Genomic DNA, 57541 nt, shown 5'->3' on the forward strand with positions numbered 1-57541 from the left:
GCCCAGCGTCGCTACTTCGAATCCGTCGCCCCGTACGCCCGTCGGTTGCTGCTGCCAGCCGGCGCGCCCAAGGTGGATGACATCACGGGCCTACCGCCCGCCGTGGCATTGCAGCAGCGCCGCGGTTCGGCAACGTCGCGGTCGACGGTCGGCACCGTCACCACCCTGTCGAACCTGCTGAGGATGTTGTTCTCGCGCGCCGGAACCTACCCTCCGGGGGCCACTGAACGACTGGACTCCGATGCGTTCTCCCCGAACACCGCGGTGGGGGCGTGTCCCGAATGCCACGGATTGGGGCGAATTCATCGGGTGACGGAGGAGTCACTTGTACCTGACCCGTCGCTGACCATCCGTGAAGGCGCCGTCGCCGCATGGCCGGGCGCGTGGCAGGGCCAGAACTTACGTGACATCCTCATCACGTTGGGGTACGACATCGACAAGCCATGGCGGAAACTGCCCAAGCGTCAACGCAATTGGATTCTGTTCACCGATGAGCAGCCAACGGTCGAAATTGACCCGCGCCAGCACCCGGTGCAGGCCGACTATTACTACAACGGGACGTTCTCCAGTGCCGAGCGCCACGTCCGCCACACGTTGGCCAATTCCCATAGCCCGATGATGCGCCGTCGCGTACTGCAATTCGTCGACACCGTCGAATGCCCGGTATGCGACGGTTCCGGGCTGCGACCGGAAGCGCTGAAGGTAACATTCGCCGGGCACACCATCGCCGACTACGCGGCAATGCCGCTGGCCGATCTTGCTGACACGTTGCGCCCGACGGCTTCTCGGACCGATGCCGCCCCCGCGTACGAGTCAACGGAATCGGGCGAGTTGACAGAAGTGGCGACGATGATCGCCGCCGATCTGGTCGCACGCCTTCAGGTACTCGTCGACCTCGGCCTCGGCTACCTCACGCTTAGTCGCCGCACCCCGACAGTGTCACCGGGCGAATTGCAACGGTTGCGGCTGGCCACCCAACTGCGCGCCGGGTTGTTCGGCGTGCTTTACGTGCTCGACGAGCCGTCGGCCGGGCTGCACCCAGCGGACGCCGAACCGCTGCTCGAGGTGCTCGATCGCCTACGGCGCGCCGGCAATTCGCTATTCGTGGTCGAGCCCGACATGAATGTGGTACGCCGTGCCGATTGGGTCGTCGATGTCGGACCCGGGGCCGGGGAGTTTGGCGGCAGTGTGCTCTACAGCGGGCCGGTGCCGGGTCTCGCCGACATCGAGGGATCGGTCACTCGCAGGTACCTCTTCGATGGGGCCAGGCCGCCGCCCCGTGAACCGCGGACGCGGTCCGGGCAGTTGCGACTGCGCGGGATCTGCTTCCACAATTTGCGCGACCTCGACGTGGACCTGCCGCTTGGTGTGTACACCGCGGTCACCGGAGTGTCCGGTTCCGGCAAGTCAACGCTCGTCGTCAAGGTCCTCGGCGACGTTGTGCACAGCCATCTCGGTACGGGACGCGCAGCCGAGCCGGGCGAATCTGGTAACGACGAAACCGACACCGAGATCGTCGATCTCGATCACGACGCGAGCATCGGCGTGACGGCAGAAGGTGTCGAGGAGATCAATCGGCTGGTATCTGTCGACCAGCGCCCGATCGGACGCACGCCGCGCTCGACGCTGGCGACCTACACCGGCTTGTTCGACGCCGTGCGCCACGAATTCGCCGCGACTGCCAAGGCTCGTCGGCGCGGTTGGACAGCGGCCCGGTTTTCGTTCAATGTGCCCGAAGGGCGGTGTCCCACCTGTCAGGGGGAGGGGTTCGTCTCCGTCGAATTGTTGTTTCTGCCGGGCACATACGCCACCTGCCCGGCGTGTCAAGGAGCGCGTTACTCGGACGAGACACTCGAGGTGCGGTACCGCGATCGCACGATCGCCGACGTGCTCGCGATGACCGTCGACGAGGCCTCGGGCTTTCTTGCCGACGTGACGAAGGCGGCGCGGAGCTTGACTACGTTGCGAGACGTCGGACTGGGGTATCTCCGTCTCGGACAGCCCGCGACCGAGCTATCAGGTGGCGAGGCGCAGCGGATTAAGCTCGCCTCCGAACTCCAGCGACCGCGCCGAGGGCATACCCTCTACGTCCTCGACGAGCCGACGACCGGGCTTCATCCCGCAGATGTGGATCTGCTCGATCGTCAACTGCACCGCCTGGTCGATACGGGCAATACCGTGGTGGTGGCCGAACATGACATGCGGATGGTCGCGGGTGCGGACTGGGTGATCGACCTAGGGCCTGGAGCCGGCAGCGACGGTGGACAGGTTGTCGCGGCGGGCACGCCGAATGAGGTTGCACGTACGAAACACAGCCGAACGGCGCCGTATTTGGCGAAGCAGCTGATGCCGTCTCCTACTCGGTGAAAACCTTGTCGGTTTTGACGAAAACCACTCGTAGCCACGGCCAGGCGGGCTGTCGCCGGTACCGCTACGAGCCCACCTTCCTACTGCGCGGGCTTACCGAGTTGCACATCGAATTCACGCCGGTGGGCTGAGCACCGGAATCAACAACCGCGACGACGAGCGCACGGTGTTCAGGCTGGAGGTGCCGACGCTGGCATGCCGGAAATTCATGATCGCCGGCGTCGACGGGTCTTGGTCGTCGCTGGTGAGCGTCAGCCGAATGCGGTGGTCCGCCTTGAAGCGGCGTGCGTTGGGAACCAACGGGATTCGATACTCGATATCCTCTCCCGGCGGCACCGCTTGCGGCGTGCGGCAGGGCAGCACCGGCGCACCGGGCCGGCTGGACGCGTCGTCGACCTCCCGCAGGCTGGCGCGCAACCAGCCCGCGGTCACGTCGGTCGTCTTCCCGTCGGGCGCCACGTCCTGCAGCGTCGCGATCCACGCGGTGTCCATCGCCGTCGCCGAGGCCACCAGCCGCAGCTCGATATCACCGACCACATCGACGTCCTGGCTCAGCGGCTCGCTGGTCCACACCAACAGCGACGGCGGATCGATCTCGCTGGCTTTGACGCGGCCCAGACCTGACCCCAGGACCATGAATTCGCGACCTCCCGGCTCGCCCTCGTCCGCATCCAGACCGCCGTCGGCACGCAGGGCCAGCTCACGATGCAATGCGTTCGGCGGCCAGGAGTCGGCCGTTCGCCACTCGTCGGCGCCTGGCAAGAAGTAGCGGATCGGCGGCCCGTCGGTGATCCCGGTGTCGCGGCCCTTCAACCAGTGGTCATACCAGGCCAATGCCTCAGTGTGCATGCTTTCCCATGGCCAGGTCAGCCCGAACTCACCGAGCATCCCCATTCGCACACACCCGTTGTCCGACAACGCGTTCCAGGCGGCGAAGGTCGACGGCAGGTGCAGCGGCACGTTCTGCCAGTCGCACCCCAAGTAGACCGGGATGTCGATTTCCTTGAGCAGTGGCAGCAGGTTTCGTTCTTCCCACCACTCGTCGCGCGTCGGGTGCTTGACCGCCGCCTCCTGCCATAGTTCGTCCCACGGGTGGGGGTTGTGGGGCAGCCTGAGCAGTTGGCGCAGCATGGTGACCGCCGCCTCGCCGTTCATGGTCTCGAACTTCTTGTGTACGCCCGGACTGTTGAGGACGCGCCGCGCCAACCCGACTGGCTTGCTGCGCCACAGCTTGTCGCTGCGGTCGGAGGTCAGGCCCATCATGGCGAGAAACGGGGTGATGAACGACGAACTCAACAGCCCGTGGTGGTTGGCGCCCTCGTACAGGTCGCTCGTCACGGCAAGGGGAAAGATCGCTTTGAGGTGCGGCGGCCGCTCGACGGCCGCCTCGAGTTGGGTCATCGCGAAATAACTGATGCCGATCATGCCGACGTTTCCGTCGCACCACGGCTGCGCCGCAACCCACTCCACCAGGTCGTGCACATCCCGGCGTTCCTGCGCGTCGAAGAAGTTGAACGTGCCCTCGGAGCCGCAGGTGCCGCGGAGGTTGGCGATGACGTGCACATAGCCGCGCGGTACCCAGAAGTCCGTCTTGCCGGCCTCGATGAAACCCGCCGGGGCGCCGAGGTCCTGCATCTGCCGCGGATATGGCGAGGCGGCCAACAGCGCCGGGAACCGGCCGTCGGCATCGGGCCGGTGCACGTCGGCCAAAAGCGTTGCGCCGTCCCGCATTCTGATCGCGGTATTGATGTCGGTGCGCGACGCGTATCGCGGCTCGCTGAGGTTCCGGTATTCCCGACCGGTGGTCTGCGGGCCGTTGAGAATGGTCATAGTTTCACGCTACGTTGAAACTAGTCTCAACGCAAGATGAAACTTCGGGTATGGTGGGGCGGTGCCGCAGCGATCGATCACCCCCGGCCCGCGCGACGAGCGCGGCGTGCTTGCGGCGCGCATTCTGGCCGCTGCCCGCGACGAATTCGCCGAACATGGCTGGGCCGGCACGGCGATTCGTGCCGTCGCGCGGACCGCGGACGTCGACCCGGCGCTGATCTATCACTATTTCGGATCCAAGGAGGGCCTGCTCGATGCCGCCACCACGCCGCCGCAGAAGTGGCTCGATGCGGTGGCCGCGACGTGGGCCACGCCCACGGCCGATCTGGGTCGGCAATTGATCCGCACCGTGCTGGACACCTGGACCGATGACGAAGTCGGGCCGATCCTGCGGGCGGTGGTGCTGACCGCCGCCCATGAAGACAAGACCCGAGACAAGCTGCGGCTGATCGTCGAACGCGGACTGATCGGCGGTTCCACCCTGGGCGCCGACGAGGACGAACGACTGCGGCGCAGTGGCTTGATCGCGACTCAACTGATCGGCTTCGCATTGTTGCGTTACGTCTGGAAGATGGAGCCGATCGCGTCGATGCCCGAGGACGAGGTGGTGGCGGCGATGGCGCCGAACCTGCAACGCTACGTCGAGGGCGACATCTTCTAGCAGATAACGCGATTCGGCACGGCCAACCGCGACAATGACCGGATGCGTCACTTGCGCCCCGCCCTTGCGCTAGCGGTCGCGGTCTGCGGGATGGGGACCGCCCAGGCGAGTCCCGATGTCCCGCCGGTAAGCGATGCGGCGCGCGCGGCTGGATTCGTCGACGTCCGCAGCGTGGTCCCCGACGCCGTCATCGACCTGCGCTACGCGACGACCAACAACTTCACCCACACACAGCTGTACCCCTCCGACGCCCGATGCCTGGTGCACCAATCGATGGCCCCCGGGCTGGCGGCGGCCGCCACGGCGCTGCGCCCGCAGGGGCACCTGCTCGTGTTTTGGGACTGCTACCGGCCCCACGACGTTCAGGTCAAGATGTTCAACGTCGTGCCCAACCCGGCGTGGGTCGCCCGGCCCGGGCAGTATGCGCACAGCCATGAGTCGGGGCGCTCAGTGGACGTGACGTTGACGACGACGCAGCAGCCGTGCGCTTCCGGCCTGCACGCGGACGGGCTCTGCTTGGCCGACATGGGCACCGACTTCGATGATTTCTCTTCGCGCGCAAACGCTTTCGCAACCCAGGGGGTCAGCACCGACGCCCAGGCGAACCGGGCGGCCCTGCGGGACGCCATGAAGTACGGCGGGCTCGCCCCGTACTCCGGGGAGTGGTGGCATTTCGATGGCCCCGGTGCCGCGGTCGACCGCCCGATCCTCAACGTGCCAGTGGATTGAATCTCATATAGTGAGATACAAATTCCATAATATGGATCATCGGCTTACGCTTCGGGCATGACGCACGAACGCGGGCCCACCTACACGCACGGGCACCACGAGTCGGTGCTCCGCAGTCACCAGCGGCGCACCGCGGAGGACTCGGCGGCCTACCTGCTGCCCCACCTGAAGTCCGGCTTGTCGGTGCTGGATATCGGATGCGGGCCCGGGACGATCACCGCTGACCTGGCCGCCCGCGTCGCGCCGGGACAGGTGACGGCCGTCGACCAGTCGGCCGACGTGCTTGGCGTCGCCCGCACCGAGGTCCAGCAGCGTGGCTTGTCGAACGTGTCGTTCGCGACCGCCGACGTGCACCGGCTCGACTTTCCGGACGGCGCATTCGACATCGTGCACGCACACCAGGTGCTGCAACACGTCGCCGACCCGGTAGGGGCGCTGCGGGAGATGAAACGGGTGTGCGCCCCCGGCGGCGTCGTGGCGGCCCGGGACGCCGACTACGCGGGATTCATCTGGTTCCCGCAGTTGCCGGCGCTGGAGCTGTGGCGCGAGTTGTACCAGCGGGCCGCTCGCGCGAACCGCGGCGAACCCGATGCGGGGCGGCGGTTGCTGTCCTGGGCCCAGCAGGCGGGCTTCGCCGACGTGACGCCGACGGGCAGCGTGTGGTGCTACGCGACGCCGGCGACGCGTGAATGGTGGGGCGGCATGTGGGCCGATCGGATACTGCACTCGCGGGTCGCGCGAGACCTGCTGGATCTGGGTCTGGCCACGGCGACGCAACTCGAGGAGATCTCCGCGGCGTGGCGCGCATGGGCCGCGGCGCCGGATGGCTGGCTGTCGATCCCCCACGGTGAGATTCTCTGCCGGCGATAGGCCGAATCAAAGCCCGATCGGGTCCGGAGCACCGCCAAGCTGCGCTTGTTTCCCCAGCTCAAGTATGTGGTATTGGCATTCTCTTTTTTTGCAAGTACGTTATTCATCGATGGATAACGCTGCTCAGACACCATCCGGCATTCCGCTTGCGCCGGTGTACGGCCCGGGGGACGTCAAGGCGTCACCCGCGGCGCCCGGGGAGTTCCCGTTCACCCGGGGTAACTTCGCGTCCGGCTACCGCGGCAAGCTCTGGACCTTCAGGCAGTACTCGGGATTCGGCACCGCCGAGGAATCCAACCGCCGGTACCGCTACCTGCTGGAGCAAGGCGGGACCGGCTTGTCGGTCGCGCTGGACCTGCCGACCCAATGCGGATATGACTCCGACGATCCCGAGTTCGGCGAGGAGGTCGGCCGGGTCGGCGTCGCGGTGGATACCCTGGCCGACTTCGAGATCCTGTTCGACGGCATTCCGTTGGACAAGCTCAGCACGAGTATGACGATCAACGGGACGGCGGCGATCCTGCTGGCGTTTTACGTCGCCGCGGCCGAGAAAAAAGGCATACCGCGGGCGAAACTCACCGGGACCATCCAGAACGACATCCTCAAGGAGTACGCGTCCCGCGGCACGTGGATTTGGCCGCCGGAGCCGTCGCTGCGGCTGATTGCCGACACCATCGAGTTCTGCGCAGCCGAGGTGCCGCGATTCAACGCGATTTCGGTGGCGGGCGCGCACTTTCGCGACGCTGGAGCCAACGCGGTGCAAGAGATGGCGTTCACCCTGGCCGACGGGGTGACCTACTGCGACACCGTGGTGGAACGCGGCCGGATGACCATCGACCAGTTCGCACCGCAGATCTCGTTCTTCTTCTACACCCATGGGGACTTCTTCGAAGAGATCGCCAAATACCGTGCGGGGCGGCGGCGTTGGGCAACCATCGTGCAGGAACGTTACGGGGCGACGACGGCCAAGGCGGCGATGTTCCGCTTCGGCTGCGTCTGTGGTGGCGCATCGCTGTACGCGCCGCAGGCCCACAACAACATCGTTCGGGTGGCCTACGAGGCGATGGCCGCGGTGCTGGGCGGGGTCCAGTCGATGTTCACCGCGGCCTGGGACGAGCCGTTCGCCCTGCCCACCGAGGAAACCACGACACTGGCGCTGCGCACCCAGCAGATCCTGGCGCACGAGACCGGCGTGGCCAGCGTCGCCGACCCGCTCGGCGGCTCCTACTTTGTCGAGGCGCTGACCGACGCCACCGAGGCCCGCATCATCGAGATCATGGATGACCTGGAGCGGCACGGCGGAATGGTCCATGCCATCGAGGACGGCTACCTGCAGGGCCTGATCGCCGACGAGGCCTATCGGGTGCATCAGGACATCGAGTCCGGTGCCCGGCCCGTCGTCGGGGTCAACCGGTTCGTGACAGAGGAGCCCGAACCGGATGTCGTGACGTACGAACTGGACGCCGAGGGCCGCGATCTTCAGCTCAAGCGACTCTCCAAGGTGAAGGCCGAAAGGGATTCGGCCGCTGTCAAATCCAGTCTCGCGGCACTATCGCGTTCCGCCGAAGGAGACGACAATCTGATGCACAGGCTGATCGACTGCGCCAACGCATACTGCACGGTCGGTGAAATGGTCTCCGCGCTCAAGGCAGTGTGGGGCGAATTCCAGCAACCGGTGGTGTTCTAGTGGCCGCCCGGATTCTGGTCGCCAAGCCGGGCCTGGACGGACACGACCGCGGCGCCAAGATCGTCGCCCGCACGCTGCGTGATGCCGGCTTCGAGGTGATCTACACCGGCATCCGGCAGCGCATCGAGGACATCGCTTCGATCGCCGTCCAGGAGGACGTGGCGGTCGTCGGCCTGAGCATCCTGTCCGGTGCGCACCTGGCGCTCACCGCCCGCACCATCGAGGCACTGCGTGCCGCCGACGCCGCGGACATCGCTGTCGTGGTCGGGGGAACGATCCCGCACGCCGACGTGCCCAAGCTGCTCGACACCGGTGCCGCCGCGGTATTCCCCACCGGGACATCGCTCGACGTCCTCGTGCGTGAGATCCGGGCATTGACCGGCACCCCCGAACCCGTTGTGGAGGACCAGTGCGCGTCGGAGTAATGATCGGCGCCGAGCGTGGCGACATGGCCCGCAAGGTGGACAAGCTGGCCTCGGACATCGAATGGGCGGAATCCGCGGGCCTGGACACCGCCTGGATGCCGCAGGTGCCCAACGACTTCGACTGCCTGACCATGGTGTCGCTGATGGCCGCGCACAGCTCGCGCATCGAGCTGGGCACCGCGGTGGTGCCCCTGCAGGCCCAGCATCCGATCGCACTTGCCCGCCAAGCGCTCTCGACGCACGCCGTGGCCGGCGGACGGTTGGCGCTGGGAGTCGGACCGTCGCACCACTGGATCATCCGGGACATGCTCGGACTGCAGTATGAGAAGCCGGCCGCCTACACCCGCGACTACCTGCAGGTGCTCAACGCCGCGGTCTCCGGACCGGGACCGGTTGACGTCGAGAACGATTCGTTCACGGTGCACAATCCACTGGCGATCGGGGCCGATACCCCGATGCCGGTTCTGGTCGCTGCGTTGGGGCCGGTGATGCTGCAGATCGCCGGTGAACTCGCCGACGGCACCGTGTTGTGGATGGCCGACGAGCGGGCCATCGGTGACCACATCGCACCCAAGATCACCAAGGCCGCCGCGGGTGCCGGGCGACCCGCGCCGCGAATCGTCGCGGGCATCCCGGTATGTCTTTGTGCGCCTGGACAAGTCGACGAAGCCAAGGAGCGTGCCAACCGCATCTTGGGCGAGGCCGAGGTGTCGCCCAACTACCAGCGCCTGCTGATGCGCGGCGACGCCCGCGATGTCGGCGATCTGTGTGCGGCCGGCGATCCGGAGGCAATCCTTGCCCGGATGCGCCGTTTCGCCGATGCCGGCGTCACCGACCTTTCAGTGCGGCTGCTGCCAATCGGCGACGATCGTGACGAGCTGGTCGCCTCCAAGCGGCGGACACGCGAGATGATCGCGTCGCTCGCAACGGAATTGCGTTGACGCCGACGTCCGCCGGACCGCTTGAGGGGATACGCATCCTCGAGGTCGGCACCATGCTGGCAGGCCCGTACGCGACCATGTTGCTCGCCGACCTGGGCGCCGATGTCACCAAGATCGAGCCGCGCGGCGGGGAGATCTCGCGCGGCGTAGGGCCCAGCTACTTCGCCAGCCTCAACCGCAACAAAGCCAGCATCTGCCTGGACCTCAACTCCGACACGGGACAGCAACGGCTGGGTGAGCTGGTAGCGGAATCCCATGCGCTGCTGGTGAACCTGAAGCCGTCGGCGATCCGCCGGCTGGGCTTGACCTATGAGCAGCTGCGCCGGCACAACGAGCGGATCGTCTGCGTAGCGATCACCGGGTTCGGCCTGCACGGCGGCGACGATCCCGCCTTCGACTACGTGGTGCAGGCGGGCTTCGGGATCGCCGCACTGACCGGTGACCCGGATGGCCCGCCGACGCTGCCCGGCTACTCCTCGGCCGACAACTCCACCGGAATGTGTGCAGCCCTGGGACTGTTGGCCAAAATCGTCTCCGGCACCGGCGGGCAAGTGGACGTCTCGCTGCGCGACGTCATGCTGTCGCAGCTCAACTATCACGCCTCCGCCTACCTCAACGAGGCTGTCGAACCGCAGCGAAGGCCCTACGGTGCCCATTCGTATTATGTTCCGGCGCAACTCTTCCCGACAGCCGACGGCTATCTCGCACTGTTCATCACGCACGACGGCTTCTGGAAATCATTCGCGACCGAGGCGGGTATCGGCGGCTTCGAGACGATGGCCGAACGGGTGTCCCGCCGCGACGAGGTGCTCGCGGTGGTCACGGCGATGCTGGCGACCGACACCGCCGCTGATTGGGAACGTAGGCTGCGTCCGTTGGGGGTGCCGGCGGCTGCGGTCAGGACGCTGCCTGAGGCGCTGGAAGCGACCCCCGAAATCGTTGTGACTGCGGGTAATTTCCGCCTCGTCGGGAGTCCGATCAACGTTTCTGGTTACCAGCCCGAGTACCGGCCACCGCCTGAGCTGAGCGGGTAGGCCGCTGCGGAGCATGCCGGCAGCGACTACGCCTTGACCGGGCCGGTGAGATGCGCCTCAGCGAGCTTGCGGAAGGCCGTAACCAACCGGCTGCGGTCGCCGGCACGAGTCGCCAAAACCACATGGCAGGGTTCGATGCCTCGCAGCGGCACCGTTGTGATGTCGGGCCGCAGGGCGGTGCCGTGGAAGCCGGCCGTGATGGCCACCGCCTGCCCGGAGGCGATGACTTCGAACTTGTCCTCGAGCGCGTCGATGAATGGTCCATCGGGCGCGCGGCGGCCGCCGGGCCGAGGATCGATCCGCCAATAAGCACTCCAGGCCGGGTCGGAGTTGCGCACGCGCGGCATGGGCTCGTCGGCGATGTCGTCGAGTGTCACGAAATCCCGGCCCGCAAGGCGGTGGTCGACGGATAGCGCCAGCACTCGTGGCTCGTCGTAGAGGATCGTCACGTGCAGCCCATCGGTCGGGAACGGTAGCCGGGTTACCACCGCATCCACCCGATGGCCGAGCAAGGCGTCCAGGGCCTCGCCCCAATTCAGGTGCAAGACTTGCACTTCGGCGTCCGGGTGCTCGCGGCGCATCTCGCGCACCGCGGGGGTGACGATCATGCCCGTCGTGTACCCGATCGTGATGCGGCTCGGTTCGGCGGCGGCCCGGGCCTGCGCGACCGCTTGCGCGGCCGAGCGCAGCAGCGCCTTGGCCCTGGGCAGGAACACCTCGCCGGCCCCCGTGAGCCCAGTGCCCTGCGGCGTGCGATCGAGCAGTCGGACTCCGAGCTGCTGCTCGAGGCGGCGGATCTGCCGGCTCAGCGACGGCTGCGCGATTCGCAGCGCGGTTGCGGCACGGCCGAAGTGCCGCTGTTCGGCCACCACCACGAAGTAACCGACCAGTCGCAGGTCCAGGTCGATCACCTGAGATGCGGACTCGGTCATGCCGACAGTGTATCCGTAAAGAAGCCCGCTCCGCCCAATGGTGTACCGGTTGAGGTGCGGTGATACCTATTTGGTATCGCGTCATCCGGAATAGGTCTTGGACGCCCGGCCCGGTGTGGCCGTTGACTGGATACCGCGAAAGTCAACGCAAGCGAAGGGACCATCCATGCATGTCTTTGTGACGGGCGCGACCGGACACATCGGTTCGGCAGTCGTCGACGAACTCTTGGAGGCCGGGCATCACGTCACCGGGCTGGCCCGCTCCGACGAGTCCGCCGCGGCACTTGTGGCCAAGGGCGCCGGCGTGCACCGGGGCGACCTCGACGACCGCGACGGCCTGCGGGCCGCCGCTGCTAAGTCCGACGGTGTGATCCACCTCGCCTTTAGGCATGATTTCGACGACTTCGTGGCCGCGGCCGAGACGGATCTGCGCGCCGTGGAAGCGATAGGCGACGAACTCGTGGGGTCTGACCGGCCGTTTGTCAGCACGTCGGGGACGCTCCTGCTCTCGCTCTTGGGGCAGGGCGGACTCGGAACCGAACAGGACACCGTGCCCGGCGGACCGCGGGCCGACTCGGAGAACGCCGTGATCGCGCTCGCGGAACGCGGTGTGCGATCGTCGGTCGTTCGCCTATCCCCGCTGGTGCACAGCGACCTGGATCATCACGGCTTCACCAACCACCTGATCGACACCGCCCGCAACACCGGGGTGTCGGGCTACATCGGTGACGGCGCCAACCGCTGGCCCGCGGTGCACACGCTCGATGCCGCGCACCTCTACCGGCTGGCTCTCGAAAACGCGCCAGCGGGAACTCGTTTGCACGGGGTGGCCGATGAGGGGGTGCCGCTCCGGGACATCGCCGCCGTGATCGGCCGTCGTTTGGGGGTGCCCGCGGTGAGCATTCCGGCCGAAGAAGCCGGCCACTTCGGGTTCCTCGCGCTTTTCGCCGCCTTGGACAACCCGACGTCGAATGCGCTGACACAGAAGGTACTCGACTGGCACCCCGAGCACGCCGGGTTGATCGAGGACCTCGACGCCGGCCATTACTTCGGTAAGTGAGCGACGCGGTGGGCCGCCACCGCGCGAGTGTGAAGCTAGCCGCACACTCGGCGCCGAATGTGAAGCGAGCCGCACACTCGGCGTCACCTGCGCGTGGGTAGCCGCCCTGCTACGGCAGCTCGGCGAGCTGCTTCTCCTGGTAGCGCCGGGCCCATTCGGCGCGCGACCGGATCGACACGTCCACGTCAACAGCATTGGCGCGCAAGGATTTCACGGTCGCCCTGTCGCGGGGGGTTCGCGCGAACGGATCCCAGCTGAAGAACCGGCAGGCGTTGCCCCAGGTGATCTTGTTGATGTCGTTGTCGTCGGCACCGGCGGCATTGAGCTCGGCCAGCACCTGCTCGGGCGCGTCCGGCCAGAAGCAGTCCGAGTGCGGGTAGTCGCATTCCCAGGCGATGATGTCGATGCCGATCTCGTGACGCAGCTTCAACGACGTCTTGTCGGTGACATAGCAGGCCAGCGAGTGTTCGCGGAAGACCTCGCTGGGCAGCTTGTCCCCGAAGTCGCGGCGCAGCCATTTCTGATTGGTGTAGTGGCGGTCGCTGCGGTCCAGATAGAAGGGGATCCAGCCAATGCCGCCCTCGGAGAACGCGAACCTCAGGTCGGGATACTTGCGCATGGCGGGTCCCCAGAGCAGGTCCTGCGCGCACATCGCCGAGACCTGGGTGGCCAGGATGATCAGGTTGTCGATCGGCGCGTTGGGCGCCATGCTGATCGCCCCGAATCCGGTGCCGATGTGCAGGCACATAACCACGTTTTCCTCGGACAGCGTCCGGAACACCGGGCCCCAATAGTCCTCGTCGTGGTAGCTCGGAAGTCCTTCCAGGTGCGGCAGTTCCGGCATCGTCACCGCCCGGCAGCCCTTGGCCGCCACCCTGCGGATCTCGGCGCACATGGCCTCGGGATTCCACGTCGGCAGGATTGCGATCGGAATGAACCGATCCGGGTATGAGCCGGCCCACTCGTCGATGTGCCAGTCGTTGTAGGCGGACACCATTACCAGGGTGACGTCCTCGCGCGTCATGTTGAGGTGCCGGGCCGAAAAGCCGGTGAAGGTAGGGAAGCACATCGACGCCAGGATGCCGTTGCGGTTCATGTCCCGCACGCGTTCGTGGACGTCGTAGACGCCCGGGCGCATTTCGGCGAAACCCGCCGGGTCGCGGCCCCATTCCTCGGCCGGCCATGAGACGACGGCGTTGAGCCCGCTCACGCCCTGCGGCCTGCCCTGGTACATCCACTGGTCGACGCCCTGGTCGTCGACCACGACGATCGGGGCCTCCGCCTTGTACTTGGCGGGCACATGGCGCAGGAACATGTCCGGCGGCTCGACGACGTGGTCGTCAATGCTCACCAGGATCAGGTCATCGACATTCATCAGGCTCAACGGCTCTGCTCGCTGGTCGTCTCGAGCAATCGGGGGACAGGCGCAGGATCTAACAGCAACGCATCGGACATGTGCAGCTGGCCGGCGTTGGCGATCATGTTGTCCAAGATGGCCTGCAGATCGTCGCCTTCGAGTTCGTAGATGGCGACGTAGGGGCCCTGCCCGTCAAGCGGGCGCAGCCGGCGTGCCGCGACGATTCCGTCGAGCGCCAGCAGTTCGGGTATGTGCACTTCGTCGTACCAGGTGTTGTATTCCTGCTCGCGCTCGGGCGAACTGGGCCGGCTTTCGACGTACATGATTCCCTTGGCCATCGTCGCCACCTCTCTTCGGGCCGCTACTCGTAGCGCACCGTGACCGAATCCGTGTCCGGCACGCCCTGGCACGTCAAAATGTAGCCCTCGGCGACCTCGTCATCGTCGAGAGCGTCGTTGACCCGCATGGTCGCATGGCCCTCTTCCAACTTGGCCATGCACGTGCCGCAGTTACCCGCCTCGCAACTGAACGGCGGTTCCAGGCCGGCCCGCCGCGCGCTCTGCAATAGCGTCTCGCCGGGGACCAGCGGCACCGAAACCTTCTTCCGGTCCATGTGGATGGTCACGGTGCCCGCCCCAGAGCCGATTGACGGATTTGTCACCCGTGCGGTCTCCTCGATGCTTCGGGCGATTGTCACTGCGACCGCCCCCTCCCGTATTTGCATTCTTCACTATAGAGAATACTATTCTCACAGAGCGATAGGATCTTCTCAAGCCTGTGGGGATGTCAGGTCAGCCCGGCCTGTCAGGGAAGGACGGGACGTGACCGAGCCGGCTGCGGTCGTGTTCGAGGACCGGCGTTTCAGCCTGCCGGAGCTCGATGCATTGGCCGCAGGCTGGGCTGCGGCCCTCGCCAAGAACGGCGTCGCCGCAGGTCAGCGGGTCGCGGTCATGGCGTCCAACCGGCCGGAATTCGTCGCCGTCGTGCTCGCGATCTGGCGGCTGGCGGCGACGGCGGTGCTGATCAGCCCGGCATGGAAGCGTGACGAGGTCGACCACGCGCTCGCGTTGACCCAACCCGCCCATGCCGTCGGGGACCATCCCGTACTGGCCGGCGCGATGCCGATGCTGCACCTCGACGAGCCGGTCACGCCCGGGGAGCCGACGGCCGCGATACCACCGTCGAGATCCGACGCGGTGCTGGTGTTCAGCTCCGGCACCACGGGGCTGCCCAAGGCGGTCCGGCACACCCACGCTGCGCTGGAAGAGGCCGCGCGGCACTGGCGCGAAGCGCTGCGACTGACGCCGCGCGATCGGATTCAAATCGCCACGCCGCCTTCGCACATCCTCGGGCTGCTCAACATTCTGACGGCGCTGCGCACGGGTGCGTGCGTGCGGCTGCATAGCCGGTTCGACATCGACCGGATGCTGCATCACATCGAAAGCGACCGCATCACAGTCGAAATGGCGGTCGCGCCCATCGCGCTGGCCATCGCCTCGCATCCCAGGCTCGAGTCTTACGACCTGTCCTCACTGCGCTACATCATGTGGGGGGCGACACCGGTCAGTGCCGACGTCGCGGAGGCCGTGACCCGGCGCACCGGCGTCGGCTGGGTGCCCGCGTACGGGACCACGGAACTGCCTGTCATCGCATGCAATCCGATCGAGGGCGCCCGGTTGGACGCTGTCGGGCGTCCGGTGCCAGGCGTCGATCTGCGGGTGGTCTCGCTGGAGACGGGTGAGCCGGTCTGTCCCGGAGAGATCGGTGAGATTCAGGCCCGGTCTTCGTCGCTGATGGCCGGGTACCTCCCGGCCGAAGCGACCGCCGAGGTAATTCGCGATGGCTGGTACCGGACCGGCGACGTCGGGTGGATCGACACCGGAGGTTGGCTGCGAATCACCGACCGCCTAAAAGAAATGATCAAGGTGCGCGGCTTTCAGGTTGCGCCCGCCGAAATCGAGACGGTGCTGCACGGTCATCCGGCCGTCAAAGACTGCGCGGTGTTCGGCGTACCCGACGGGATCAACGGGGAAGCGGTCGTCGCCGCGGTCGCGACGTGCGCACCCGTCGACGCCGGTGAGCTCACCGCCCGGGTCGATCAGCGGCTGGCTTCCTACAAACACCTGAGCCGGATCGTGTTCGTTCCCGACATTCCGCGCCTGCCGTCGGGCAAGGTATTGCGCCGAGTCCTAAAGGAGCGCTATGGATGTACGTCTGACAGCTGAACAACAGCAATTGCGCGACGCGGCCGCCAAGCTGGCCGACGACCTTGGTCCCTCGGCGGTCCAGGACCTCGACGACCAGGGCCGGATTGCGCGCCTGGACAGGCAGATCGCGGGAACCGGCTGGAGGTCGCTGCGGTCCGATGGGGCTTCGGGTGTCGAAGTCGCCATTGTCGCTGAGGAATTCGGACGCCGGCTGGTCGACACTCCGTTTCTCGGCCCGGTCCTGGCCGACGACCTCGCCCGCCGTGTCGACGCCGACAGCGCCGGCGCGACGATCGCGGTCGACGATCGCGCCATCGACGCGCGCGGCGCCCGGCGGGCCCTGAGCCTCTCGGACGGGCGCGTCCTCGCCGCCGATGTGCGGGACTTGACCGATGGCGCTGACCTGACTCGGGCCGATGCCACAATCGCGGAAACGGCGGCGACGCTGGGCCAAGTCTCTTCCGACGTGGCGGGGCAATGGCGGGCGCTCGCGCTGGTCACCACGACTGCGGACCTGGTGGGCGTCGCGCGGGGCGCCCACGCGGTCGCGTGCGACTACGCCAAAATCCGGGAGCAATACGGCAAGCAGATCGGGTCTTATCAGGCCGTCGCGCACCTGCTGGCCGAAAGCCTTGCGCTGATTGAAGGTTCGATCAGCGTAGCGCGGCACGCCGCGTGGGCGGTCGACGAGCTGCCGCCCCCCGAAGCCATCCGCGCCGCGCAGGTGGCGAAGGTCTACTGCGCCCGCGCCGCGAGAACCGTCTGCGAGACGGCCATTCAGGTGCACGGTGGCATCGGCAACACCTGGGACTGCCTGGTGCACGTCTACCTGCGCCGCGCCCTGACATCGACCGAGCTGTGGCCCGTCGCGTTGAAGGAGATCGATCTTGGACTTTCGTGACTCGCCAGACGAAGCCGCCTTCCGGGAGCGGCTCAGGTCCTGGCTTTCCGTGAACGCCAAGGGGTTCTCCGGATCCGGCGACGAGTACTGGGCCCGGCAGGCCGAATGGCACCAGGCCTTGTACCGAGAGGGCTTCTTCGGGTTGTCGTTTCCCCGCGAATACGGCGGGCAGGAGTTGCCGCCCGTGTACGACGTCATCGTCGACGAGGAACTCGCTCGAGCCGGGGCCCCGCCTCGGCCAAGCGTCGGCTACTTGATCTATGGGATCGGCCGCCACGCGAACGACGAAGTGCAGCAGCGGTTCCTGCCCGGCATCATCAACGGCACCGAGCGCTGGTGCCAAGGCTTCAGTGAGCCCGGCGCCGGTTCCGATCTGGCCTCGCTCACCACCACCGCCCGTCCCGAGGGCGACACCTATGTGGTGAACGGACACAAGATCTGGACCAGCTACTCCGATGTCGCGGACTGGTGCCTTCTGCTGGCCCGCACCGACCCAGAGGCCAAACGCCACCGTGGCCTGTCGGCCTTCGTACTGGAGATGAAACAACCTGGCGTGCAACAGCGCCCGCTGCGCATGATCAACGGGGTGACCAACGAATTCGGTCAGGTGTTCTTCGACGGTGCCAAGGTACCGGCCGACCGGATGGTCGGCGCGCCCGGCGATGGCTGGGCGGTCGCCATGACCGTCGTCGGGCATGAGCGCGAGCCGTCCACTCTCGGTTACGCGGCCCGATACGGCAAATTGGTGCGAAGCCTTTACGCCCGCAACGGGAGTTCTGGTGGTCCGGTTCCCGAGGAGCTCTCGTGGGCCGCGGTCCAGTCGGAGATGCTGACCCATCATGTCCGGCGGCGGTTGTCCGAGCAGCTCGACGGGGTTTCGCACGGACCCGAAGGGTCGCTCGACAAGCTGCTGATGACCTGGGTCGAGCAATCTGTCGGACACGCCGCGCTGGCGGTCACCGGCACCCGCGATGCGGACCTGCTCAGCGCCTATCTGTACAGCCGCGCGCAGAGCGTAATGGGCGGGACATCGCAGATACAAAAGAACATCATCGCTTCACGCATCTTGGGATTGGGAGTCTGACATGTACGACATGCCTGCCGAAATCGACGTCCAAGCCGACGGCCCGCTGCGGATCATCACCTTGAACCGGCCGGATTCCCTCAACTCGGTCAACGACAATTTGCATGTCGGCCTTGCGCGACTGTGGCAGCGATTGACCGACGACCCCGCGGCTCGCGCGGCGGTGATCACCGGGGCCGGCAGGGCTTTTTCGGCCGGCGGTGATTTCTCGTATCTCAAGGAGCTGTCGACCGACGCCGACCTGCGCGCCAAGACCATCCGGGACGGACGCGAGATCGTTTTGGGCATGGCACGCTGCCGAATTCCCGTGGTGGCCGCGGTCAACGGCCCGGCCGTCGGGCTGGGCTGCAGCCTGGTGGCGCTGAGCGACATCGTCTACATCGCCGAAGAGGCCTACCTCGCCGATCCACACGTTCAAGTGGGGCTGGTGGCCGCCGACGGCGGCCCGCTGACCTGGCCGCTGCACATCAGCCTGCTGCTCGCCAAGGAGTTCGCGTTGACGGGCACCCGCATCAGCGCGCAGCGTGCCGTCGAGCTCGGGCTGGCCAACCACGTGGCGGCCGACCCCGTCGCGGACGCGATCGCCTGCGCCAAAAAGATTCTCGAGCTGCCCCAGCAAGCGGTCGAAAGCACCAAGCGGGTCCTCAATATCCATCTGGAGCGGGCGGTCCTGGCCAGCCTCGACTATGCGCTGTCCGCTGAGAGCCAGTCGTTCCTCACCGAAGACTTCCGGTCGATCGTCACCAAGCTGGCTGCTGGCAAGAACTAATCACGGTTACGCGCGCGACGAGTCGTGTTGCCGCAGGAAGTCGCGCAGCACGGAGTCGAACTTGGCCGGCTCCTCAATGAAGGGCATGTGAGCGCTCTCTTCAAAAAACACGAACCGTGAGCCGGCGATGCGCTGGTGCATGTCCCACATGTGTTCGGGCACGCATTCGTCGAACCTGCCCGCGAGGATGAGGGTGGGCAACGTGATCTCGGCCAATCGGTCGAACACATCCCATTCCTTGATTGTCCCGACGATGTGAAAATCGCTGGGGCCGAACATCGTCTCGAAGATGTCGGTGCCCATCTTGGCGAAGGCTTCCAACAGCTCTGGCGGCCAGGGGCGCACGCGGCACAGGTAGGTTTCGTTCCAGGTGCGGATGGCGTCCTGATATTCGGCCGTGTACGTGGTCCCCGCGGCTTCATGACGTTCGATGGCGGATTGCGTTGCCGGATCGAGCTCCGATTTCAGCCGCGCCACCATCTCCGAGAACTGCGGTATGGACGCGATGCTGTTCGAAATGGTGAGGCTGGCCGCCCCCGACGGGACGTCGAGCGCGTACTGCTGAGCCATCATCCCGCCCCACGAGTTGCCGAAGATGTGGAAACGGTTGAGGCCGAGGCCCGCTACGACGGCGTCCATTTCGGCCACCGACCGTTGCATGGTCCACAATTCGCGGTTCGACGGGCGCTCGGACTTCCCGCACCCGAGCTGATCCCAGTAGATGACCTCGCGCTCGTCAGCCAACCGCTCCAGCGAACGCAGGTAGGTGTGGGGCAGGCCGGGACCGCCGTGCACCACCAGCAGGGGCAGGCCCGCTCCGGCACCGACGCGCTTGAACCACACGGTGCCGCCCGGGACCGCGATCGTTCCCTCCATTGCCGACGATGCCTCCTGGGTTCCGCTGCGCGAGCAGACGCAAAATCGCACCCTGCGATGCCGGTATATGCGATTTTGTGGCTGCTCGCGAGTCCACTGCTGCTTGCAACGCTGACTCTCGCAATGAGAGAATAGTGTTCTCACAAGCTGCGGGGGCTCTCGAGCACTCGCGTCGCGCTCGCCGAAGTGGAGAAGACCGTGCCCGAAGCCGTCATCGTGTCCGCCCTGCGCACTCCCATTGGCACCGCCCGCAAGGGCACGCTGCGCGACACCAGCGCCTTCGACCTGGCGCACCACGTGGTCTCCGAAGCGGTGAAGGACGTGGACCCGGCACAGGTTGACGACGTGATCCTGGGGGAGGGGCTCTACGGCGGCGGCGTGATCGCACGGCATGCGGCCATTACCGCCGGCCTGACCCAGGTGCCCGGTATGGCGAACAATCGCCACTGCGCGGCCGGGCAGGCGGCGGTGCAGAGTGCGGCGGCAAGCGTGCGTGCCGGGATGGATCAGCTCGTCATCGCCGGTGGGGTGAGCTCCGCCTCCACATCCCCGCGATCCCGGATGCAGGTGGACGGCGAATGGGTCGACTGGTTTCCCCCGACCCACCCAGACAGTCCCGAGGCGCCCAACCTCGACATGTCGATCACGGTCGGCTGGAACGCCGCGGTCAAAGCCGGTGTGAGCCGCGAAGAGATGGACGCGTGGGCGCTGCGGTCGCACCGCAACGCCATCGCCGCGATCGACGAGGGTCGCTTCAAACAAGAGATCGTCCCGATCGAAACGCCGCATGGACTGTTCGCCGTCGACGAACACCCGCGCCGCGACACCACCATGGAAAAGCTGGCCGCGCTCAAGCCGCTGCATCCAGAAATTGAGGGCTTTTCCATCACCGCCGGCAATGCCTGCGGCGCCAACGACGGCGCCGCGGCGCTGACGATCGCGAGCGACGAGCTTGGGCTGCCGGCGCTGGCCACGGTGCGGTCCTGGGCCTCCGTCGGGGTAGACCCGGCGATCACCGGTCTGGCGCCGGTGGAAGCCATCCCGAAAGCTCTTGCACGCGCTGGCCTCTCGCTTTCGGATGTGGACCTGTTCGAGATCAACGAGGCCTTCGCCGCAATGTGCGTGGCCACCGTCAAGCTGCTCGACCTCGACCCGGACAAGGTCAATGTCAGCGGCAGCGGATGCTCGCTGGGCCACCCGGTGGCGGCGACGGGAGCGAGGATGCTCGTCACGCTGATCCACGAATTGCGCAGCCGCGGCGGCGGAATCGCGGTCGCGGCCATGTGCGCGGGCGGCGGCATGGGTTCCGCCACCGTCATCGAGGTCCCAGCCCCCTAAATGGAGATCGCCGACTTGATTGCCGGCGCGCGCAACGGATCTCCGCGCGCGGTGGGTCGGCTACTTTCTCTCGTCGAGGGCGAGCGCCGCGACGAGGTGCTGGCCGGTATCGAGCCGTCACCGGTGAGCGTCGTAGGCATCACCGGGCCGCCGGGCGCGGGCAAGTCCACGACGATCGCCGCCCTGGTCGGCGCCTACCGACAGCGAGGGGACCGGGTGGCGGTGTTGGCGGTGGACCCGTCGTCCCCGTTCAGCGGTGGGGCGCTGTTGGGCGACCGGATACGAATGACCGCGCATATCAACGACTCCGACGTGTTGATCAGGTCGGTGGCGACCCGCGGTCACGTCGGGGGGCTGGCCGCGGCGGTCCCCGCGGCCATCCGGCTGCTGGGGGCGATCGGTTACCACGTGGTCTTGCTGGAGACCGTGGGGGTGGGCCAATCCGAGATCGAGATAGCCGCGGTCGCCGACCCCACCGTCGTGATCCTCAATCCCGGTGCGGGTGACGCGATTCAGGCCGCCAAGGCGGGGGTGCTCGAAGTCGCCGACATCGTGGTGGTCAACAAGGCCGACCGCGAAGGCGCCGACCGGACCGTGCGGGAGCTGCGGGAGGAGACGGATGCCCCGATCGTCAGCCTCATCGCCGCTCGCGGCGAAGGCATCGCGGAGTTGATGGCCGCCATCGAGGCCCACCACCGCGCCGACAGTCGCTCCCGTCGACTGGCCCGCGCCCGTGCGCAGATCCTGTCGCTGGCGCAAACCCGGCTGCGGAGCCGGCCGGACCTCGACCGGCTGGCCGAGACGGTCGTGGACGGGCACCAGGACCCCTACTCGGCGGCCGAGCAGTTGCTGTCACCGACCGATCGCCTGCAGGACTGACCGCTGGTCTTGTCCCCCGATTGGGGGAACGCGGATTCATCCCCTTTGCGGACCGATCGGCGGAGGTCGCGCCGCGCCACTGTCCCTACGTTGATCTTGTGTACAACACGGCGGTCACCTCGACGCCGCCACCCAGGATCAGTTAGGAGACCCGCACATGGCTCGCACACCCGAATTGTCGGCCGTAAACCTCGGTGAACAGCTGGAGCTGTACCGCCGGATGTGGGCTATGCGACTGCTGGACATGGCGCTGGAAGAGCGGCGCATCGGCGGTCTGCTCAAGGCGACGACGGTTGCCGCATTCGGCCAGGAGGCGGTGGCCGTCGGCGCCGTCGCGGCGCTTCGACCGGGCGACGTCATGAGCACCGCGATCCACCACTTCGAGCACGCCCAGCGGGTCGGCCGCGCCCTTCCGCTGGGTCCGGCCATCGCCGAGATGATCGTCCCGAGCCGGGCTGCGACCGGCGGGGCGAAGGAAAGCCCGTTCGCGACGGAGTGGAAACAGTTGTTCGCCACCACCGACCCTGTGCGGCAGTCGATCTTGTTCGCGTTGGGTGATGCCTACGCGCAGCGGCATGCCGGCGACGGGAAGGTGACCCTGTGCGTCATCGGAGACGAAGCCGTGAACTCCGCCGAGTTCAAGTCGGCCGCGCAGATCGCGCTGTCGTGGCGACTCCCGGTGGTGTTCGTCGTCGAAAACATCCGCGATGCGTCCGGAGTGCGCCGGGGCCCGCGCGAGCACCATGGCCTGCCCGTGCTGTCGGTGGACGGCAACAGCGTTGGGGCCGTGCATGACTCGGTCGCCGAAGCGGTGGAACGAGCGAGCGCCGGCGGCGGTCCTGCGATGGTGGAAGCGGTGACCTTCCGGACCAACCACCCCGCCGCGGTCGATCCGTTGGTTTCCTTCAAGCGACAGCTGACCCGTGCCGGGGTGAGCGCCGGACACCTCGACGAGGTGGAACACCGGGCTCGCCGGCTGGTGGCCGAGGCCTCGGCCTTCGCGAACGCGCTGCTGCGGGCGGATCGGCCGGCGTCGGTCGGACCCGACCACCGGTCGGCCGCTAGCTGAGCAGACCTTGCCGCATCGCCTCGGCAACGGCGGCCGCGCGATCGCTGACGCCGAGCTTCTCGTACAGGCGCTGCACGTGGGTCTTGACCGTCGACGGAGCCACGTACAGCTCGCCCGCGATCACCGGGATGCTTTGACCACGCGCAATCCGGTTGAGCACCTCGCGTTCTCGCGCACTGAGCACCGGACCCGTCGGCTCCGCCCGGTGCCGGATCTCCGCGGTAAGGCCTCCCACCAGAGCCGGTGCCACCACGTCGCGACCCTGCGCGCAGTCGAGCACGGCCTTGACGATTTCGCTGCGGGTCGAGTCCTTGAGCACGAATCCGGCTGCGCCCTGCTGCAGCGCCTGGTACACGATGGCGGGCTCGTCGTGCGCCGAGATCAGCAGCACGCGGGTCGGCAACTCCTGGCTCCGCACCGCCGCCGCCACCTGGCCACCGTCCATGCCGGGCATTCGGTAGTCGAGCAGAGCGATGTCGGGCAGGTGCTCCTTGATCAATTCCAGCGCCGCCGAGCCGTCCTCCGCCTCGCCGACGACATGCACCGAACCGCTCGACGAAAGCGCACGCACCACGCCTTCGCGGAAGAGCGGATGGTCGTCGCCGACAACCACCCGCACCTTTTCTGGCGTTGCCGGCCCGGCCATGGCGATGAGTGTAGCGGTCCGCTCAAGAGCGCCGTTCTCAATTTCCGGGCAAGCTGATGGGGAATCTGCCGGTTTGCTTCGGCGGGGCCGAGGCGGATTACTACGGTGATCGGGTGGCCGATAGCAGCGACACAGAACTGGACCGGGTGCGCAGCGTGCACCAGTTGCGCTCGTATCGAATCGTTTCGGTGCTCCGGATCTGTGTGGTGGGCCTCATGGTTGCCGCCATGGTCGTCGACACCCCGCGGTGGGAATGGCCGCAGCAAAGCGCTCTCGTCGTCGCGTACGCATTCGTTGCGCTCTGCGCGTTAGTGCTGGCTTTCACCCCGGTGCGTCGTTGGGTTGGGTTGAGCGGCTCGGCCGGGGTCGGCCGGCTGGAGCCGTTTACTTTCACCATCCTCGACGTGGTCGCGTTGACGGGCTTTCAATTGCTGTCCGCCCTTGGGATCCTGCCGCTGCTGATCATGGTGCTGCTGCCGGTTCTGGTGGGCGTGGATGTGTCGTCGCGGCGTGCGGCGGTGGTGCTCACCTTCACGCTCGTCGGCTTCGCCATCGCCGGCACTCACGACCGACTGCTGATGAGTCCGGGGCACTGGCCGAGCACGGTTTTTCTGCTCGGGCTCTACGCGTTTCTGTGCGCCACGGCGTTCGTCGTCGTCCGGATCGAGGAACGACACGTGCGATCAGTCGCGGGCCTGAGCACACTGCGTGAGGAGTTGCTCGCTCAAACGATGACCGCGTCCGATGTCGAGCAGCGGCGGATTTCGGAGTCCATTCACGATGGACCGCTGCAGGACATCTTGGCGGTGCGCCAAGAACTCGTCGAGTTGGACGCGGAATTGCCCGGCGATGAGCGTGTCGGGCGGGCGCTCACCGGCCTCCAGATGGCATCGGAACGCCTGCGGCAGGCGACTTTCGAGCTGCATCCCGCCGTCCTCGAGCAGGTCGGCCTCGCGGCCGCGGTGCAGCAACTGGCCGTATTCGCCGCCCGGCGTTCGGGCATCGATATCTCCACCGACATCGATTACCCGATTCGCAATGCGATCGACCCGATCGTGTTCGGTGTGGTGCGCGAATTGCTGTCCAACGTCGTGCAACATTCCCGGGCTCGCAGCGCTTCGGTCATGCTTGGAATTACCGACGACAGGTGCGTCCTGAACGTGGTCGATGATGGCGTGGGATTTGACGTCGGGACCGTGGCCCGCCGCCTCGGTGAGGGACACATCGGATTGGCGTCGCACCGGGCGCGTGTGGACGCCGCCGGGGGAGATTTCGTCTTCCTCGATGTCCCGGTCGGAACTCACATCTGCGTCGAGGTGCCGATCGCGAAATAGGCTGATTGGCCGACGGCAACCGCAAGTAATCGCCCACGCTCGATGCCCAAGGTGGTGCGCGGCTCGCTACTTCAGGTCGACGGACTTTCCGGTGGCGGCCGCATACCCGGCGCGGTAACCGAACACCATTGCGGGACCCAACGTTCCGCCGGCACCGCCGTAAGCGCGTCCGGTCACACCGCCCATCGCGTTGCCGGCGGCGTAAAGACCCGGGATGGGCTCACCGCCCACATGCAACACGCGGCCGTCGCGATCGGTCCGGGGGCCGCCCTTGGTGCCCATCGCGCCGATGCGCACCGGCACGGCGTAGAAGGGGGCGGTGTCGATCGGGCCGAGGGTTTTGCCGGCCGGTGTGGTCGCACTGTCGTCGCCCCAGTAGCCGTCGTACGCGCTGGAGCCGCGCCCGAAGTCGGGATCGGCGCCGGCGGCCACGTGGCGGTTCCAGGCCTCGACGGTGCGGATCAGGCCGTCCGCGTCGATGCCGGTCTTGCCCGCCAACTCGGCGAGGTCCGCCGACTCACAGAACCAGTCCGGAACGGGCTGTCCCGGTTCGATGCCCAGGAACCCGTAGCGCTGCAGGTGAATTGAATCGAACACCATCCACCCGCGGTCGTTGACGTACCCGCCGCGTGGATCGAGGTAGTGGAACGCACCGGCCATCGAGTTGTAGTCGCAGGCCTCGTTGACGAATCGACGGCCCGCCGAATTGACGATGATGCTCCTTGGCCGCGTCCGTTCCAGCCGTACACTGCGGCTGCGTGGCTTGCCCTCGATGGTGTCGTCGGGGATTTGGACGATCGGCACCCACCAGGCCTCGCCCATGTTCGCCAGGTCCGCGCCCTGTGCCATCGCCATGCGCAGGCCGTCGCCGGTGTTATTGGGCGGCGAGACCGCGCCGTGCATCGGGCCGCGCAGAAAGGCTTGCGCCAGAGCGGGATCCCACTCGAAGCCGCCGGTGCCGAGGATGACGCCGTTTCGGGCGCGAACGTCGATGCTGCGTCCCTGCAGGCCGATTCGCACCCCGGTGATTTCTCCGTCCTCGGCGATGAGTCGTTCGGCCCGCGCGTTGGTGTGTGGGGTGACGCCGGCGTCCAGCAGTCCCTTGAGGAGCCCGGCGATTAGGGCGGTGCCTGCAACGCACAGGTGGCTCGTTCTTTCATCGATCGCCGCGTGCAGACGGGCCCTGGTCTCGGCATCGAATCCGACGTTGGACCAGTCGGCGGGAAACGACGTGATCCGAGTGGCCCACTCGCCCAACTGCGCCAGATCGAAGGGAGCGGCACTCAGTGAACGGCCGCCGGCCGGTTGCCCTCCCGGCAATTCGGGCCGATAGTCGGGGAAGCCGGTGGCGATCTCGAAGCGCAAACCGCTGTGCGCCTCGACGAAGTCGAGCATCGCCGGGCCGGTGTGCACGAATGTCTCGACGGACTCGTCGTCCATCGAGCCCAGGGACTGCGCGCGCAGGTATCGCAACGCGTCGGCGGTCGTCAATTCGCCGTCGGGCGAACGGTTATGGGCCGGGATCCAGACGACGCCACCCGACACCGCGGTGGTCCCGCCGACGGTCGGCGCCTTCTCGAAGACCTCCACCGAGGCGCCGGATGCGGCCGCGGTGAGGGCGGCGGTAAGCCCGGCGCCACCACTGCCGAGCACGACGACGTCGACTTGCATGTCCCACGACATTGATCGTTATCCCTTCAGCCCAGCAGCTCGGACAACTGCTTCGCGGCTTTGATGACCGCATCTTTTCCACGCATCACGACGTCTTCTCGGTGGGAGATGAGGTTGATGCACGTGGGCGGGGAGGGCGGGTGGCGGCGCACCGCCACGGCCAGGCCGTAGGTGTTCGGCTCGATCTCCCCGTAGGTGCTCACCCAGCCGCTCTCGCGAGCGCGGGTGACCAGGTCGCGTTCCCCGGGACGCGGCGGCATGCTCGCGAGCAAGGCGATTCCGGCCGCACCCCGTTCGAGCGGGTATCGACTTCCTTCGTGGAAGGACAGTTGGTAGGCAACATGGCTCGGCACGATGACCGCGATCGCCACCTGCTGGTCGCCCTCGGCCATGAGCAACGACACCGTGGTGCCCAGCTCGTCGGCCAGCGCGCGCAGGGTCGGCAGGCTGACCTGGCGCACGTTGCGGTCGAACGAAGCGCCGAGAACGGCGAGCCCGGAAGCCGGCCGGTAGCGCCCGTCCTCTCCCTTGGCCACCAATCGGAATTCGGCCAGCGTTGAAAGCAGTCGATAGGCGATGGTGCGATGCACCCCGACCTGTTCGGCGAGCTGTTGCACGGTAAGCCCACCTGGGGCATCCGCCACCATCTGCAGCGCGGTCAGCCCCCGGGCCAGCGTTTGTGAACCTGTCACCGAACCTGCCACAGCCTTGACAGACCTCCTTGCGAGAGCGAAGCTCTATTAATAACGCACGCTAGTGTGCGATATTAGCACACCAAGTTCGTCAAGAACGAGAATACGATTTCCACGATCTGAAGGCCAGAGAGGAACCGTGGCGGAGTTCGAAAGCATCTGGAGCGATCTCCAGGGCGTCGCGTTTGAGCAGGGCTACCTCGACGCCGGGGGTGTGCGGACCCGCTACCTGCGGGCCGGCGACCCCGGCAAGCCGGTGCTGATGCTGTTGCACGGATCCGGTGGCCACGCCGAGGCCTACGTCCGCAACCTGGGGGCGCACGCCGAGCACTTCTGGACCTGGTCGATCGACATGCTGGGCCACGGCTACACCAGCAAACCGGGCCACCCGCTGGAGGTCCACCACTATGTGGAGCACCTGATGGCCGTCCTGCGCACCATCGGCGTCAATCGCGCCAGCATCAGCGGTGAATCGCTGGGCGGTTGGGTGGCCACCCGCGCCGCCATCGACCATCCCGACGTGGTCGACCGCCTCGTCCTCAATACCGCCGGCGGCTCCCAAGCCGACCCGGTGGTGATGAAGCGCATCATCACGCTATCCATGGCGGCCGCGAAAGACCCGACGTGGGAAACGGTGCAAGCGCGGATCAAGTGGTTGATGGCCGACAAGTCCAAGGGCTATGACGACCTCGTCGCCAGCCGCCAACGCGTCTATCGCCAACCGGGATTCGTCGACGCCATGCGCGACATCATGGCCCTGCAGGACCCCGAGATTCGGTCGCGCAACATCATCGGCCCGGACGAATACGGTGCGATCACCGCGCCGACGCTGGTGTTGTGGACCAGCGACGACCCCACCGCGGACGTGACCGAGGGCCGCCGCATCGCGTCGATGATTCCCAACGCCCGCTTCGAGGTGATGCCCGGCTGCGGGCACTGGCCGCAGTACGAGGACCCCAAGACCTTCAATCGGCTGCATCTCGACTTCCTGTTGGGGCGGTGATGGTCGACGCGGGGCGCCACCCGGCAGGAATCGAGACCGACGTCGTCGTGGTCGGCGCCGGCCCGGTGGGCCTGACGTTGGCGAATATCCTTGGGCTGCAGGGCATCCGGACCGTGGTGGTCGACGAACGCGACACGCTGATCGACTATCCGCGCGGGGTGGGGCTCGACGACGAGGCGCTGCGGACCTTCCAGTCAATCGGGCTGGCCGATCGCATCGTGCCGCATACGGTGCCCAACCAGATCCTGCGGTTCGTCGACGCGAGGCGGCGGGTGCTCGCCGAAATGGCGCCGCCCGATGCGCGGTTCGGGTGGCCGAAGCGCAACGGTTTCGTGCAACCGCTCGTCGACGCCGAATTGCTGGCCGGGCTGGAACGATTCGGGCACGTCGAGGTGCGGTGGGGACGACCGATGGTGGCGTGTCAGGACGACGCCGACGGGGTGACCGTCGAACTCGGGGGCGAGCGCGACCATGAAACGTCCAGCCTCCGAGCGCGTTACGTGGTGGGATGCGACGGCGGCCGCAGTATGACCCGCCGCATGATGGGCGTATCTTTCGACGGGACGACTTCGTCGACCCGCTGGCTGGTGGTCGACATCGCCAACGACCCGCTCGGTCACCCCAACAGCGAGGTCGGCGCCGACCCGGAACGGCCCTATGCCTCGATCTCGATCGCGCACGGAATTCGCCGCTTCGAGTTCATGATTCACGCCGACGAGACCGACGAGCAGGCTGAGGATCCGGCTTTCCTGACGCGGATGCTGGCCCGGATGGTGCCGCACCCGGACCGCGTCGACGTGATCCGGCGCCGGGTCTACACCCATCACTCGCGGATCGCCGGCGCGTTCCGCAAGGGCCGGCTGTTGCTGGCCGGGGACGCCGCGCATCTGATGCCCGTCTGGCAGGGCCAGGGCTACAACAGCGGCATCCGCGACGCGGCCAATCTGGGTTGGAAGCTCGCCGCGGTCGTGAGCGGGCGTGCCGGCGAGCACTTGCTGGACACCTATGACATGGAGCGCCGCAAGCACGCGCGGGCCATGATCGACCTTTCCACCATGGTGGGGCGAGTGATCTCGCCCACCAACCGCCGGGTGGCCGGCGCGCGAGACCTTTTGGTGCGGTCGGCGTCAATTGTGCCGTCGCTCAAGCGGTATGTCCTGGAGATGCGGTTCAAGCCGATGCCGCGCTACGAACAGGGGGCCGTCGTTCACGAACCCGGCACCGGCCGGGCGGATTCAGCGGTGGGCACGCTGTTCATCCAGCCCCGGGTCGACACCCGGGATCGGCAGAACGTGCTGCTGGACGACGTGCTCGGCGACTGGTTCGCGGTGCTCTGCTGGAACAACAACCCCCGGTACATTCTCGGTGACGCCGCCTTCGCGAACTGGAAAGCCCTGGGCGCCCGATTCATTGCGTTGCGGCCACTGACCCAACTGCACTGGACCGGCCACGACGATCCCGACGTCGTCGTCGTGGGCGACCGCGACGGTGCGGTCAAATCCTGGTTCGACACCCACGAGGAATCGGTGTTGTTCCTGCGTCCCGATCGGTGCATCGCCGGTGCGTGCATCGCGCAGCGCGCCCCCGACCTGAGCGCCGCGCTCATCGATGCACTCACACTCACGCCGCGAGGGGGTGATCCGCAAAGTGGCACTGGCTCTGTGCTGTATGTCGCACAGCCCGCTCCTGAATCTTCCGGGGCCGTCGCAGGACCTGCTTGACGACATCGAAGGCGCGATCGCCGGCGCGCGACAATTCGTCGCCGACTACGACCCCGAACTGGTCGTCACCTTCTCCCCGGACCACTACAACGGGTTCTTCTACAAGATGATGCCGCCCTTCTGTATCGGCACGGGCGCCAACGGAGTTGGTGATTACGGCACCCATGCGGGCCCGCTCGACGTTCCGGAAAAGCTGGCCACCGAGTGCGCGAAAGCCGTCCTCGACGCGGGGGTCGACGTCGCGGTCTCGGCCTGCATGGACGTGGATCACGGAACCGTTCAGCCCCTCGAGAAGTTGTTCGGCGAGGCCACCTCACGCCCGGTGATACCGATCTTCATCAACGCGATCGGCGTCCCACTGGGGCCATTGCATCGTTGCCGGGCGCTCGGTGCGGCCGTCGGCACCTATCTGACCACACTCGACAAGCGGGTCCTGGTGCTGGGATCCGGTGGGCTTTCCCACAGCCCGCCGGTACCGACATTGGCGACCGCACCGCCGCCGGTACTGGAGCGCATCGTGCACGGCCGGCCGATGACGCCCGAGCAGCGCCAGGCCCGGCAGGCGGCCGTGATCGATGCGGCCAAGCGCTTCGCCGCAGGCGAGAACGAGCTGCAGGCACTGAACCCGGTGTGGGACCAGCGATTCCTCGAGATCATCGACGGCGGCTGGCTCGCCGAACTCGACCAGTGGTCGAACTCGTTCGTCGCGCACGAGGGTGGGGGCTCCGCCCAGGAAATCAGAACCTGGATCGCCGCATTCTCGGCGCTGGCGAGCGCCGGGCCGTACGAAACCGTGGGGCGCTACTACAAGCCGGCCGCCGAACTGATCGCCGGGTTCGCCATCAGAACGGCAGTGCTGAAATGACGGGCGGGGAGGACGGGTTCGACCACGTCGTCGACGTACTCGTCGTCGGGTCGGGCGGCGGCGGCATGACCGCCGCCCTGACCGCCCAAGCCGCGGGCCTGGACGCGCTGGTCGTGGAGAAGTCGTCGTTCTTCGGCGGATCCACCGCGCTGTCCGGGGGCGGCATCTGGGTGCCGGGAGCGCCCGCGCAGCGCAGGGAGGGCTACGTGCCCTCACCCGAGGGCGTCGTCGAATACCTGCAACGGATCACCGAAGGATTGGTCAGCGAGGCCCGGATACGGCAGTACGTCGAATCCGCGCCGAAAATGCTCGAATTCCTCGAACGGCTCTCCGGGTGGTGTGAATTCGTCTGGAAACCCGGTTACGCCGACTACTACCCGGAACTGCCCGGCGGATCCGAACTCGGCAGCACGATCAACGTGCCGCCCATCGACCTGCGGAAACTGGGGCCCGACGAGCACAAGCTTCTGCAGCCCTTGGCGCTGGCCCCCAAGGGAATCTGGCTGGGGCCCAAAGAACTTCGGACCTTCTACCGCATCCGGCAATCGTGGGCCGGCAAAGGCGTGCTCCTCAAGCTGATTTCGCGGATGGTTCGGGCGCGGCTGTTCGGCGAACGGATGGCGGCGATCGGACAGTCATTGGCCGCGCGCCTGCGGCTGACCATGCGTGAACGCGGCATCCCGCTGTGGCTGGACTCGCCGATGACCGAGTTGCTCACCGACGCGGACGGGACCGTTACCGGCGTGTCATTGGAAAGGGGTGGTGAAACGCAGCGGATCGGGGCGCGCCTCGGGGTCATCCTGGCGTCCGGTGGCTTCGACCACGACCTCGCGTGGCGCAAGGAACTACTACCCGTAGTGGATCAGGACTGGAGCTTCGGCAACCCCGCCGCCATGGGCGACGGCATCCGGGCGGCGCAAAAGGTCGGCGCCGCAACCGAGTTGCTCGACGAGGCGTGGTGGTTCCCCGCCATCCAATGGCCGGACGGTCGCATGCAATTCATGCTCAACGAACGCATGATGCCTGCGCAGTTCATCGTCAACGGCAACGGCACGCGCTTCATCAACGAGGCCGCGCCCTACATGGACTTCGGTCACGCCATGATCGACGGCCACAAATCCGGAGTCACCCACATCCCCTGTTGGCTGCTCACCGACCACAGGTCGTGGAATCGCTATGTCATCGGCGGCCATCTGCCGATACCGAAAATCCCGGGCGCGCCGGTCCCCACCGGCCGCAAGGTCCCTTCGGCTTGGCTGGAATCGGGCGTGGTCAAGGCGGCGATGACGTGGGAGGAGATGGCGGACAGGATCGGCGTTCCCGCGCAGAATCTGTCCGAAACCGCCAGGCGCTTCAATGAACTCGCCCGCAAGGGCCACGACGACGACTTCAACCGCGGCGACAGCGTCTACGACAACTACTACGGTGATCCGACCCTGCCCAACCCGAACCTGTACCCGCTGGGCGATCCGCCGTACTACGCATTCCGGATCGTCCTGGGCGACCTCGGGACATCCGGCGGCCTGCGTACCGACGAATACGCGCGGGTGCTGCGGGACGACGACACCGTGGTGCCGGGGCTGTACGCGGTGGGCAACACGTCCGCGCCGGTGATGGGACGCAGCTATGCCGGCGCGGGGGCGACGATCGGCCCCGCGATGACCTTCGGCTTCGTCGCGGCGAATCACCTTGCCGCACAAGTCGCCAACCGAACCCTTAATTCTCATAGGAGGTAGCAATGAAAATATCGCTGTTCTACGAGTTCGCCCTACCGCGGCCCTGGGCGCCCGACGACGAGCACGTCATGATGCAAGACTGCCTCGACGAGGTCGAGGCCGCCGACAAGGCAGGATTCTCCACCGTCTGGCTGACCGAGCACCACTTCCTCGAGGAGTACTGCCACTCGACGGCACCGGAAATCTTCCTGGCCGCGGCCAGTCAGCGGACCAAGAACATCCGGTTGGGGTTTGGCATCATGCATCTGCCACCCGTGGTCAATCACCCGGCCCGGGTCGCCGAACGCATCGCCACCCTCGACCTGCTCTCCAACGGCCGCGTGGAATTCGGCACCGGGGAGTCGTCCTCCGTCGGTGAGCTCGGTGGATTCAACATCGATCCGGCCGACAAACGGGCCCAGTGGGAGGAGGCGCTCGAGGTCTCGATCCGCTGCATGATCGAGGAACCCTTCGCGGGCTTCAACGGTGAGCACGTCCAGATGCCGGCACGCAACGTCGTCCCCAAGCCGCTGCAAAAGCCGCACCCGCCGGTCTGGGTCGCCTGCACGCGCCCGGCGAGCGTGCAGATGGCTGCCCAAAAGGCCATTGGTGCATTGAGTTTCGCCTACACCGGACCCGGACCGCTGACCGAACGGGTGAACGGTTACTACAAGGAGTTCGAAGAGAACGGCGTGCCCGTTACACCGCGGATCAATCCGAACATTCTGGCCATCGGCGGCGACCTGTCGATGATGGTCGCCAAGTCCGACGAGCAGGCGCTGCAACGGCTCGGTCAGGGCGGCGGCTTCTTCTCGTTCGGCATCATGCACTACTACATGACGGGCGTACACACTCCCGGGCGGACCGGGGTTTGGCAGCGGTATCTCGAAGAGGTCGAGAAGGATCCGACGCTGGCTTACGGCCCCGGCCGGGGCGCGATCGGTTCTCCGGCCACGGTGCGGGAGTTCCTGCGCGGTTACGAGGAAAGCGGCGTGGACGAGATCATCCTGCTGCTCAACCCGCGAAGCCACGAGGGCACCATGGAATCCATCGAGCTGATGGGCTCCGAAGTGCTGCCCGAGTTCATCGAGCGCGACGCGAAAGCAACGGCCGAAAAGGCCAAGCGGTTGGAGCCCGTCATCGAGAAGGTCGAGGCGCGGCGGCCGGCATCGACCGCGCCGCACTTCGACGAGCACTATTCGTTCGGTGGCCTGCCGACCGGCCGGGGCGGTAAGTTCACCGCCAGCGAGATCCCCGAAGCCATGGCGGAGATCAATGAGGGCCGCGTCCAGGCGGCCCAGCGGTTGAAAGAACAGCAAGGCAAGTGACACCGAAAGCCGGTTGAGTCTTGGGACGAATCGACGAGCTGTGGCGCTATGACGGCCGCCGGGCGCTGGTGACCGGCTGCGCCTCGGGCATCGGCGAACATGTGGTGCGCCAGCTCACGGAGTTGGGGGCCGAAGTCGTCGGTCTGGACAAGCGGCCGCCCGCCTTCGAAATCAACGACTTTCACGAGGTCGACCTCGCTGAGCAAGGATCGATCGATGCCGCGGTCGCCGCCGTCGACGGGCGCGTCGACGCGCTCTTCAACGTCGCCGGTGTCTCGTCGGGCATCGGCAATCCGCCACTGGTCGTCACCATCAACTTCCTTGGGCTGCGGCACATCACCGAGGCGCTGATTCCGAGGATGCCGGCGGGGTCTTCCATCGTGAGCGTCTCGTCACTCGCGGCGGCGGCATACCGCGACCATCTCCGGTCGGTGGCGCCGCTACTGAACACCGCGACCATGCGGGAAGGCATCGACTGGTGCCACGCCCACCCCGACGCGCTCGCCGGCCGCGGCTATCAGTTCTCCAAGGAAGCGATCATCCTCTACACGATGCGAAGCGCCACGGTCCTCGGCGGGCGGGGAATCCGCATCAACTGCACCGGTCCCGGGGTCACCGAAACCCCGATCCTCGACCAGCTTCGCGGCGCGTACGGGCAGGCCTTCCTCGACGACATCCCCAAACCCCTGGGGCGGGTGTCCGGGCCCGCCGAACAAGCCTCGGCCCTGCTCTTCCTGAATAGCAATGCCGCCAGCTATATTTCGGGCCAGGTGTTGTGGGTCGACGGCGGGAACGTGGGTGCCGCCATCGCCAGAGAACTGGAGGAGGGAGCGCCGTGGCCAGCGTGACCGACTTCCGCCGGGCCGCTCGCGAAGTCTCCAACTGGGGGCGGTGGGGCGCTGACGACGAGCTGGGCACGCTGAACTTCATCACCGCGGACAAGGTTGCCCAGGCCGCCGGCCTGGTCCGGCACGGCAAGGTGTTCCCGCTCGGAGTGGATTTCGGTTCGTCAGGCCCGCAGGGCGCCTTCGGTTTCCGGCACAATCCGATACACGTCATGACGGTGGACGGCGGCGATGCCAACTCACTCCCGCAGTACGGACCGGGTTGGGGGCGGAATCCGACGGCGGCGCAGATGGGCCCGTACTTCGTCGACAACCTGTTCCGCTTCAACGACGACATGATCATCATGCCGCTTCAGGCCGCCACCCAGTGGGACGCGCTGTCGCACGTGTACTACGAAGACAAGCTCTACAACGGTTTCTCGGCGAGTTCGGTCACCAGCCTGGGGGCCTTTCACCTTGGAATCGAGAAGGTCGACGGCAAGGGCATCACCTCGCGTGGCGTGCTGCTGGACCTGGTCCGCCACCGGGGCGCCGAGGTGTTCCTCGAACACGGAAACCCGATCAGCCCCGAGGAACTGGACGACGTCGTTCGCGCGCAGCGTGTAACGATCGAACGCGGCGACATCGTGCTCATCCGAACCGGTTGGTGGACAAGGTTTCTCATGACCGGCGACAAGACCGAGCCGTACTCGGGATTGGACTGGCGGTGCGCCTCGTGGCTACACGATCACGAGGTCGCCGCCGTGGCCTCCGACAACCTGCAGGTCGAAGACCCGGTGTCCGGTGTCGACGGAGTGTTTCTGCCCTTCCACCTGCTGACGCTGCGCGACATGGGAATGATGCTCGGCGAGTACTGGGACCTTTCCGCGCTGGCGGCCGACTGCGCCGAGGACGGGGTCTACGAGTTCCAGCTCGTCGCGCCGCCCCTGAGATTCGTTGGGGCCGTCGGCTCACCGGTGAATCCGATAGCGATCAAGTGATGCAGATCCAGCGCAGAACCACGACGGTCGACGGGCTGGCCACCAGCTATCTGGAAGCGGGCGACGGCGACCCGGTGGTGCTGCTGCACGGCGGTGAGTTCGGTGCCGGCGCCGAACTCGGCTGGGAACGCAACATCGCCGCCCTCGCCGCGCGATACCGAGTGCTGGCGCCGGACCAGCTAGGCTTCGGAGAGTCGGCAAAGGTCATCGACTTCGTTGACGGACGCGGGATGCGGATCCGGCACGTGGCGCGGTTCTGCGAGCTGCTCGGCATCGCCTCGGCGCACTTCGTGGGCAACTCGATGGGCGCCATCAACTTGCTGACCGACGCCACCTCGGACGCACCCCTGCTGCCCGTCCGCACCCTGACGATCATCTGCGGGGGCGGCGAAATTCAACAGAATCAGCACTTCGAGGCGCTACAGCAATACGACGCAACGTTGCCCGGCATGCGGCGCATCGTCGAGGCCCTGTTCCACGACCCGGGCTATCCCGCCGACGACGATTACGTGCGGCGCCGCTTTGAGTCGAGCACCGCGCCGGGGGCGTGGGAGGCCGTCGCCGCGGCCCGGTTTCGTCGCCCGGGGGCCACGCCGTCCGGCACACCCTCGAGCGCTCGAGCCTACGAGCGCATCACCGCGCCGACGCTGGTCGTCGAGGGTGGACACGACAAGCTCCTTCCGGCCGGCTGGGCCGCGCAGATCGCCAAGGAGATCGACGGCGCCCGTTCGGTCGTGGTCGACAAGGCCGGCCACTGCCCGCAGATCGAGCAGTCAACGACGGTGAACCAGCTGCTGCTCGACTTCTTCGCCGCCGCCTAGGTCTAGAAGACGTACTCCAGGCGGGTCTGCATGCCGGCCTCCTGGTGATAGGTGTTGTGGCAGTGCAACATCCACACGCCGGGATTGTCGGCCACCAGCACGGCGAGCAACTTCTGCTTGGGCAGCACCATGAGGGTGTCCTTGCGCGCGCCGGGGCTGCCGTCGGGCTTGATCAGTTGGAACGTGTGGCCGTGCAGGTGCATCGGGTGATACATCATCGTGGTGTTGTCGAACGTGAGGGTGGGCCGTTCCCCCTCTCGGATGTGCAACGGCTCCGTGGCGCTGTAGGGCTTTCCGTTGATCGTCCAGTTGTATTGGGTCATGTTGCCGCCCAGCACGACCGGTAGGTCGAGTCCGGACTGGGGCCGGCCCAGATTGACGGGCGTTGTCGCCGTGAACATTTCCACCGTGCCCACCCGCCGGTTGAGTTCGGGCGGTTGAAACCCCGGATCGGGTGGGCTGCCCGCTCCGGTCGACAACAGCGCCCGCCCCACGGCATTCTTTCCTTCGGCGAGTGCGACCAGCGGAAAAACGCCGTCGGCCGCCGTCACGATGACGTCGTAGCGCTCCGCCATGCCGATGAGCAGGGCGTCGACTTGGGCCGGCACCACCGGGTAGCCGTCGGTATGGGTGACGGTCATCGAATGACCGCCCAGCGCCACACGGAACGTGGTGTCGGAACCGGTGTTGATGAAACGGATCCGGATACGCTGGCCGGGCTTCGCGCTGAAGGTCATGGGAGCGGCGGGAACTCGGCCGTTGACCAGATAGTAGGGGTAAGCGATGTCTCCGGCGTCGCCCCCGAGCAGATCACTTCTGCCGACGCTCCCGGCTGCCGGGGTGGTCGGACTGGTCGACGTGGTGGGGCTGGTCGACGTCGTCGAGGTTTCGCTGGTGGACGAGGTCGTCGAGGTCTCACTGGTTGTCGTGGTTGTCGTGGTGGTCGGCGGTGTTGTCGACGTGGTCTCGGGGGCGCTTGAGGGGGCGGGCTTGTTCGGGTTGGTCAGCTCGGTGTAGAGCTGCTGAGGTGACTTTCCGACACCATCGGTCCAATCATCAAGGACCACAATCCATTCGGCGTCGTAGTTACCCTCGGTGGGGTCGTCTACGATTACCGGTAGGTATAGGCCCATGTCGGCGTCCAGACCGGTGTGCGGATGGGCCCAGTAGGTGCCCGAATTCGGGACCGAGAACCGGTAGGTGAAGTCCTGGCCGGCAGGAATGTTCGGGGTGGCGGGGGCGGCACCGTCCATGTCGTTGCGCAGCGCGATGCCGTGCCAGTGCACCGAAGTCGGATGGTCGAGCCGGTTGCTCACCGTCACGACTAGTTCATCGCCGATCCTGGCGCGGATCGGCGAGCCCGGGATCGTGTTTCCGTAGGCCAGGGTGCGGACGACCGGTCCACCCAGGTCGACCTGGACCTGCTGGACGGTCAGGCTGGCGGTGACGGTGCGGCCACTATGCGGCCGGGCGGCCTCGGCCGCGGCGATGGCCGCGGACATCTGGGCGTTGCCCGATAGCGCGGGCTTGGACTGACTGCACGCCGCCAACGCGAATCCGCCCGCGATGCCGGCGGCCATGAATCCGCGTCTGGTGAGGACCGATTTGTCGACGGGGGCACCGGGTCTGGGTTGCACAGGCATTGATCGCTCCTCGTCGTCATAGATCTCCGGCGTCTTACACCGTGCTCGGCCGCGGGGCTCAGCGCAACCACCTACGTAGTGGATGTCGAGATTGCCGCCAGGGCCGTGCGGTCGATGACGAATCACCGCCCTCACGGCAATTTCGAAGTGCTGTTTTCCTAGCGGGTGTCGCCCGCCGCGCTGGAGGCCATCCAGGCGCTGAATGTGGTGGGGTAGACGACCACGTCTTCGCCGTCGATGGGGACGATGCTGCGGTCGTCGAGCACCGCACCGTAATAGCGGGCGTCATTGTCGGTGATCACCTGGCGGTCATCGCCGGTTGCGGCGAACCGAGTCCGGATGAAGTCGTCCATGCCCTGCTTCTCGGGGCCGGCGATATTGATCACCCCATTGACCGGGTCGCCGCTCGCCGCGCGGGTCACGGCCGTGGCGACATCCGCGGCGGCGATGGGCTGGAACGCCCCGTGCGGTGCGCGAACCGTGTCGCCGTCCGCCATCGAATCGGCAATGCCCTCAACGAATTCGAAGAATTGGGTCGCCCGGACGATCGAATACGGAGATCCCGATTCCACGATCTCCTTTTCCTGGGCAACTTTTGCCCGCATGTAACCACTTTCGGCCGTCCGGTCGGCTCCCACGATCGAGAGTGCGACGTGGTGCTGCGTTCCCGCGGCTCGCTCCGCCTCGAGGAGGTTGCGGGTGGAGGTGGTGAAGAAGTTCAGGACATCGTCGTCGGCCCAGGATGGCGAGTTGGAGACGTCCACCACCGTGTGGACACCGGCGAGAGCCTCGGCGAGGCCTTCGCCGGTGATGGTGTTGACCCCCGAACTCGGCGAGGCGGGGACGGCCTCGTGTCCCAGCTCGTTGAGCTGGGCGACGACCTGCGATCCGATGAGTCCGCTGCCGCCGACGACCAGAACCTTCATGTGCAAACCTCCCGAGTTTCCCGATGCACTGGCCCCTCAGCATGGCGCGTGCGCGGGACGAGGGGAACCCCTAAGGCCGTACCGGCCCGCACGGGCCGCTTAAATCAATTGCTTGACTTAACGCGCTCGCCGCCGATTAACTCATCGGGTGGTCAACGAATTGGATGGCAAGGTTGCCATCGTCACCGGCGGTGCGTCCGGCATCGGTCGCGGAATAGTGGAACGGTTCGTGGCCGAGGGGTCGCGAGTCGTCATCGCCGACATCGAGACCGACCGGGGAGAGGAGCTGGCCGCAGCGTTGGGCGCCGGCGCCGCGTTTCGGCGCACGGACGTCTCCGATCCCGAACAGGTCGGGGCGCTGATCGCCACCGCCGTCGAGAAATTCGGCGGTCTGCACGTCATGGTGAACAACGCCGGCATCTCGAGCCCGCTGCGCCCTCTGCTCGACGACGACCTGACCGATTTCCACCGGGTGATGGGGGTCAACGTCCTGGGAGTGATGGCCGGTACCCGAGATGCCGCCCGGCACATGGCCGAATCCGGGGGCGGATCGATCATCAACCTGACGTCGATCGGCGGCATCCAGGCTGGCGGCGGGGTGATGATCTACCGGGCATCCAAAGCCGCGGTCATCCAGTTCACCAAGTCCGCGGCAATTGAGTTGGCGCGCCACGAAGTTCGGGTCAACGCCATCGCCCCGGGCAGCATCCCTACGCCGATCCTGGCTTCGTCGGCGGTCGACGTGGACCCCGATGAGCTCGCGCGGTTCGAAGCGCGGATTCGCCAGGGAATGCGGGACGACCGGCCACTGAAGCGGGAGGGCACTCCCGAGGACGTCGCCGAGGCGGCGCTGTACTTCGCCACCGATCGGTCCCGCTATGTCACCGGGGCCGTGCTACCGGTAGACGGGGGGACGTCCGCCGGGAACGTGATTCGCCCACGCAACGAGTCGCGCAAGGGTGAGTGAGGGTGACGTCATGGCCCTTCGGCGGGATGTCCGGCGTGGGTTTCGAGCCGTAGCTTGGCCAGTGCCTCCGCGCGCTTAAGGTCTTCCACGCCAGCACTTTCCATGATCACGCTGTGGGAATGCGCCAGCACGCTGAGCACAGCCTCGAGGGGAAGGTCGGGGAACTGGCGCCCCAGCACCTCGGCAGCGCTCCTCAACTCGAGCAGTTTCGGATACGCGCGGTCGGTGGGCGCCGGCGGCAGGACGCGGGTGATGTCCTGGGCATGCTGCAGCACGGCAACGGTCTTCTTGCCCTCTTTGATCGGGGAATTCACCGGCGTCCAAACCTTGTAGACGAACTCGCCCGGGTTCCGCCAGTCGGGAATGTCATACCGCTGCACCCCCAGCCAATGCCGGATCCCGCGACGAAGGACCAACTCCAGCGACGCGGAAGCGTTGGCGACTCCGTCCGCTTCCGGATCGCGCGGGTTATCCGGGAAGACGTCGAACATCTGGTGGCCGAGCAAGCCCTCCCGCGGGTGTCCCGACACGCGCTCGCAGGCCGGGTTCACTGCGCGGATGCGCAAATCCGCATCGGTCAACAGGTAGGGAGCCCACTTCGACTGAAACCACGCCGATTCCTCGATCGCCGAGACCCGGCTGGCTGACAACATCCCTACCCCCGCAATGATTCACCGTCCTGACACCGCCACGTTGCCGCCGCGCAAGAAGCCATCGTCACCCAGCGGAGCGACTAGGGGCGAGGGACCTTTGTCACCGGTTGGCCGCTATGTGGCACCGAAGTGGAGAGCGCCGAACTAGACTTTCCCAAATTAAATCAATCGCTTGACTTAATCGCCGGCCCGCGGTTGACTAACCGGGTGACCACCATCGGCCGGACGGTTCGCACGGAGCGGGCCAGCTCCACCCAGGAAGCGATCCTGGTCGCGGCCGAGCGGTTGTACGCCGAGCACGGCATGTTCGCGGTATCGAATCGGCAGGTGAGCGAGGCCGCCGGGCAGGGCAATAACGCCGCCGTGGGCTACCACTTCGGCACCAAGGCTGACCTGGTGCGCGCGATCGAACAGAAGCACCGCTTGCCGGTCGAGCGGCTGCGCGAGCAGATGGTGAGCGAGCTACGCGAATCGGGTGGTTCGACCGAGATGAGGGACTGGGTGGCGTGCCTGGTGCGCCCGCTCACCGATCACCTCGAAGTGCTCGGCAACCCCACCTGGTACGCGCGTTTCGCGGCGCAGGCGATGACCGATCCCGCGTACTACAACATCATCGTTAAGGGCGCCCTCAGCTCACCGTCGCTGGTTCAGGTCGTCGAGGGCATCAACCGCTGTCTGCCCGACCTGCCGGCCGAAGTGCATTTCGAACGAAACATCATGGCCCGCAACCTGTTGATGCACACTTGCGCCGATCGGGAACGAGCGCTTGCCGGGGGTGCCTCGCCCCCCCAGCGATCCTGGCGGGCCGCCGCATCCGGTCTCATCGACGCGATCGTCGGCCTGTGGCTGGCGCCCGTGACACCGTACGAGTGAAGGGTCTGCAGATGAAAGTGACTGTCGACCAAGATGTCTGCGCTTCGTCGGGAAACTGCGTGATGAACGCCCCCGAGGTGTTCGACCAGCGCGACGACGACGGTGTCGTCGTTCTGCTCAACCCCAATCCATCATCCGAACAGGCCGAGGGCGCACGGCGAGCCGCCGCGGCGTGCCCTGCGCTGGCCATTCACATCGAGGAATGACATGTCAGAGACGCTGACGAACACTTCTGCGGCCGAGGTGGCCCCCGAAATCCCCGATTATCCGATGCCGAGGCAGGCGGGCTGCCCCTTCGCCCCGCCGCCGGGCGTCATGGCGCTGGCCGAAGCGCGACCGCTGTCCCGAGTCCGGATCTGGGACGGCAGCGCACCGTGGCTCGTCACCGGCTACGAGCAAGTGCGGGAGCTGTTCTCGGATTCGCGGGTCAGTGTCGACGACCGGCTGCCCGGGTTTCCGCACTGGAATGCGGGCATGTTGTCCACCGTGCACAAGCGTCCGCGATCGGTTTTCACCGCCGACGGGGAAGAGCACACCCGATTTCGGCGCATGTTGTCGAAACCGTTCACGTTCAAGCGGGTTGAAGGGTTGCGTCCGACCATTCAGCAGATCACCGACGACCACATCGACGCGATGCTGGCCGGACCCCGCCCCGCCGACCTGGTCACCGCGTTGGCGCTGCCCGTCCCGTCCCTGGTGATCAGCCAGCTGCTCGGCGTTCCGTACGAAGACGCCGACATGTTCCAGCACCACGCCAACGTCGGCCTCGCGCGTTATGCGACGGGCGAAGACACCGTCAAGGGCGCCATGAGCCTGCACAAGTACCTTGCGCAGCTGGTCGAGGCCAAGTTGGAGAACCCGGCTGAGGACGCGGTTTCCGACCTTGCCGAGAGGGTGAAGGCCGGCGAGCTCAGCGTGAAAGAGGCCGCCCAGCTGGGCACCGGTCTGCTGATCGCCGGGCACGAGACCACCTCGAACATGATCGGACTCGGGGTGCTAGCGCTGCTGGTGAACCCGGACCAGCTGGCAGTCATCCGCGATGCCGAGGATCCCAAGGTCGTCGCCAGCGCGGTCGAGGAATTGTTGCGCTACCTCAGCATCATTCAGAACGGCCAGCGCCGCGTCGCGCTCGAGGACATCCATATCGCCGGGGAGACGATCCGTGGCGGCGAAGGCATCATCATCGACTTGGCCCCGGCCAACTGGGATCCGCACGCGTTCGCCGAACCCGATCGGCTCTACCTGCACCGCTCGGGGGCCGACCGCAACGTCGCCTTCGGCTATGGCCGGCATCAGTGCGTGGGGCAGCAGCTCGCCCGCGCCGAGCTGCAGATCGTCTACCGCACCCTGTTGCGCCGCGTGCCCACGCTGGAACTCGCCGTCCCGGTCGAGGACGTACCCCTCAAGGACGACCGGCTCGCCTACGGCGTCTACGAACTTCCGGTGACCTGGTAGCCCGCAGGTCACTACTGTGAAAATGCCGATCCGAATGGAGGGTCAATGATGACGACTCACACAAGCACCGTTTCGCTTTACCCACCCGAAGGCTTCGGCGCCCCGAAGGACCGGCGCGGTCACGCCTCTGGCGCGGAAATCGGCCTGCCGGCGGGAACCGTGGTGTTCTCCGCGGACAATCACATCTCTCTGGCGGACGACATCTTCTACCAACGCTTTCCGGACGATCTCAAGGACAAGGCGCCGCGAATCTGGTACGAGGATGGCGCCTACCAGGTCGGCCGCAAGGGACAGTCGTTCCTGCCGGGTGACTTCAGCGCGGTGCTGATGCAGTACGACGACTTGCCCGGGGCGGCGAGCACCAACATCGACGCCCGCATCCAGGAGCTGCACGACGACGGGGTCGACAAGGAGTTGGCCTTCCCCAACGCGATTTTGGCGCTCTTCCACTACCCGGACAAGGATCTGCGTGAGCTCGCGTTCCGGATCTACAACGAGTACATCGCCGAACTCCAGGAGCGCTCCAACGGCCATTTCTACGGCGCCGGGCTGATCAACTGGTGGGACCCGCAGGGCACGCGCAAGACCCTGGAGGAACTGAAGTCGTTGGGCCTCAAGACCTTCCTGATGCCGCTGAATCCCGGCAAGGGTGATGACGGTAACCCGATCGACTACTCCAGCACCTCCATGAGGCCGGTCTGGGACGAGATCGAGGCCGCCGGTCTTCCGATTACGCACCACATCGGGGAAACGCCGCCGAAGAGCCCGACCGAGTTCAACAGCGTCGTCGTCGGAATGATGATCAACATCGATGGCTTCCGGGAGACCTTCTCCAAGTACATCTTTGGCGGCATACTCGACGACCACCCGGGCCTGCGGATCGGTTGGTTCGAGGGCGGCATCGCCTGGGTCCCGTGGGCCCTGCAGGACGCCGAGCACCTGGTGGCCTCATACCAGCACATGTTCAACCGCCCGTTGCAGCATGACGTGCGGTACTACTGGGACAATCACATGAGCGCGTCGTTCATGGTCGACCCGCTCGGTCTGCAGCTGATCGACAAGATCGGTGTGGACAAGGTGATGTGGTCCAGCGACTACCCGCACAACGAAAGCACTTACGGCTATTCGGAGAAGTCACTGGCCGCCGTCGTCGATGCTGTCGGGCCCGCGGATGCGGCGAAAATCGTGAGCGGCAATGTCACCAAGTTCCTGGGCTTGTAGGGGCGGGACCGATGACGACGTTCGCGCACGCGGGTGCGCGCACCAGTAGCCTGCTGATCCCCGAGACGCCCGACCTGGGCCGCATGCGCCGCGAGACCGGGACTCGGCTGCGCTCGGCGATGGCCGAACGCGGCGTCGATGCACTGATACTGCTGGGCAACAGCGCGGTGGTCTATGCCACCGGAACCAGCTGGCCGCTCGGTGATGCAGGCTTGTCCTATGTGGAGCGGCCGGTGGCCGTGGTGCTCGCCGGGGATGAGTGGCCGCATTTGTTCCTGCCCTTCCGCGAGGGCGCCGCGTCGGAGTCGGATCTGCCCGCCGACCATCTGCACGGACCGGTGTATCTCGAATTCGACGAGGGCGTCGAGGATTTCGCGCGACTGCTGGCCGAGTTGATTCCGGCGCAGGCGGTGATCGCGGTCGATGAGTGCACCGGTGCCATGTCGCGCGCCGCGAAGTCGTTGTTCCGCGGCGGTGCGCCCATCGATGCCGCGGCCATCGTCAGCGCCGCGAAGGCGGTGAAGACGCCGGACGAATTGTCCTGCATGCGCACCGCCATCCGGATCACCGACGAGGCGATGGTCGAGGTCCAGAAGCGGCTCGCGCCAGGTGTTCGCCAGATCGACCTATCCGCAAGCTTTTTGCGGCGCGCCTTCGAGTTGGGTGCCACGGCCAGCATGCTGGAGCCGATCTGGCAGGTGATGCCGCCGAGCAAGGCCGATGGCGTATGGACCACACATGGCGACCTCGCGCTGCCCCTGCTGAGTACCGAGCGCGAACTGGCCGAAGGCGACGTGCTGTGGACCGACGTCAGCATCACCTACCACGGTTACTGTTCGGACTTCGGACGCACGTGGATCGTCGGCCGGGACCCGTCACCCCGCCAGCAGGCGCAGTTCGACAAATGGTTCGCGATCATGTCCGCCGTGCTGGGTGTCGCCAAGGCCGGCGCCACGGCGGCGGATCTGGGCCGGGCCGCCATCAACGCCAACGGCGGTAGCAAGCCATGGCTCCCGCACTTCTACCTGGGCCACGGCATCGGCGTGAACGCGGCCGAAATGCCCATGATCGGAACCGATCTCGGCCAGGAATTCGACGAGAATTTCGTCCTGCAACCCGGCATGGTGCTGGTCTTGGAGCCCGTGGTGTGGGAAGACGGCACCGGCGGTTACCGCAGCGAAGAGGTCCTGGTAATCACCGAGGAGGGCTGGATCCGATTGACCGACTACCCCTATGACCCCTATGGCTCCCATGTCAGTTGAAGTTTGCCCCGACGACCGCGCGCTGCGCACGGGACGCCGCCGGCGTGTGCTGGATCAGATGGCGGCGCACGACCTCGACGTGCTGGTCCTCGGCCGCCAAGCCAACGTCCGCTACGTCACCGGAGCACCACAGTTGTGGGTCGCCGGGACCCGGCCGTTCGGCCCCGCGTGTGTGCTGGTGCGTGAGACGGGGGCGATCCATCTCCTCAGCACCTGGGATGAGGGCATCCCCGACGAGATTCCACATGAGAACCTGTACGGCATCTCGTGGAACCCGACGAACACCATGTCGGCGCTGCGGCGCATCGACGGCGCATCCACCGCCCGGCGTGTTGGAACCGACGCGATATCACCGATTTTCGCACAACTGCTGCCGACGGCGTTTCCCAATGCAGAGCTCGTGGACGGCGAGCTGGCGATGCGGGCCGCCCGGCGTATCAAGACGGCCGAAGAAGTGGTTGCGTTGCGGGAGGCGATCTCGGTCGCCCAATCGGGTTTGGCCGCCGCCGTTTCCGAACTACGGCCCGGGGTAACGGAGCAGGCGCTGGCCGGTGTCCTGCTGGAGGCCGTCGCGGCCGGCGGGGTGAGTACCCCGTCGAACCAGGATGTTGCGTGGGTGACGTCCCCCGATCATCCGTGGCGGCGGGCGACCGGTGACGGCCGGGTCAAGGTCGGCGACCTGGTGGCGTTTTCGGCCGGTGTGCTGGCCGGTGGGTACACCGGCGAGGTTGGGCGCACGTGGCCGGTGGGCGCCGTGCGCGGCGCGGCCACCCTGTATCGACGCTGGGACAGCCTGTGGGGCAGGCTGCTGGCCGCATGCCGCCCGGGCGCCGCCGCGAACGAATTGCTGGGTGCTTACCAGGCCGCCGGGGAGGCGCCGCCGCCGATGCCGGTGGCCCGCGGGCTGGGCATGGGCTTTGATCCGCCCGTGATCTCGACGCACCTGCCGGTGACCGCGACCGGGGAACGGTTGGATCCGGGCATGGTGCTGGCCGTGACGGGCTACGTATGGGAACAGGGAATCGGTGCGGTCTTCGGACGGGAAGCCGTATTGATCACCGCCGAGGGCTCCGAGGTGCTGACCGACAGTCCTGCTTGGCGCGAATAGCCATGGCCGGCAAGCCTAAACCTCCAGCGGAGGAGATCGTCAGGTACGACAAGGACGCCGAGACCCGCATCGCCACCATTACGTTCGATCGGCCGGGCCAACTCAATGCACCCACGATCGCCGCCAGGCTGCGCTACGCCGACCTGTTACACCGCGCCTCGATCGACGACGAGGTCAAGGTGTTGGTGGTCCGCGGAGCCGGCGACGATCTCGGCTCGGGTGCGGACCTGATCGAGGAAATGGCGGCGCAGAACTCCGCCGACCAGCAGCACCGGCTCGCCGAGTATCGGATCGGCGACGACGACGTCAGCTTTCCGCCCGAGGGTTCGTTTCGGCGGGGTGCCACCCTGGGCCAGTGGTACGCCAACCCGAACTCGGGGATAAGGGGCCTGCAGGACTTCAAGAAGATCAGCATCCTCGAGGCTAAGGGCTACTGCTACGGCTGGCATTTCTACCAAGCGGCCGACGCGGACCTGGTGATCTCCAGCGACGACGCGCTCTTTGGGCATCCCTCCTTCCGGTATTACGGCTGGGGTCCGCGAATGTGGTGGTGGGCGCAGACGATGGGGATCCGAAAGTTCCAGGAAATGGTGTTCACCGGACGGGCTTTCACCGCCGCGGAGATGTACGACTGCAACTTCCTCAACAGCGTGGTCCCCAGAGCAGAGCTGGAAGCGGAGGTGGAGAAGTACGCGCTGGCCTGCGCGCGCAATCGCCCAACCGACACGGTGTTCATGCAGAAGGTCTTCTTCGAGATCATGAAACAGTTTCAGGGCGAGTACATGGGCAGCATGCTCAGCGGATTCTTCGAGTCGGTGGGCAGTGCGGTCCGACCCGACGGCGACGACTTCATGCTCGGTGATGCCATCGATCGGGGTCTTGGCGGAGCGGTGAAAGACAACGACGACAAGTTCCCCCAGGAATGGCGCCTAAGCAAGAAGGGACGCAAGAGCGGGGCCGCCAAGAATGGAAAGCGGAAGCGGTAGTGACGGAGTCCGCCATCGAGCCACCGCTGGCCGGCTGTACCGTGGTCGAGCTATCCACCGGAATCGCGGGCGCCTACTGCACCAAGTTGCTGGCCGACGGTGGAGCAGACGTCGTCAAAATCGAGCCGCCCGAAGGCGATCCACTGCGTTCTTGGTCCGCCTCTGGCGCCGTCATACCACCCGGCGGCGACGGGGCGTTGTTTGGCTTTCTGGCCGGGTCGAAGCGCAGCGTCGTTGTGGATCCACGGCTCGACGTCGACGTCGAGCTGGTCGACAGGCTGCTGGCAGCCGCGGATGCGGTGGTGTGGTCCGTCGGCTCGAGAGTCGCTGAGCGCCCCGAGTTCGCGCCCGCGGTCATGCACCGCCGCCATCCGCACCTCACCGTCATGTCGATCACGCCATTCGGCCTGGAGGGGCCCTGGAACGACAGGGCGGCCACCGAATTCACGTTGCAGGCGTGGTCGGGCGGGATCATCGGCCTCGGACGTGGCGAGGCGGACCGCGCACCGGTATTCGTGGGAGGGCAAGTCGGTGAGTATCTGGCCGGGGCCTACGCGAGCGCGGCCATGCTCGCTTCGCGACACGGCCGAAGCGGCGATGAACCGGGGGAACTTCTCGACCTGTCCATGCTGGAAACGCAGATCCTTTCTCTCACCTACTATCCCGTCACCTATTTCGAGATGCTCGGGCGGCCCTGGCGGGATGCGCGCCGCGTCACCGTACCGGGTGTGGCGCGCGCCAAGGACGGACTGGTGGACGTCGGATGCGGGACCGCGCAGCAGTGGTTCGACTTGTGCGCGATGGTCGGCCACCCCGAATGGATCGACGAGGACTCATCACTGACGATCACCGAGCGGGCCAACCTCAATGCCGACGCAATCTACGCGTGGTTCGAAAGCAACACGGTCGACGAGATACGCGAACTCGCAACCGCCTTCCGAATCCCCAACGCCCCGGTTGCCAACGGTGCCAACGTCGCATCGCTCGACCAGTTCCGCGAGCGCGGTTCGTTTGTCGAGAACCCGGGCGGCCGGTTCCAGCAGCCGGGCCATCCCTACCGGATGACGCCCGCGCGGCTTCGCCGGCCGCAACCGGCACCGCAGCTGGGCGAGCACACGGCGCAGTACCGGACCGCAGAATTGATACCCCGGCCCACGCCCACCGAAGACGGGAATCGACTGCCCCTGAGTGGGATTCGTGTGCTGGACATGACGACGTTCTGGGCCGGCCCCTGTTGCACCCACTTTCTGGCGATGCTTGGTGCGGAAGTCATCCACGTGGAATCGACCCGCCGTCCGGACGGGACCCGGCTGATCGCGGGCGTGCCCGCCAGCGAGAACCAGTGGTGGGAGAAGTCGCCGATCTTCGCGGCGCTGAACACCAACAAGAAGGGCCTCACGCTGGACTTGCAGAGCCCGCGCGGCCGAGATCTCCTGCGCCGTCTCATCGCGACCTGCGACGTGATAGTGGAGAACTTCACGCCACGCGTGCTCGACCAGATGGGCCTGGATTTCACTGCGGTCCAATCGATTAAGCGCGACGTCGTGATGGTGCGGATGCCCGGCTTCGGACTGGAGGGCCCGTGGCGCGACAACCCGGCATTCGCGTATGTCATCGAGGCCGCGTCCGGATTGACGTGGCTGACCGGATACGCCGACCGCACACCGTACGACCCATACTCGATCGGTGACCCGAACGCGGGCATGCATGCCGTGAATGCGTTGCTGCTGGCGCTGGAGCACCGGCGCCGCAGCGGCGAGGGTGTGTTCGTCGAAGCGGCGATGGTGGACGCCGCGCTCAGCATCGCCGCGGAGCAGGTCATCGAATATTCCGCGTACGGGTCAGTGCTGGAACGCGCGGGCAACCGGGGACCGACGGCGGTGCCGCAAAACCTCTACCGCAGCAACGACATCGACGAGTTCGGCCGGCCCGACAGCTGGGTCGCGGTCGCGGTAAGCACCGACGAACAGTGGAAGGGGTTGTGCGCCGCTATCGGGTCACCCCCATGGGCAAGGGATCCCAAGCTGGCCAGCGCACGGGGTCGGAAAGAGCATGAGGACGCCATCGACGAACGGTTGGCCGCGTGGTGTGCGCGACGCAGCCGCGACGAGATTGTCGCTACTCTCTGGAACGCCGGCGTTCCGGTGGCCAAGGTCATGCAACCGCACCGCCAAACAGAACTGGATCAGCTGGCGTTTCGTGGCTTCTTCGAGGAGGTCGACCACCCGGTCAACGGCCCGGCTAGGCTCAGCACCGTGCCGATGAGGCTGTCCGCAGGGCCGTCGAAGTTCCACACCCAGCACGCGCCGCTGCTGGGGCAGCACAACCATGAATTGCTGGCCGGGCTGGGGTTGGACGGCTCGGAAATCGCTGACTTGGAAGCCGACGGCGTTATCGGTTGCGCACCGGTGATGTGACCGACGATGGCAATTGATCCCTCGGACATCATGCTCACCGGCCGCGTGGCGGTGGTCACCGGCGGGGGAGCGGGCATCGGTCGCGGCGTCGCGGCCGGTCTCGCCGCCTTCGGCGCGACAGTGGCGATCTGGGAGCGCGACCCGCAAACCTGCGCTCAGGCCGCGGAATCCATTGGCGCCCTGGGCATCGTGACCGATGTCCGGGACAGCGGCCAGGTGGACGACGCGCTGCGGCGCACGAACGCCGAACTCGGCGCTCCGACGATCCTGGTCAACAACGCCGGAGGGGTGTTTTCGTCACCGCTGCTGGAAACCAGTGAGAACGGTTGGGATGCGCTCTACCGGGCCAACCTGCGCCACGTGCTGCTGTGCACCCAGCGCATCGCGAGGCAGCTGGTGTCGGCGGGCGCCGGCGGCAGCATCGTCTCGGTGACATCGATCGAGGGCGTGCGCGCCGCACCCGGCTACGCCGCGTACGCGGCGGCCAAGGCGGGCGTCATCAACTACACCCAGACCGCGGCGCTCGAACTGGCGCCGCACGGCATCCGGGTCAACGCGATCGCGCCCGACATCACGCTCACCGAGGGGCTGGCGCAGCTCGGCGGCGAGGTGGCGCTGACCCGAATCGGCGATGTGGTGCCGCTGGGACGCCCGGGCCACGTCGACGAAATCGCCAGCGTCGCAGTTTTTCTCGCATCCAACATGTCGGCCTACCTGACCGGGCAGACTTTGCACGTCGACGGCGGCACCCACGCGGCGAGCGGCTGGTATCACGACCCGAAAACGGGCGAGTACCGGCTCGGCCCGTCCGGCTAGTGGTTCCACCCCTCGCCGGCCTGATCGGAGAAGGTGCGGTCGATGCGTTCGAACCTGCGGCGGATCGACGCGCGGGCGGCTTCGTGCGGAAGCACGTACAGACGGTTGGCCAGGATCGCATCCGCCGTCAACCGGGCGACGTCCTCGACGCCGACGCCCTCGTCCTGCGTCGGTAGCGTCCCGTCCGCCGCCTTCGGCGATGACGACAGCCCGTAGTCCGCCCCGCGGATCCGTTCCGAGTTCGAGAGCAGCTTGGTCTCCACCACCATCGGGCACAACACCGAAACGCCGATGCCGTTGTCCTTGACCTCGCGGGCCAGCGTCTCCGCCAGGCCGACCACACCGTACTTGGCGACGCCGTAGGCCCCGAGACCCGCGTTGGGAACCAGGCCGGCGAAGGACGCGGTGAACGCGAGGTGTCCGCCCGTGCCCTGTTCGAGCAGCCGCGGCAGGAACGCCTCGACGGCGTGGATGTTGCCCCACAGGTCGATATCGATGACCCAGCGCCAGTCGTCGTGGGTCATCTGCGCGATCGGACCCGCGACCACGATGCCGGCATTGCTGAAGACGACGTCGACGCGGCCGAGCAGGCGGAAGGATTCTTTCGCCAGGTGAACCATTTCGTGGAGATGCCGGACGTCGCATACCACGCCGTGCGCGTCGAATCCCTGGGCGCGCAGGTGGTTTACCGCCTGCTCGAGGCCCGGCTGATCGACGTCGGAGAGCACCACGCGGGCGCCGCGGCGGGCGAATTCGGTGGCGGTGGCCAAGCCGATACCGCTCGCACCGCCCGTGACGACCGCCCCACGACCTTCAAATCCGGCAATTCCATTCACGGACCGGATGCTACTTAAGGCAGCTACCCGCATCTATGGGCAGGGTCACGCCGGTGATGTAGCGCGACTCGTCCGAGGCGAAGAACAGCACGGCGTTGCTGACATCGATCGGCTCCACCCATGGAATCGGCATGGTGTGAAACAGCTGACAGATCGGCGCCATGTCGTCGGGACCGGGATTCTCCAGGTCCGGGCGGAACATCTTGAAGGTGCCCTCGTTGTGCAGCATCGGTGTCTTGACATGGGTGGGATGTACCGAGTTGACCCGAATCATGTGCTGCCCCAGCTCAACCCCGAAGGCACGCATCAACCCGACGACACCGTGTTTGGCGGCGACATAATGGCCGGTGTGGGGGTAGGCCTTCAGGCCGCCGACCGAGCTGGTCAGGATGATGGAACCGCCCCGGCCGCCCGACAGGAGATGCGGCACGGCGGCTTTCACGGTTTTCCACACCCCGGCGAGATTGATGTCGATCATCTCGGTCCAGTCTTCTTCGCTGGTTTTGTCCAGGGTGTCGCCGCCGTTACCGATCCCGGCGTTGGCCACGATGATGTCGAGCCGGCCGAGTTGTTCGACGCCGCTGTCCACGGCGGATTTCAGCGCCGCGTAGTCGCGCACGTCGACCTCGGCGGTGACGATCCTCCGGTTGTGGCCCTTGACCAGGTCGGCCGTCTCGGCAAGATCCTCGGGCGTCGAGGCCGGGATCGCGGTGTCCGTCACTCCCTCGCGGATGGGCTTGCAGATGTCGATGGCGATGATGTCGGCGCCCTCTTGTGCCAACCGCACCGCGTGGCTGCGGCCCTGACCGCGTGCCGCTCCGGTGACGAAAGCGACTTTGCCCTCAACACGTCCGGTCATGGCTACCTCAACTCCTGACTAGTGATCGCATGCCTCAGCGTGAACAGCCGTTGCCGCATGCCCCGGCTTGCGCATCTCGCCGCCTTTGCACTTTGTCACCACCCGCTCGTGAGTGTCAACGACGAATCCGTTTTGGCTATTTGTGATTCTAAATATTAGAGAATCTGATTCTCATCAGCAAATGACGTGCGGTATTTGATCAGGTCCAGCAGGGGTGACGGCGCAGCGGGGTTCGCGCTAGCCGACGAAGCCGCGTGAGCAGAAATCCCATACCTCTTCGCTGGTAATGGGATGGATGGTCGCATCGTCGGAGCCGCCGCTGGATTGCGCGATGAACATCACGGTCTGCATGGTCATCGCAGCCATCCGCTTCGCATTGACGCCCGCGCGCAATTTGCCGGCGTCATAAGCCGCTTCCATCAACTCGGTGAGCAAAGCCAACAGGGGCGCATGCGCCACCTTGACCTCAGCGGGATGGGTCACCAGCAACCGTGGCGCAAAGTCGGTGAACAGCGGTCGCTGGGCGGTCGGATCCGGACGGGAGGCCTCATACAGGAGTTGCACGGCCACCTTCAGCCGCTCCAGCGGATCGGCCTGGCTTTCCGTGGCCGCGCGAATCTGGTCGGCGGACCGGCTCAGGGCGTCTTCGAACAGCGCCAACAGCAGCTCGTGCTTGCCGTCGAACTGCAGGTAGAAGCTGCGTAGCGACTGACGGGAGCGGTCGACGACCTCCTGCACGGTAAAGTCCGTGGAGCCCTTTTCGATGATGATGGCCTGCGCCGCGTCGAGGAAGCGCTGAACGCGTTGCGCGGCTCGCAATTTCGCCGTCTTGATCGACCTCTCGACGGCGCGCTGCTTCCAGGCCGGCTCCTCGCTTGGGCTGGTCACGGCCGGCTCAGCTGATTGCCGCGAGGGGAGAACATGATTGGACTGTACCGGAGAACGCCGTGACATCGCTGCGCTCGACCCCCTCACGGATCATGTGTCGGAGATTGTAACTTCCTCGCCATGAGAATACTATTCTCTTAGACGTGTGTTTGGAAGCGTAATCATAAGAGCGAACCGCGCGGTCGGCGGAAATCGTGATCTACCGACACCCGGCGGTGCTCACGACCGTCCCGGGGAGTCGCGTGCAGCTCACCTTTGACGCCGACGTCGAGGCGTTCCGTTCCGAATTCATCGCCTTCCTGGACGCGCACCTGCCCACCGGGGCCGAGGCGTTCGAGCGGCCACGCTCCAGTTCGCACGTGCCGCAATGGGCCCGACGCTGGCAGCGGCTGTTGTTCGACAGCGGATGGCTGCTTCCCGGCAACCCGCCCGAGTTCGGCGGACGCAACGCCACGCTGTTGCAGCAATACGTTTACTTGGAGGAGCTGGGGAGGCGGCGCATCTATCAAAGCTTCAATCCGCAAGGCGTGGGCATCATCGCGGCCTCGTTGCTGACCTTCGGCACACCCGAACAGAAGCAAGGTTGGGCGGTGCCGATTTTGCGGGCCGAGATCACCGCGGCCCTGGGAATGAGCGAACCTGGAGCGGGCTCGGACCTCGCGTCGCTGAAAACGCGTGCGGTGCTTGACGGTGATCACTTCGTGGTCAACGGGCAGAAGGTGTGGACGTCGGGCGCCCACGATGCCGACGTGCTGCTGACCTTTGTGCGCACCGATCCAAAGGCGCCGAAACACAAGGGCATTAGCGTGTTGCTGATCCCGACCGATACACCGGGCGTGGTGCGACGCCCGTTCGCGTCCATGTGCGACAGCGACGAAGTCGACTTCAACGAGGTGTTCTTCACCGACGCGCGGGTGCCGGCCGAGAATCTGGTGGGCGAGCTCAACGGGGGGTGGCGGGTGGCCACCGGCTCGCTGGGGCACGAACGCGTCATGCTCTGGATGGGATACGTCGATCTGTTGCACGAATTGAGCATCGATTTCCGCCCGTCGAGCGCGCTGGAGCGAGAGCGCTACGCCACCGTGGTGATGGACGCCCACGCGCTGCGGCTCCTGGGGTCCGCGGCGTTATCGCGGGCCGCGCGCGGTGAAGAGGACGTACCGGCCCAATCGGTGCTCAAGCTGCTGGGATCCGAAGCCCTGCAACGGGCGTCCGAGGATGCGCTGGACGCCGCGCGCGCGGACGGGTTGGTGTACCGGGCGGTGACCGCTCCGTTCGCCCCGCTGAACCTCGACAGTCATTACCGCAGCTGGTTCGATCGATACGCGCGCAGCTTCGCCGCGACAATTGCGGGCGGCACGTCGGAGATTCAGCGGAACATCATCGCCGAGCGCGTGCTGGGGTTGCCCCGGAACTAGCGGGCGTCCCGCCACGCGTAGTACCCGATTACGACGAGCCCGGCCGCGATCGATACGGCCCCTAATGCCATGCCCGCCAGCGCGATTCGCGGATTGTTCGCTTCGCCTCGCTGCACGCGTCTGCGCGCGATATCGCCCGTGATCACCGCCGCAATGCCGAAGGGCACCCCGATCAGCATCCAGCACGTCAGGAGCGCGACCAGGCCCACGAGCAGCGCAGCGACACCCATCTCGTTTCGTGGTTGCTCGGGTTGACTCATCGCGTCCCATCCTCCTGGCGGCCAGACGGAGTCTACGCGCCGGCTTTCCGGTCCTCCGGCGGCGAGCGTGGCGGCGGGGCCGTGGACCGGCTAGAGCTCGGCGAGCCGCGGCGCAAACCGCTTATCTACCAATGTTTTTCCGGCCACCCGAGTGAGCTCCTGTGCGTTGCCCAGCAGTCCGTCCAGGATCAGCGACCGTTTGACGTGGTGATGTAGTGGGTGCTCGGCTGTGAAGCCGATCCCGCCGAGTACCTGCTGACAGTGGCGGGCGGCGGTGAGCGCGGCCTGGCCGGCGGCGGCCTTCGCCAGCTGGGCGCCCAGGCCGTCGTGATCATTTGATTGCGCGGCGACGTGCAGCGTCGCCTCGGCGCCCTCGATCGCTACGAGCGTCTCGGCCAGCCGGTGGCGGATCGCCTGGAACGAGCTGATGTGCCGCCCGAACTGGACGCGGTCGAGGGCGTGCTGGCGCGCCAGCGCGAGCATGGCCCGGCTGGCGCCGACCAGCCACCAGCCCAGGGCCCGCCGCCCCGCATGCAGCGCGGCCGGTGGCAAAGAACTCCCTTGTGGCACCCGGTGTATCGGCAGCGACTCGTCGACCGCCGACTTCGCGCCCGCATCGCCGCGCTCCCATATCACCCAGGAGCCACCGGCGAACGGTAGCGGCAGGGTGTCCCCCGGCGCGGCCCCGCTCTCGCATAAGATTACGTCGTTGAGCACCGGCGCGTGCGCGCCCGTCTCACCAAGCAGGCGGAACACCAGAGGCACGGCAACGTCCGGTATTTCGTCCAGCATGTCGCGCCAGCCCAGGTCGGCCAGCGCTACGTCGAGCTTAACCCCCGATGCGGCCGTCATCGTCGTCCGCAGCGAACCTTCGAGCAGTCGCAGCGACTCAGGATCCGTCGACTCCACGGTTCACTCCTTCCCGAGGTCGAGTAGCCGCCGAGCGATGATGTTGCGCTGGATTTCCGCGGTTCCGCCGTAGATGGTCGCCGCGCGCGAGTACAGGTATTCCGCGCGCCACGGCGTGTCGTCCAGCTCGAGCGCCCCGGGCAGCAGGTCCCGGACGGTGTCGTAGAGTCGCTGCTCTGCGCCGGCGAGCAGCACCTTGTCGATGGACGTGTCGGCTCCCAGTCGGGCCCCGTCGCGCAGCCGATGCTGGGTGTCGCGGGATCGGCAGCGCAGCGTGTGAAGAGCCAGATAGGCTGCGCCAAGCTCAGATTCGTTCGGCTCGCCGACGTCGGACGCCTGCGCGATGAGTTCGTCGAAGCGGGAGTACAGGTACGCGATCCGCTGCCAGAAGCAGGTGGACCGTTCGTAGGGGAGCAGGTCCATGGCGAGCCGCCAGCCGTCTCCCGGCCGGCCGAGCATCCGGCTCCCCGGGATCACCACGTCCTCGTAATAGACCTCGCAGAATTCGTCGACCCCATGCATCGTCCGGAGCGGCCGGATGGTGATGCCCGGGGTGTCGAGGTCGACGAAGAAGGCGGTGATCCCGTCGTGTCCGGGTGCGGTGCGGGTGAGCAGGACGCAGCGCGTCGAGAACTGCGCGAAGCTGGTCCAGACCTTCTGCCCGTTGACGATCCAGTTCTCGCCTTGCTGCGTTGCGCGGGTGGTCAACGACGCCAGGTCGCTGCCTGACCCCGGCTCGGAAAAGCCTTGACACCATTGCTCTTCGCCGCTCAGCAGCCGCGGCACCATTTCGGCGGCAAGCTCTGGGGCCGCGTAATCGATCATCGTGGGTGCGAGCACCTCGAGCATCGAATAGGGTCCGGGTTCGGCGAGGCGGCGACCGACCACCTCTTCGCCGACGATCGCGCGCAGCACGGCGGGACCACCCAATCCACCGACCTCGGTGGGCCAGCCGTAGCGCATCCAATCGGCGTCGTAGAGTGCGCGGCTGACCCGGGCGAACTGCCGCATATGGCCCTGCAGTGAGGGGTCGGGGCCTGGGGTCAGGTCATTGTCGTCGAGCCACGAGCGCAGACCGGCCCGGAACTCCTCGACATTCACGGCGTGGGACGGCCGACGGCGTGCGGGCGCCCGGAGTCGTGCACGCCGCTGCGGCGAATGAACGTCATGGCGCGGGTTTTCAGCCGCCAGCCGTCGGTGGTCCGGGAGTAGGTGTCGCGGTAGTAGCCGATCCGCATGTCGTGGGTGGCGCCGTCGATGAAGCACAACGGCTGGGTGCCGCTCGCCGAATCGCCGTCGATGTTCTCGATCAAGGCAGTTCCGGTGAGGAACAACCCCTTTGGAGCCGCGGCCACCAATTCTGGGAATCTGTCCAACTTGTACGTGGACCCGAACGCGCTGTATGTC

The 57541-nt window shown here is 66.5% G+C and carries 55 protein-coding genes (2 of these 55 cut by a window edge); 36 read left to right on the forward strand and 19 right to left on the reverse strand.

Annotation, left to right across the window (positions count from 1 at the left end):
* Positions 1-2367, forward strand: the 3' portion of a protein-coding gene (locus A5756_RS23280) for an excinuclease ABC subunit UvrA (RefSeq protein ID WP_066957946.1). The gene continues 180 nt to the left of window position 1, outside the view; 2367 of the gene's 2547 nt are visible here — the last part of the coding sequence; the start codon falls outside the window, past its left edge; it ends in the stop codon at positions 2365-2367.
* 114 nt (positions 2368-2481) lie between these two features.
* Here the strand turns inward: A5756_RS23280 and A5756_RS23285 are convergent, their stop codons facing one another.
* Positions 2482-4197, reverse strand: coding sequence for a CocE/NonD family hydrolase (locus A5756_RS23285; protein WP_066957948.1), 1716 nt, complete (start codon positions 4195-4197; stop codon positions 2482-2484).
* 61 nt (positions 4198-4258) lie between these two features.
* Between A5756_RS23285 and A5756_RS23290 the strand changes: the two genes are divergently transcribed.
* The 7 genes from A5756_RS23290 to A5756_RS23320 all read left to right on the forward strand — a co-directional run bounded on the left by A5756_RS23290 (position 4259) and on the right by A5756_RS23320 (position 10544).
* On the forward strand, positions 4259-4858 hold the full coding sequence (locus tag A5756_RS23290) for a TetR family transcriptional regulator (RefSeq protein ID WP_066957950.1): 600 nt from the start codon (positions 4259-4261) through the stop codon (positions 4856-4858).
* A 90-nt stretch (positions 4859-4948) separates the two neighbouring features.
* A complete protein-coding gene (locus A5756_RS23295) occupies positions 4949-5587 on the forward strand; it encodes a M15 family metallopeptidase (RefSeq protein ID WP_232005396.1) in 639 nt (212 codons plus the stop codon).
* A 57-nt stretch (positions 5588-5644) separates the two neighbouring features.
* Positions 5645-6457 (forward strand): class I SAM-dependent methyltransferase, encoded by an 813-nt coding sequence (locus A5756_RS23300; RefSeq protein WP_066957954.1) that lies wholly within the window; start codon positions 5645-5647, stop codon positions 6455-6457.
* 109 nt (positions 6458-6566) lie between these two features.
* Positions 6567-8144, forward strand: coding sequence for a methylmalonyl-CoA mutase family protein (locus A5756_RS23305; RefSeq protein WP_066957956.1), 1578 nt, complete (start codon positions 6567-6569; stop codon positions 8142-8144).
* Positions 8144-8569: a cobalamin-dependent protein gene (locus tag A5756_RS23310; protein ID WP_066957957.1), complete on the forward strand. Its 426-nt coding sequence runs from the start codon at positions 8144-8146 to the stop codon at positions 8567-8569. The genes A5756_RS23305 and A5756_RS23310 overlap by 1 nt, the downstream gene beginning before the upstream one ends.
* A complete protein-coding gene (locus tag A5756_RS23315) occupies positions 8554-9510 on the forward strand; it encodes an LLM class F420-dependent oxidoreductase (protein ID WP_066957959.1) in 957 nt (318 codons plus the stop codon). The genes A5756_RS23310 and A5756_RS23315 overlap by 16 nt, the downstream gene beginning before the upstream one ends.
* A complete protein-coding gene (locus tag A5756_RS23320) occupies positions 9507-10544 on the forward strand; it encodes a CaiB/BaiF CoA-transferase family protein (RefSeq protein WP_066957961.1) in 1038 nt (345 codons plus the stop codon). The genes A5756_RS23315 and A5756_RS23320 overlap by 4 nt, the downstream gene beginning before the upstream one ends.
* A 26-nt stretch (positions 10545-10570) precedes the next feature.
* Here the strand turns inward: A5756_RS23320 and A5756_RS23325 are convergent, their stop codons facing one another.
* A complete protein-coding gene (locus A5756_RS23325; protein WP_066957963.1) occupies positions 10571-11476 on the reverse strand; it encodes a LysR family transcriptional regulator in 906 nt (301 codons plus the stop codon).
* A 166-nt stretch (positions 11477-11642) separates the two neighbouring features.
* On the opposite strand from A5756_RS23325, the gene A5756_RS23330 reads away from it, so the two are divergent.
* On the forward strand, positions 11643-12536 hold the full coding sequence (locus tag A5756_RS23330) for an SDR family oxidoreductase (RefSeq protein ID WP_066957965.1): 894 nt from the start codon (positions 11643-11645) through the stop codon (positions 12534-12536).
* Positions 12537-12645: 109 nt separating this feature from the next.
* Here the strand turns inward: A5756_RS23330 and A5756_RS23335 are convergent, their stop codons facing one another.
* Genes A5756_RS23335 through A5756_RS23345 form a run of 3 tightly spaced genes read right to left on the reverse strand, consistent with a single transcriptional unit; the run spans position 12646 to position 14590 of the window.
* A complete protein-coding gene (locus A5756_RS23335; RefSeq protein WP_066957967.1) occupies positions 12646-13911 on the reverse strand; it encodes an amidohydrolase family protein in 1266 nt (421 codons plus the stop codon).
* Positions 13912-13916: 5 nt separating this feature from the next.
* Positions 13917-14231 carry a DUF4286 family protein gene (locus tag A5756_RS23340; RefSeq protein ID WP_066958067.1) on the reverse strand — a complete coding sequence of 105 codons (315 nt, stop codon included), beginning with the start codon at positions 14229-14231 and terminating at the stop codon, positions 13917-13919.
* A 23-nt stretch (positions 14232-14254) separates the two neighbouring features.
* Entirely contained in the window at positions 14255-14590 is a 336-nt protein-coding gene (locus A5756_RS23345; RefSeq protein WP_066958069.1) for a 2Fe-2S iron-sulfur cluster-binding protein, read from the reverse strand.
* A gap of 124 nt (positions 14591-14714) precedes the next feature.
* Here A5756_RS23345 and A5756_RS23350 point away from each other — a divergent pair, with 124 nt between their 5' ends.
* The 4 genes from A5756_RS23350 to A5756_RS23365 are packed head-to-tail and all read left to right on the forward strand — an operon-like array spanning position 14715 to position 18854.
* A complete protein-coding gene (locus A5756_RS23350; protein WP_066957969.1) occupies positions 14715-16118 on the forward strand; it encodes a class I adenylate-forming enzyme family protein in 1404 nt (467 codons plus the stop codon).
* Complete coding sequence (locus A5756_RS23355) at positions 16096-17001, forward strand: acyl-CoA dehydrogenase family protein (RefSeq protein ID WP_066957971.1); 906 nt, start codon at positions 16096-16098, stop codon at positions 16999-17001. The genes A5756_RS23350 and A5756_RS23355 overlap by 23 nt, the downstream gene beginning before the upstream one ends.
* The gene (locus tag A5756_RS23360; RefSeq protein ID WP_066957973.1) at positions 16988-18085 is read left to right on the forward strand and encodes an acyl-CoA dehydrogenase family protein; all 1098 of its coding nucleotides are present in this window, start codon (positions 16988-16990) and stop codon (positions 18083-18085) included. The genes A5756_RS23355 and A5756_RS23360 overlap by 14 nt, the downstream gene beginning before the upstream one ends.
* Position 18086: 1 nt before the next feature.
* Entirely contained in the window at positions 18087-18854 is a 768-nt protein-coding gene (locus A5756_RS23365; protein WP_066957975.1) for an enoyl-CoA hydratase/isomerase family protein, read from the forward strand.
* Positions 18855-18860: 6 nt separating this feature from the next.
* Here the strand turns inward: A5756_RS23365 and A5756_RS23370 are convergent, their stop codons facing one another.
* Positions 18861-19730: a proline iminopeptidase-family hydrolase gene (locus tag A5756_RS23370; protein WP_066957977.1), complete on the reverse strand. Its 870-nt coding sequence runs from the start codon at positions 19728-19730 to the stop codon at positions 18861-18863.
* 198 nt (positions 19731-19928) lie between these two features.
* Here A5756_RS23370 and A5756_RS23375 point away from each other — a divergent pair, with 198 nt between their 5' ends.
* The 3 genes from A5756_RS23375 to A5756_RS23385 all read left to right on the forward strand — a co-directional run bounded on the left by A5756_RS23375 (position 19929) and on the right by A5756_RS23385 (position 23016).
* Positions 19929-21068 (forward strand): thiolase family protein, encoded by a 1140-nt coding sequence (locus A5756_RS23375; RefSeq protein WP_066958070.1) that lies wholly within the window; start codon positions 19929-19931, stop codon positions 21066-21068.
* Positions 21069-21947 carry a methylmalonyl Co-A mutase-associated GTPase MeaB gene (gene meaB, locus A5756_RS23380; RefSeq protein ID WP_066957979.1) on the forward strand — a complete coding sequence of 293 codons (879 nt, stop codon included), beginning with the start codon at positions 21069-21071 and terminating at the stop codon, positions 21945-21947.
* Positions 21948-22104: 157 nt separating this feature from the next.
* Positions 22105-23016 (forward strand): thiamine pyrophosphate-dependent enzyme, encoded by a 912-nt coding sequence (locus tag A5756_RS23385; protein ID WP_066957981.1) that lies wholly within the window; start codon positions 22105-22107, stop codon positions 23014-23016.
* Here A5756_RS23385 and A5756_RS23390 read toward each other — a convergent pair.
* Positions 23009-23662, reverse strand: a complete 654-nt coding sequence (locus A5756_RS23390; RefSeq protein ID WP_066957983.1) for a response regulator transcription factor — start codon at positions 23660-23662, stop codon at positions 23009-23011. The two genes, A5756_RS23385 and A5756_RS23390, sit on opposite strands and share 8 nt — an antisense overlap.
* A 113-nt stretch (positions 23663-23775) precedes the next feature.
* Between A5756_RS23390 and A5756_RS23395 the strand changes: the two genes are divergently transcribed.
* Positions 23776-24996, forward strand: a complete 1221-nt coding sequence (locus A5756_RS23395; RefSeq protein ID WP_197505819.1) for a sensor histidine kinase — start codon at positions 23776-23778, stop codon at positions 24994-24996.
* A 66-nt stretch (positions 24997-25062) separates the two neighbouring features.
* Here A5756_RS23395 and A5756_RS23400 read toward each other — a convergent pair whose 3' ends face one another.
* A complete protein-coding gene (locus A5756_RS23400) occupies positions 25063-26679 on the reverse strand; it encodes an FAD-dependent oxidoreductase (protein ID WP_066957987.1) in 1617 nt (538 codons plus the stop codon).
* A gap of 14 nt (positions 26680-26693) precedes the next feature.
* Entirely contained in the window at positions 26694-27371 is a 678-nt protein-coding gene (locus A5756_RS23405; RefSeq protein ID WP_066957989.1) for an IclR family transcriptional regulator, read from the reverse strand.
* A 127-nt stretch (positions 27372-27498) separates the two neighbouring features.
* Here A5756_RS23405 and A5756_RS23410 point away from each other — a divergent pair, with 127 nt between their 5' ends.
* The 8 genes from A5756_RS23410 to A5756_RS23445 are packed head-to-tail and all read left to right on the forward strand — an operon-like array spanning position 27499 to position 36637.
* Positions 27499-28362, forward strand: coding sequence for an alpha/beta fold hydrolase (locus A5756_RS23410; protein WP_066957991.1), 864 nt, complete (start codon positions 27499-27501; stop codon positions 28360-28362).
* Positions 28362-30083, forward strand: coding sequence for a bifunctional 3-(3-hydroxy-phenyl)propionate/3-hydroxycinnamic acid hydroxylase (locus A5756_RS23415; RefSeq protein WP_066957993.1), 1722 nt, complete (start codon positions 28362-28364; stop codon positions 30081-30083). The genes A5756_RS23410 and A5756_RS23415 overlap by 1 nt, the downstream gene beginning before the upstream one ends.
* The gene (locus A5756_RS23420) at positions 30031-30948 is read left to right on the forward strand and encodes a 3-carboxyethylcatechol 2,3-dioxygenase (RefSeq protein WP_066957995.1); all 918 of its coding nucleotides are present in this window, start codon (positions 30031-30033) and stop codon (positions 30946-30948) included. Before A5756_RS23415 ends, A5756_RS23420 begins: the two co-directional genes overlap by 53 nt.
* Positions 30945-32684: an FAD-binding protein gene (locus A5756_RS23425; RefSeq protein WP_066957998.1), complete on the forward strand. Its 1740-nt coding sequence runs from the start codon at positions 30945-30947 to the stop codon at positions 32682-32684. The genes A5756_RS23420 and A5756_RS23425 overlap by 4 nt, the downstream gene beginning before the upstream one ends.
* Before the next feature lie 2 nt (positions 32685-32686).
* Positions 32687-33991 carry an LLM class flavin-dependent oxidoreductase gene (locus tag A5756_RS23430; protein ID WP_066958000.1) on the forward strand — a complete coding sequence of 435 codons (1305 nt, stop codon included), beginning with the start codon at positions 32687-32689 and terminating at the stop codon, positions 33989-33991.
* A 20-nt stretch (positions 33992-34011) separates the two neighbouring features.
* Positions 34012-34839: a coniferyl-alcohol dehydrogenase gene (locus A5756_RS23435; RefSeq protein ID WP_066958002.1), complete on the forward strand. Its 828-nt coding sequence runs from the start codon at positions 34012-34014 to the stop codon at positions 34837-34839.
* Positions 34827-35816: a cyclase family protein gene (locus A5756_RS23440; protein ID WP_066958003.1), complete on the forward strand. Its 990-nt coding sequence runs from the start codon at positions 34827-34829 to the stop codon at positions 35814-35816. Before A5756_RS23435 ends, A5756_RS23440 begins: the two co-directional genes overlap by 13 nt.
* Positions 35816-36637 (forward strand): alpha/beta fold hydrolase, encoded by an 822-nt coding sequence (locus tag A5756_RS23445; RefSeq protein ID WP_066958004.1) that lies wholly within the window; start codon positions 35816-35818, stop codon positions 36635-36637. The genes A5756_RS23440 and A5756_RS23445 overlap by 1 nt, the downstream gene beginning before the upstream one ends.
* A 2-nt stretch (positions 36638-36639) precedes the next feature.
* Here the strand turns inward: A5756_RS23445 and A5756_RS23450 are convergent, their stop codons facing one another.
* Together A5756_RS23450 and A5756_RS23455 are read right to left on the reverse strand one after the other, a co-directional pair.
* The gene (locus tag A5756_RS23450) at positions 36640-38280 is read right to left on the reverse strand and encodes a multicopper oxidase family protein (RefSeq protein WP_066958005.1); all 1641 of its coding nucleotides are present in this window, start codon (positions 38278-38280) and stop codon (positions 36640-36642) included.
* A 158-nt stretch (positions 38281-38438) separates the two neighbouring features.
* Entirely contained in the window at positions 38439-39206 is a 768-nt protein-coding gene (locus tag A5756_RS23455; RefSeq protein WP_066958006.1) for an SDR family oxidoreductase, read from the reverse strand.
* A 148-nt stretch (positions 39207-39354) separates the two neighbouring features.
* Here A5756_RS23455 and A5756_RS23460 point away from each other — a divergent pair, with 148 nt between their 5' ends.
* Positions 39355-40173: an SDR family NAD(P)-dependent oxidoreductase gene (locus A5756_RS23460; RefSeq protein WP_066958008.1), complete on the forward strand. Its 819-nt coding sequence runs from the start codon at positions 39355-39357 to the stop codon at positions 40171-40173.
* Positions 40174-40181: 8 nt separating this feature from the next.
* On the opposite strand, the gene A5756_RS23465 is transcribed toward A5756_RS23460, so the two are convergent.
* Positions 40182-40826, reverse strand: a complete 645-nt coding sequence (locus tag A5756_RS23465) for a PAS domain-containing protein (RefSeq protein ID WP_066958010.1) — start codon at positions 40824-40826, stop codon at positions 40182-40184.
* Between the two features lie 207 nt (positions 40827-41033).
* Between A5756_RS23465 and A5756_RS23470 the strand changes: the two genes are divergently transcribed.
* The 9 genes from A5756_RS23470 to A5756_RS23510 all read left to right on the forward strand — a co-directional run bounded on the left by A5756_RS23470 (position 41034) and on the right by A5756_RS23510 (position 50964).
* Positions 41034-41699: a TetR family transcriptional regulator gene (locus A5756_RS23470; protein ID WP_066958012.1), complete on the forward strand. Its 666-nt coding sequence runs from the start codon at positions 41034-41036 to the stop codon at positions 41697-41699.
* 11 nt (positions 41700-41710) lie between these two features.
* Complete coding sequence (locus tag A5756_RS23475; RefSeq protein ID WP_066958072.1) at positions 41711-41905, forward strand: ferredoxin; 195 nt, start codon at positions 41711-41713, stop codon at positions 41903-41905.
* A gap of 1 nt (position 41906) precedes the next feature.
* Positions 41907-43154: a cytochrome P450 gene (locus A5756_RS23480; protein WP_066958013.1), complete on the forward strand. Its 1248-nt coding sequence runs from the start codon at positions 41907-41909 to the stop codon at positions 43152-43154.
* A gap of 159 nt (positions 43155-43313) precedes the next feature.
* Complete coding sequence (locus tag A5756_RS23485) at positions 43314-44375, forward strand: amidohydrolase family protein (protein ID WP_197505428.1); 1062 nt, start codon at positions 43314-43316, stop codon at positions 44373-44375.
* An 11-nt stretch (positions 44376-44386) separates the two neighbouring features.
* Complete coding sequence (locus A5756_RS23490) at positions 44387-45637, forward strand: Xaa-Pro peptidase family protein (protein WP_066958015.1); 1251 nt, start codon at positions 44387-44389, stop codon at positions 45635-45637.
* Positions 45627-46745 carry a Xaa-Pro peptidase family protein gene (locus A5756_RS23495; RefSeq protein WP_066958017.1) on the forward strand — a complete coding sequence of 373 codons (1119 nt, stop codon included), beginning with the start codon at positions 45627-45629 and terminating at the stop codon, positions 46743-46745. Before A5756_RS23490 ends, A5756_RS23495 begins: the two co-directional genes overlap by 11 nt.
* Positions 46746-46747: 2 nt before the next feature.
* The gene (locus A5756_RS23500) at positions 46748-47731 is read left to right on the forward strand and encodes an enoyl-CoA hydratase/isomerase family protein (RefSeq protein WP_066958019.1); all 984 of its coding nucleotides are present in this window, start codon (positions 46748-46750) and stop codon (positions 47729-47731) included.
* Positions 47731-50148 (forward strand): CaiB/BaiF CoA-transferase family protein, encoded by a 2418-nt coding sequence (locus A5756_RS23505; RefSeq protein ID WP_066958021.1) that lies wholly within the window; start codon positions 47731-47733, stop codon positions 50146-50148. The genes A5756_RS23500 and A5756_RS23505 overlap by 1 nt, the downstream gene beginning before the upstream one ends.
* 6 nt (positions 50149-50154) lie before the next feature.
* The gene (locus A5756_RS23510; protein ID WP_066958023.1) at positions 50155-50964 is read left to right on the forward strand and encodes an SDR family NAD(P)-dependent oxidoreductase; all 810 of its coding nucleotides are present in this window, start codon (positions 50155-50157) and stop codon (positions 50962-50964) included.
* Here A5756_RS23510 and A5756_RS23515 read toward each other — a convergent pair.
* The 3 genes from A5756_RS23515 to A5756_RS23525 form a co-directional block, all read right to left on the reverse strand.
* Entirely contained in the window at positions 50961-51791 is an 831-nt protein-coding gene (locus A5756_RS23515) for an SDR family NAD(P)-dependent oxidoreductase (protein WP_156659786.1), read from the reverse strand. The genes A5756_RS23510 and A5756_RS23515 overlap by 4 nt on opposite strands.
* A 19-nt stretch (positions 51792-51810) precedes the next feature.
* Positions 51811-52659, reverse strand: coding sequence for a mycofactocin-coupled SDR family oxidoreductase (locus A5756_RS23520; protein WP_066958030.1), 849 nt, complete (start codon positions 52657-52659; stop codon positions 51811-51813).
* 237 nt (positions 52660-52896) lie between these two features.
* Positions 52897-53547 (reverse strand): TetR/AcrR family transcriptional regulator, encoded by a 651-nt coding sequence (locus tag A5756_RS23525; RefSeq protein ID WP_066958032.1) that lies wholly within the window; start codon positions 53545-53547, stop codon positions 52897-52899.
* Between the two features lie 242 nt (positions 53548-53789).
* On the opposite strand from A5756_RS23525, the gene A5756_RS23530 reads away from it, so the two are divergent.
* The gene (locus tag A5756_RS23530; RefSeq protein WP_066958076.1) at positions 53790-54965 is read left to right on the forward strand and encodes an acyl-CoA dehydrogenase family protein; all 1176 of its coding nucleotides are present in this window, start codon (positions 53790-53792) and stop codon (positions 54963-54965) included.
* On the opposite strand, the gene A5756_RS23535 is transcribed toward A5756_RS23530, so the two are convergent.
* From A5756_RS23535 to A5756_RS23550, 4 genes are all read right to left on the reverse strand, one after another.
* Positions 54962-55225 (reverse strand): DUF4190 domain-containing protein, encoded by a 264-nt coding sequence (locus A5756_RS23535; RefSeq protein WP_066958034.1) that lies wholly within the window; start codon positions 55223-55225, stop codon positions 54962-54964. The two genes, A5756_RS23530 and A5756_RS23535, sit on opposite strands and share 4 nt — an antisense overlap.
* A 90-nt stretch (positions 55226-55315) precedes the next feature.
* Positions 55316-56077 carry an acyl-CoA dehydrogenase family protein gene (locus A5756_RS23540; RefSeq protein ID WP_082960081.1) on the reverse strand — a complete coding sequence of 254 codons (762 nt, stop codon included), beginning with the start codon at positions 56075-56077 and terminating at the stop codon, positions 55316-55318.
* Positions 56078-56137: 60 nt separating this feature from the next.
* On the reverse strand, positions 56138-57235 hold the full coding sequence (locus A5756_RS23545) for an acyl-CoA dehydrogenase family protein (RefSeq protein ID WP_066958038.1): 1098 nt from the start codon (positions 57233-57235) through the stop codon (positions 56138-56140).
* Positions 57232-57541, reverse strand: partial view of a nuclear transport factor 2 family protein gene (locus A5756_RS23550; protein WP_066958040.1) — the 3' portion only. It continues 125 nt past the right edge of the window; the window shows 310 of its 435 coding nt (coding positions 126-435); the start codon falls outside the window, past its right edge — the gene reads right to left on this strand; the stop codon is at positions 57232-57234. The genes A5756_RS23545 and A5756_RS23550 overlap by 4 nt, the downstream gene beginning before the upstream one ends.

This window comes from Mycobacterium sp. 852002-53434_SCH5985345 (assembly GCF_001667155.1).
GTDB lineage: Bacteria > Actinomycetota > Actinomycetes > Mycobacteriales > Mycobacteriaceae > Mycobacterium.

Excerpts from the sequence above, each read along its gene's own strand:
- A5756_RS23285 (WP_066957948.1), bottom strand. The coding sequence starts at position 4,197 with ATGACCATTCTCAACGGCCCGCAGACCACCGGTCGGGAATACCGGAAC.
- A5756_RS23295 (WP_232005396.1), top strand. The coding sequence starts at position 4,949 with ATGGGGACCGCCCAGGCGAGTCCCGATGTCCCGCCGGTAAGCGATGCG.
- A5756_RS23300 (WP_066957954.1), top strand. The coding sequence starts at position 5,645 with ATGACGCACGAACGCGGGCCCACCTACACGCACGGGCACCACGAGTCG.
- A5756_RS23305 (WP_066957956.1), top strand. The coding sequence starts at position 6,567 with ATGGATAACGCTGCTCAGACACCATCCGGCATTCCGCTTGCGCCGGTG.
- A5756_RS23325 (WP_066957963.1), bottom strand. The coding sequence starts at position 11,476 with ATGACCGAGTCCGCATCTCAGGTGATCGACCTGGACCTGCGACTGGTC.
- A5756_RS23330 (WP_066957965.1), top strand. The coding sequence starts at position 11,643 with ATGCATGTCTTTGTGACGGGCGCGACCGGACACATCGGTTCGGCAGTC.
- A5756_RS23335 (WP_066957967.1), bottom strand. The coding sequence starts at position 13,911 with ATGAATGTCGATGACCTGATCCTGGTGAGCATTGACGACCACGTCGTC.
- A5756_RS23340 (WP_066958067.1), bottom strand. The coding sequence starts at position 14,231 with ATGGCCAAGGGAATCATGTACGTCGAAAGCCGGCCCAGTTCGCCCGAG.
- A5756_RS23355 (WP_066957971.1), top strand. The coding sequence starts at position 16,096 with ATGGATGTACGTCTGACAGCTGAACAACAGCAATTGCGCGACGCGGCC.
- A5756_RS23365 (WP_066957975.1), top strand. The coding sequence starts at position 18,087 with ATGTACGACATGCCTGCCGAAATCGACGTCCAAGCCGACGGCCCGCTG.
- A5756_RS23370 (WP_066957977.1), bottom strand. The coding sequence starts at position 19,730 with ATGGAGGGAACGATCGCGGTCCCGGGCGGCACCGTGTGGTTCAAGCGC.
- meaB (WP_066957979.1), top strand. The coding sequence starts at position 21,069 with ATGGAGATCGCCGACTTGATTGCCGGCGCGCGCAACGGATCTCCGCGC.
- A5756_RS23385 (WP_066957981.1), top strand. The coding sequence starts at position 22,105 with ATGGCTCGCACACCCGAATTGTCGGCCGTAAACCTCGGTGAACAGCTG.
- A5756_RS23390 (WP_066957983.1), bottom strand. The coding sequence starts at position 23,662 with ATGGCCGGGCCGGCAACGCCAGAAAAGGTGCGGGTGGTTGTCGGCGAC.
- A5756_RS23400 (WP_066957987.1), bottom strand. The coding sequence starts at position 26,679 with ATGTCGTGGGACATGCAAGTCGACGTCGTCGTGCTCGGCAGTGGTGGC.
- A5756_RS23415 (WP_066957993.1), top strand. The coding sequence starts at position 28,362 with ATGGTCGACGCGGGGCGCCACCCGGCAGGAATCGAGACCGACGTCGTC.
- A5756_RS23420 (WP_066957995.1), top strand. The coding sequence starts at position 30,031 with ATGTCGCACAGCCCGCTCCTGAATCTTCCGGGGCCGTCGCAGGACCTG.
- A5756_RS23425 (WP_066957998.1), top strand. The coding sequence starts at position 30,945 with ATGACGGGCGGGGAGGACGGGTTCGACCACGTCGTCGACGTACTCGTC.
- A5756_RS23430 (WP_066958000.1), top strand. The coding sequence starts at position 32,687 with ATGAAAATATCGCTGTTCTACGAGTTCGCCCTACCGCGGCCCTGGGCG.
- A5756_RS23445 (WP_066958004.1), top strand. The coding sequence starts at position 35,816 with ATGCAGATCCAGCGCAGAACCACGACGGTCGACGGGCTGGCCACCAGC.
- A5756_RS23450 (WP_066958005.1), bottom strand. The coding sequence starts at position 38,280 with ATGCCTGTGCAACCCAGACCCGGTGCCCCCGTCGACAAATCGGTCCTC.
- A5756_RS23455 (WP_066958006.1), bottom strand. The coding sequence starts at position 39,206 with ATGAAGGTTCTGGTCGTCGGCGGCAGCGGACTCATCGGATCGCAGGTC.
- A5756_RS23465 (WP_066958010.1), bottom strand. The coding sequence starts at position 40,826 with ATGTTGTCAGCCAGCCGGGTCTCGGCGATCGAGGAATCGGCGTGGTTT.
- A5756_RS23475 (WP_066958072.1), top strand. The coding sequence starts at position 41,711 with ATGAAAGTGACTGTCGACCAAGATGTCTGCGCTTCGTCGGGAAACTGC.
- A5756_RS23480 (WP_066958013.1), top strand. The coding sequence starts at position 41,907 with ATGTCAGAGACGCTGACGAACACTTCTGCGGCCGAGGTGGCCCCCGAA.
- A5756_RS23490 (WP_066958015.1), top strand. The coding sequence starts at position 44,387 with ATGACGACGTTCGCGCACGCGGGTGCGCGCACCAGTAGCCTGCTGATC.
- A5756_RS23495 (WP_066958017.1), top strand. The coding sequence starts at position 45,627 with ATGTCAGTTGAAGTTTGCCCCGACGACCGCGCGCTGCGCACGGGACGC.
- A5756_RS23500 (WP_066958019.1), top strand. The coding sequence starts at position 46,748 with ATGGCCGGCAAGCCTAAACCTCCAGCGGAGGAGATCGTCAGGTACGAC.
- A5756_RS23510 (WP_066958023.1), top strand. The coding sequence starts at position 50,155 with ATGGCAATTGATCCCTCGGACATCATGCTCACCGGCCGCGTGGCGGTG.
- A5756_RS23520 (WP_066958030.1), bottom strand. The coding sequence starts at position 52,659 with ATGACCGGACGTGTTGAGGGCAAAGTCGCTTTCGTCACCGGAGCGGCA.
- A5756_RS23535 (WP_066958034.1), bottom strand. The coding sequence starts at position 55,225 with ATGAGTCAACCCGAGCAACCACGAAACGAGATGGGTGTCGCTGCGCTG.
- A5756_RS23540 (WP_082960081.1), bottom strand. The coding sequence starts at position 56,077 with ATGACGGCCGCATCGGGGGTTAAGCTCGACGTAGCGCTGGCCGACCTG.